Here is a 54594-nt window from a genome sequence, read left to right on the forward strand (position 1 = left end):
AGCGTCGCCATCGAGGGCGCGGGCCTCAACGCGAGCAATATCGACCAGTTCGAAATCATCACCCGCAGCGCCAAGATCAACGCCGAGATCCAGGCCCGGCACCTGGCGGTGATCGCCGGGGCCAACGACGTCGACGCCAAGACCTTGAACGCTACGGCCCGCACCGCCAACCCGGCGGATGCACCGCAACTGGCCATCGACTCATCAGCCCTGGGCGGCATGTACGCCGGGGCGATCAAGCTGGTGGGCACCGAGGCCGGAGTGGGGGTGAAGCTCGACGGCAAGCTGATCGCCAGTGGCGGTGATATCCAACTGGACGCCGACGGCCAGTTGCGCATGGCGGACGCCACTGCCGAGAAGGGCGCGGTGGCGATCAAGGCCGGCAGTCTGGAGGCCCAGGGCGCGGTCTACGCCGGCAGCGAACTCAAGGTGCAGGCCCGGGGCGACCTGAACAACCACAGCACTCTGGCGGCGGCCAACAGCATCAACCTGGGCAGCGGCGGGCAACTGAACAATCAGGGCATCATCGAAGCCGGGGTCAACCTCGACAACAGCCGCAACCCGAACGGCGATGTCACGCTGACTGCGCAGACCCTGAACAACAGCGGCAAGAGTGTGGTGGCCAGCCGTGATCTGACGGTCACGACCACCCAGACCCTGAACAACCAGGGCGGCACCCTGAGCGGGCAGCGCCAGGTCACGGTCAGTGCCGGGGCTCTGGATAATAGCCATCAGGGCAAGCTGCTGAGCGCCGAGCGCCTGCAACTCGATGCCGAGCAAGTGCGTAACGGCCAGGGCGGCCTGATCAAGAGCCAGCAGTCCCTCAATGCCACCCTCGGCCACCTGGGCAACAGCGGTGGCGAGCTGTCGAGCCAGGGCAGCAGCACCCTGGTACTGGCCGGCATGGACAACCTCACCGGCGTGGTACTGGCGCAACAGACCCTGGAGATAACCGGTACGGCAGAACTGGACAACCAGGGCGGCCTGCTCTCGGGCTGGCAGGGCCTGACCCTCAATGGCACGGGCTTGAACAACAGCAACAAAGGCACCGTTTCCAGCCTCAAAGGCGGTGTCGAGGTCACCCTCAGCGACGCCTTGAACAACAGCCAGGGCGGCGCCTTGGTCAGCCAGCAGGCCCTGGACGTCAAGGCCGCCAGCCTCGACAACAGCCTCAAGGGCATGATCTCCAGCGCGGGTGCACAGAGCCTCAAAATGAGCGACCGGCTGGACAACAGCCAGGGCGGCTCCATCGACAGCGCCGCGACCCTGACCCTGCAGGCCATGGCCCTGGGCAACCAGAGCGGCATAGTCAACGCCGCTGGCGACCTGGAGTTCATCGGCAGCGACCTGGACAACAGCCACGGCACCTTCACCGGCAAGCAGGGCGTTACCCTCGACCTGCTGGGACACTTGATCAACAACCAGGGCACCCTGTCCGCCGCTGGCCCTTTGCTGCTCAAGCGCAGCACTAAGGTTGAGAACCAGGGCGGCGAACTCTCCAGCCAGCAGTGGCTGCGGCTGTTCACCGAACACTTGGACAACCGACAGAAGGGCCGGGTCGCGGCCAATGAGTCGGTGTTGATCAACGCCAGTGGCGAAGTGCAGAACAGCGATGGCGGAGAGATCCTCAGCCGCGAAGCCGACCTGCAACTCAATGCCGAGCGTCTGGATAACGCCAGAGGCCTGCTGCAGGCCAAGACCAACCTGGGCCTCGATGTGGCGGCCGACGCCGGCAACCAAGGCGGACAAGTGATTGCCCAGCAGGGCGACCTGACGCTCAAGGCGGGCCACCTCGACAACAGGGCCGGCAAGGTGTCCGCCCTCAACGGCGGCGCCACCCTGGAAACCGCGGCCGATGGCCGCCTCGACAACCGCGACGGCGCGCTCTTCGCCCAGCAGGCTCTGCATATTAGCGCCAAGGACCTGGACAACAGCGCCGGCCAGATCAGCGCCCGGCAGATCGAGCTGGAGCTCGCTGGTGCCCTGGACAACCGCCAGGGCCTGATCGAAAGCGGCAGTACCCTGGCCACCGCTGCTGCCAGCCTGGACAACCAGCGCGGGCAACTGCGGGCCCTGGGCCTGGCCAGCAAGACCCGGTTCAGCATCGCTGGCACCTTCGACAACCGCGACGGCTCCCTGGAAACCGCCAACAACGACCTGGCCTTCGACGCCGGCGGCTTCAACAACCGCGGCGGCAGCCTGCTGCACAGCGGCAGTGGCGTGTTCGGCATCTCCATGACCAACCTCGAAGACGTCGGCGGCCGCCTGAAGACCGCCGGCCAACTGACCCTGGAAGCCGAGCGCTGGACCAACAGCAGTGCAATCCAAGCCGACCGGTTGCTGGTCAAGGTCGACCACCTGACCCAGACCGCCGACGGCCAGCTCCTGGCGGGCACCGGCCTGACCGGCAGCGGCAGCCACTGGAACAACGACGGCCTGATCGGCAGTGACGCCGCGCTCAACCTCGACCTGAACGGCAACTACAGCGGCAAGGGGCGCCTGAGCAGCATTGGTCAACTGGACCTGCATGCCGCCCAACTGGACCTGGCGGACAGCGCCAGCATCGCCGGTGGCGCCAACGGCACCCTGAAGATCGACGGTGCGCTGAACAGCGCCGGGCGTATCACCGCCAGCCAGAAGCTGCTGCTGAATGCCGCCAGCATCCACAACCTCGGTACCCTGGGCAGCGGCGAAGACCTGAGCCTCAACGCCGCCACCCTGGTCAACGACCATGGCCTGATCTCCAGCGGCGGCAATATGCAGTTGCTGACCAACAGTTTCACCAACCGCTATGCCCAGGTGTACAGCCTGGGTGCCGCGCTGATCGCCAAGGACGACCAGCAAGCCAGGGCCGACCTGCTGGACAACCGCTCCGGGGATATCGAAAGCCTGGGCAAGCTGACCATCGCCGCCAGCACCCTCAACAACGTCATGGACGTGTTGCAGTACACCGAGCACGAAAAGAGTGCCGCCAGCATCACCCGCCTGTCCTGCACCCTGATTCCCGTCGCCGGTTGCGACGACCGTGGCGGTGGCCGCATCAACGGCCTGTGGGAAGTGGCCGAGACCGACCGCCTGCGGGTGACCAACAGTAGCGCCGCCGCCAGCCTCAACAGCGGCGCCGACCTGCAGATCGACACCCAGACCCTGACCAACACCAGCAGCCTGATTACCGCGGCCGGCGACATCAACATCAAGGCCGAGACCGTCCACAACCAGGGCCTGCAACCCCAGGAAATCACCACCCTGCGGCGCTACTGGAGCTTCGTCAACGAAACCGGCACCGCCGCAGCCCTAGCCGCCGCGTTCAACGCCCGCAACAACCCGACGCCTTCGAGCAGCTTCGCCTCCGACCTCAGCGCCTTCATTGCCTGGACCGGGGTGATGCTGTCCTCCAGCAGCAAGGTGGTGGACGGCGACCAATCCTTCGCCGCCACCATCCAGGCCGGTGGCAAGGTCAACCTCAAGGCTGACCAGACCCTCGACAACAGCGTGATCCGCTCCTTTTACGAGTACGTCGGCGCCGGCAAGACCCTGACCGACACCGGCGTTGGCAACGGCTACTCGACGCCGATCCGGATCAACCCGCAACTGCCCCCGGAACTGGCCCAGCAACAGGTCAACCCCCTGGAGCTGCCGGGCTTCACCCTGCCCACCGGCGGCAACGGCCTGTTCCGCCTCAGCGGCCAGGGCAGCACCCTGGCCCAGGCCCCGACGCCTGCGCAGATCGCCGGCCTGCCGGACGCCGCGAGCCTGTCCCGGCCGCACAAGTACCTGATCGAAACCAACCCGGCGCTGACCAACCTCAAGCAGTTCATGAGCTCGGACTACCTGCTGTCCAACCTCGGATACAACCCCGATGAAAGCGCCAAGCGCCTGGGGGACGGTTTCTACGAACAGAAACTCATCCAGCAAGCCATGGTGGCCCGCACCGGCCAGCGCTTTATCGACGGCCAGGACAGCAACGAAAAGCTCTTCAAGCACCTGATGGACAACGCCATCCAGAGCAAGCAACAGCTTGACCTGTCGGTGGGCGTGACCCTGACCTCCGAGCAAGTCGCCGCCCTGACCCACGACATCGTCTGGCTGGAAAGCCATGAAGTGAACGGCGAACAGGTGTTGGTGCCAGTGCTGTACCTGGCCCAGGCCAACAACCGCCTGGCGCCCAACGGCTCCCTGATCGCGGGCAAGGACGTGAGCCTGATTGCCGGCAAGGACTTGAACAACGTCGGCACCCTGCGCGCGGCCAATGACCTGTCGGCGGTGGCGGGGGCGAACCTGGTCAATAGTGGGTTGGCGGAGGCGGGCAACCGCCAGGACCTGCTGGCGGGCGACTACCTGGTCAACCGCGCCGGCGGCATCATCGCCGGGCGCGACGTCACCCTGACCACCACCCAGGGCGACGTGATCAACGACCGCACCCTGACCACCCACCAGAGCAGCAGCGCAGCCTACGTCCGCGAGCAGCGTCGCGACTTCCTCGACAGCGCCGCCCGCATCGAAGCAGGCAACAGCCTGAGCATCGATGCCGAACGGGACTTCGACAGCAACGGCAGCGTCCTGCACAGCGGTGGCGACACCCGCATCAAGGCCGGTCGCAACGTCAGCCTCAACGCCGTCGAGCAAGTAGTCAGCAATGACCGTGGCATCGGCAACCTCGACCAGAGCAAAACCCAGCACGGCGCCATCCTGGAGAGCGGCGGCGACCTGAGCATTGAGGCCGGTGGCAACGTCACCGCCATCGCCAGCCAGATTGACGTCAAGGGCGACGTCTCGATGACGGCCAAGGACAACCTGACCCTGGCCTCGGCCGCCAATGAACAACACTGGGCCAGCAAGACCGGTACCACCAAGAGCGAAGAGGATCGCGTCCACCAACAAGCCACCACGGTGACGGCGGGCGGGGATGTGATGCTCAAGGCCGGCCAGGACATGACCCTGATTTCCAGCAAGGTCAAGGCTGGGGATGAAGCCTATCTGGTGGCTGGTGGCGAACTGAACCTGCTGGCGGAGCAGGACAGTGAGCACTCGCTGTATGACATGAAGAAGAAGGGGGGCTGGGGCAACCTCAAGACCCAGCATGACGAAGTCACCCGCACCACACATATCGGCAGCGAGATCAGCGCCGGTGGCAACCTGACCCTCAAGAGCGACGGTGACCAGAGGTATCAGGTCGCCAAGCTGGAGAGCGGCAAGGACATCACCCTGGATAGCGGCGGCGCTATAACCTTTGAAGGGGTGAAGGATCTGCACCAGGAGAGTCACGAGAAGACCAATAACAACTCCTTCTGGGTGTCCTCCAAAGGCAAGGGCAATACCGACGAAACCCTGCGCCAGACCCAGATGGTGGCGGCCGGCAATATCGTGATCAAGGCCGTTGATGGCCTGAAGATCGATGTGAGGCAGGTCAACCAGCAAACCGTCAGCCAGAGCATCGACGCGATGGTCAAGGCCGACCCGCAACTGGCCTGGCTCAAAGAGGCCGAGAAGCGTGGCGATGTTGATTGGCGGGTGGTGAAGGAGATCCACGACTCCTACAAGTACAGCAACTCCGGGCTGGGGCCGGCTTCGCAGATCATTATTGCGATTGTGATGGCGGCGGTGGTTGGGCCAATGGCAATGGGAGCTATGGGGACCGCTACCGGTGGAGCGGTTGCTGCGGGGACCATGAGTTCGGGGACTGCTGGAGTGCTGGTGTCGAGTGCGGGAGCTATCGCTACAGGCGCCGCGACTAACGCAACTGTTAGCTTTATCAACAATGGCGGAAATCTGGGGGCGGTCTTTAAGGATGTGACCTCTTCCAGCGCCATGAAAGGGTATGTGATCTCCGGTGTTACTGCGGGGCTTACATCTGGTTATTTCAATGAGTGGACAGGTACTTACACCAACCCAGTAACGAATCAGGTTATTGGGCCGAACCTCAGCACTTGGACAGGTGTTGGGCAATTTGCGGCGAGCCAAACACTGCAGAGCGGCACCTCCATGCTGTTGAGCAAAGCGTTGGGGCAGGGCGGCAGTGCAAGTGATGCTCTGAAAAGTGCCTTGTTCAATACCTTGGCTGCGGCCAGTTTCAATGCCGTGGGGGATTACACCAAAGGGGTGCTGGACGACGGTAAACTGCCCAAAATCCTAGTTCACGCCATGGTTGGTGGATTGCTGTCGCAAGCGACTGGTGGGGACTTCAAGACTGGGGCATTGGCTGCGGGCGCCAACGAAGCGTTGGTTGTCCAATTGAATGGTCTGGTAAACGGCAATAAAGACCTGCTAATCATGAGCTCACAAATTGTGGGTGTGCTAGCGGCGGCGGCTCAGAAGGATAGTGATACAGCCAAGATCGAGAAGGGGGCCTGGGTTGCGCAGAATGCTACTCAATACAACTTCGTGGAGCATCTTCCCCCGGGCCTGACTGAATATGGGCAAGCGGCGAGCACACTCGCAGAAGATATGCGGAATCGGGGGGCTACTGCTGAGCAGATAAGTGAAGCGCTCGTGGATCAGGCCCGAGGGCTTGGTTTCGATGGTGTCCAACCTGCTACTGAATTCACCAAGGCTTGGGCTATGTTTATGGCCGGTGAACTCAGTGGCATGGGGCTGGCTGCGGCGTTAGGTAAGATCCTTTCGGGAGGTGTCCGAGGGGAAGTTGCAGCGGGGCAGGCTGCAAAAGGAGCTGCTAAGGAAGCAGAGGCATTAGTCGCAGCTGAAAAGGCGGCGTTGGAGCGTATAGGGAGCAACGCGAAAGGGCCTGATCTGACGGGCAAGGCACCGAATACGGTGCTTGATTTGCAGAATGCAAAAGCAGGAGTAGATGATTGGGCTAAACTAAGTGGCCAGCTCAGAGACGCCTCGCAAGGTAAAGGTAACTTTAATATTGGTACTGGTACAAGAGAACAAGCTGATGCTTTGGGAAAAGCATGGGTAGGAGATGGGTATAAGGTTGCTAGTGATGGGAAAACCTTAGTCAGTAGTGACGGTTTAAAGCAATATAGACCACCATCTTACAAACCCAGTCAGGGGAAGGCTCAAGCTAACTTTGAGCAAAGATTTCCTGGTCAAGAATCAAAGAGGTGGCAATCAAATGGCCATCTGAATATAACGGATTAGACTATGTATGCAGAATTAAAACGGCTTCATAGCCCAGAAATTTACGATCTGGAAAATTACAAGCCGGAATCACCAACAAACTTTAGTTTTCTCCTTCAAGCGATGATTGGTCCAGTGGGGGAGGACGGGGAAGAGTCATTTGATATAGAGGTTTGTACTCCAAAGTGGATTGAAGAAAATTGCGCGCAAGATGTGGTTATTATCGGAAGTCATTATTTGATTGTTCGTGAATATAATTATAAAAAAATTAATGAATCTATAAAAACGTTTTTACTGGGCTGCGCTGGTGAAAATTGGAAAGAAGTTGCAAGGAAAGTTTCACGGCTAGGACTTTGGGAGTTTGAGGGTTACGAGCCATAGTGAACTGTAAAAAACGAATTGGGAACTGGCTCTTTTAATATCCCCAGCAGTGCTGGGGATATTATTTTCACTCCGCCGTAATCACCAACCTATTCTTACTAACCTCAATCCTGATCTTCTGATTGATCGCAAATCTCGTCTGTTGCAATCAGTGCCCACGCAAGCGAAGGTAGGGTGGCAGTTCTAGTTATATTTATCCTGAAAGTCTTGGGTGATGTGGGAAGCCGCTATTTGATCAATGATGCAGGTCTGAGTACTGTTGCCAAAGAGAGCAAGTGAGTCTTTGATCGATCAGTGTCCGATTAAAAGGTGATAGAAAATTGGTGACTTTCAAGCTGCCTTTTTGGCTTACTGGAGCACCTGCTCCTGCATCCGCCTCGTCGTCACATCCATCAAATCACACCCATCTCGCAGCAGAATGCTGCACACCAGCGATAGTTCCTGCAGCACCACTGCACCTCTGGGCGTGTCATCAGAAACCGTTAAGTTCTCCAGCAGTTGAGTCACGGCGCGAATGCGATACGCCACTGCATCGTGCAGGGCGTCAATGGCGGCTTGGGTATCGATCAGCTGGGAGGGGATGTTGCAGTCGTGGCCGGTTATAGCTTGATAACGCGTCATTTATTGAGCCTCTTTAGTTTGACTGAGGACTCTGTAAATCAGGTCGCCAACTCCGGTCGTTCTTTCAACGCCCCCTCGACTATATCCAGCGTTCCTCCCTGTCCTTTAAGCCTCATTCCTACTGGATTGTCTGCTTCTGCTGTAAGGCAATTCCTAATTTGTCGAGAGGACCTGTTCAAGCCGGTCCGCCGTGATTTTCCTGGCTTACAATGCCGCCGCTTATCGCCATGCCACAGGTGGTTTTTAGGTGGCGGTGCGTTGTTGAAAACCTTCTCAAGGAAGATCCGTCATGCGTCTGTTGTCTCTGCTCTTCACCCTCGCTTTGCTCGCCGGTTGTGCTTCCACGCCGGACTATTACATCTCGCCCAAACCGGTGCAGATTCCCGCCAACGCGACTTACTGGATCGACACCTTCAACCTGCAGTTGGTCGGCGAGAGCGAGCGTTTTCTGCCTGAGGACAAGTTGCGTCAGCAACTGGGCATGGAGTTGATCCGGCAGTTGGGCAATGCCAATCGCTACGCCGCCACCAAGGACAGTGCCGACTACCTGCTGGATGTAGATGCGGTGTACAAGCGCCGCCTCAGTGATTCCCAGGGCGGGCTGGTGTCGATGGTCGTCGATGACAATACGATCCTTGCCAGTGTCGACTTTGGCTACAAGGTGCAGGTCAAGCGCGACGGCGCCGAGGTGTTGCATTTCGCCCAGGAGCGCGATGGTTTGCAGCCTGCCGGGGCCATGGGCCAGTTGCGCAATATGAAGACCATGTTGGGGGCGATCACCAACAGCGGTAACTCGGATGTGGAGAACTTCTACATTCGTGCTCTGCCGAGGTTCATCGTTCGCGATATCACGGCCATTCCTTCTCGTTGAGTGAGTGTGTGGGGGGATTGTAGGAGCGAGCTCGCTCGCGATGAGCGTCAGGGCGTCGCGTTCTTTCAGTAGCGGCGCGTTATCGTTGGCGTTGTTCGCGAGCGAGCTCGCTCCTACAGGGGGATCAACGTGCTTTTTGGGTTATAGCTTTTTCACCGGAATGCAGATCTCACACTCCAGCTCCCCGGTCTTGACGTCGTAGAAGGCATCCGCCGGGTAGCGTTCGAAGGCCGGGCGCGGGTCGAATTGCAGGCCGCTCTTGGGCAGCCAGTCGCGGCACAGTTCGATCCAGGCGTCGGCGATAGCCGGGCCCAGGCCGCGGTAGTGGGCCACGGCGTAGAGACCACCGGGCAAGGTGGTGACGACGGCCGGGGCGCTGGCCTTGAAGTCTTCGGGCACTTCCACGCAGGCGTCGTAGCGGCATTTGTCGGCGGGGGTGAGGTCCGGGTCGTCGTGGCCGATGCCGTAGCGCACGCGGTTGAAAAGTTGATGTTCGAGCATCCATGGCGCTGCGGTTTCGCGCCAGAAAACACCAATGCCCGGGCCGTAGGCGCCGATGTAGCGCAGGTAGGCCACGCGGGTGGCGGGTAGTTGCTGCAGGGTGACCTTCATCGCGGTTTCCTTCAGGTGAATGAAGGCGTCAGGATCGTCGAAGGCGGGGATGTGGGTCTGATCAGGATTGCGCAATTCACGCAGACGGCGTTCGCGGATGTCGTCCAGGCGGCGGTGCCAGCGTTTGGGCTCGGTATCGCGCCAGGTGCTGGGGGAGACCGAGAAGTGCTGTTTGAAGGCCCGGGAAAATGCCTCGCCGGAGCCGAAGCCGACTTCCAGAGCAATTTCCAGCACTGAGGCCGAGGGGCGGCTGGCCATGAGGTAGGCGCCGCAGGCCAGGCGTCGGCGGCGCAGGTAGGCACCCAGGGGCTCGCCGACCCAGGCGCTGAACAGGCGGTGGAAGTGGTAGGGCGAGAAATGGGCGACCCGCGCCAGGTCTGCCAGCTCCAGGGGTTGGTCCAGGTGTTGGTCGATATGCTCCAGCACCCGGCTCATGCGCAGGGTGTATTCGTGGAGGCTGTGATAGGCGGCGCTCATGTCTACAGCTTAGTTGGCTGGGTGGGTCGTCACAGTCTGCCGCAGATTTGTGCCGTTTGTGAGTGCGATTCGCCGGCAAGCTGGCTCCTGCGGCAGGTTCTGCCGGCGAACAGGTTCTCAATCGTCACAACAGCAACTGCTGCTCTTGCCCTGGGGCGTTGCCTGGTAGCGATCGTGGTGCCGGACCCAGCCCATGATCTGCTCTTCGTTGCGCCCCTTGGGCGTCAGGTCGAGGAAGTTGTAGGCCCCCAGCAACAGGTCCAGCCCGCGGGCATAGGTGGAATAGGTGTGGAATATCTCACCTTGCGGGTTGCGGTAGAACACGCTGAGCCCGGGCAACTCCTGCTCATCGCCACTGGCCTGTTCGTAGTTGTAGCTGGCAGTGCCCTGGGCCAGTTGCTCGGTGCTGAGGCTGACGCCGAAGTCCTGGTTGAAGTCGTCGCCGGCGCTGGAATACCAATCGAAATGCCAACCCATGCGCTGGCGAAAGGCCTGGAACTCGGCATAAGGGGCGTGGGAGATGGCCACCAGCGCTACATCGTGGTGGGCCAGGTGCTGGTTGGCGCCATCGAAGTGGTCGGCGACGAACGAGCAGCCCTTGCAGCCTTCCTCCCAACCTTCGGCAAACATGAAGTGGTAGACCAGCAGTTGGCTGTGGTCGCCAAACAGATCGGCCAGGCCCAGCGGGCCATCGGGGCCATGAAACTGATAGGGCTTGTCGATTTTTACCCAGGGCAGCGCCCGGCGTTCGGCGCTGAGCTGGTCGCGCTGGCGGGTAAAGGCCTTTTCGTGGATCAGGTGCTGTTTGCGGGCTTGCAGCCATTGTTCCCGGGAGACCACGGGATGCTCGGTAACGGACATGACATCTCTCCTCAAGGCAGTGGGGGCGATGGGTCTTACACACGCTAGTCGTTTGGCGCTGGAGTGGATCGACAAACCGCCCAGCGGTTTTCCGATCAGGGGGCGGCGGCCTGGGGTGGATTTCCTGAACGGCTGAATGGCCTGCCGGTCACAACTTGTGAAGGCATTTCATTCGCTTGTCTGGAGGTTGAATCAGGATGACGACTTATAACTGGGATCTGATCGAACGGCTGCTGCACGAAGTGCAGAACGGCGCCGGCCACAGCTTCACTCCGCGGCCCTATGCCGAGCAGCATGCGGCGGCCAAGGCGGCGGAAGGCGAGCCCACCGGCAATCTGGATGACCTGAAAGTCACCGCCACCGAGTACGAAAAGTTACTGCTGGACCGGGGCTTTATCGAAAGCCGGCCGGAAGAGGAGGGGGGCAATGGCGAGAACTTCGTGCTCACGCCCCGTGGTTCCAGCCTCCTGTGCCTGATCGACAGCAGCATCCCGGGCAATGATCACCCGCGCCAGGTGCTGGATGAGCAGGCCGATGCGCTGGATCCGGCGACCTTCGATCAGGTGGCCTCCAAGGCCCAGATCGCCTAGGTTGCGCCTAGCCCTGGCGGGCGTTCTGCAGGCATTTGAGCTCGGCGAAGTCCTTGCGCACTCCGTCGATTTTCTTCAGCAGGCGCTGGCGCTGGGCCGGGGTGCTTTGTGCCATCAGGTCCACCAGCAGGCTGCGTGCGGCCTGTTCGGTGTGGGCGTAGGCCTGGCGATAGTCCGGCGTCCATACGCTCTCGCGGTGTACCAGCAATTGCTCGATACGTTGTGGGAAATCGCTGTTTTGCCGTTGCTCCACGGCCGCGCTGAATTGCGCCTGCCAGTGGGCTCGGTTGGCGATCCACTGCTGGTTCTGCTCGCCCAGGCTGCTGGACCATTGTTCCACCCGTTGCTGCTGGCTCGGGCTCAAGGGGCCGAGCCAGGCGTTCAGGCGCTTGCTCATGCGTTGGCTGCGCTGCTCTATCTGTTGCGCCAACGGCGGCTTGAGGTATTGCTCCTGGTGTTCCTGCAGGTCCTTGGCGAAGGCGGAATTCATCTCTTTGACTTGCTGGTCGTTCAGACCCTGGAGCAGCTCCACGGCGGACGGGGTGATCTGCTGGGCGGTTTCGGCGATGGCTTGCTTGGCTTCCCGGGTGCGCTCTTGCAAGCCCTGGTCGCTGACCTGGTTGTTCTGCACCATCAGTTGCAGGCGGTCGAGCCAGTCCAGGTAACCCGGAAGCTGGGTGGTGCAATGCCAGCTCAGGTGCTGCTGCAGGCGCTGGTTGAACCAGCTCTTCTGCTCGCTGTTCATGTCCAGGTAGTCGTTGAGGTTCCAGGGAATGATCACATCCAGGTTGCGATAGGCCAGGCCGACCCGGCTACAGGCGCCCAGCAGCAGGCTGATGATCAGGAGCGGAATGAGGAGGTGCCAGCGGCGCGCCATGTTCGAGTCCTTGCGAGTGCGGGTTGCTGTATCTGAACCCTGAAGGTGCCTCGCAGTTCAGACGTTCAGTAGAACGCCCGTTCGGCCTTGAAGGTGAGCAGGCCGTCGCATTGCGGGTTATGCCCGGAGTAGGCGCTGCAGTCGTTGCCGCTGAGGCTGGAGTCACTGTAGATCAGGTTCAGGTCGATCCCCAGCCAGGGGCGCGAGAGCTTGATCGACCAGTCATTGAAGCCGGCCACGTAGCCGCCGTCGGCGATCGAGACGCCATTGTTCAGTTGATGGGTGGTGTATTTGACGCTGACGCCAATGCCGAACGGTACGTTGCCGCCCAGGTCAGCGAACAGGGTGCTGTTGCGTTTGTCCGGGTCATTGCTGAAGGCCGCGCCGAAGCGGCTACCGAGCAGGGTCAGGCCGCCGTAGAATTCCTGGCTGTCCTGGGTCCGCAACTGCGGGTAGTTGTAGTGGATCATTCCCAGTTCGTAGCCCAGGGTCTGGTCGAAGGGCTGCTTGAAGCCCAGGTAGGAATCCACCTCCAGTTTGCTGGAGGGGCTCAGGCCCATGCTGGGGGCCCACTGGCCGGCATACCAGCCACTGTCGTGGCTCAGGTCGAGGCCGCCGTGGAACGAGCCGCTTGAGGACGGCTTGACCAGGCCCTGGGCCATGCTGCGGCTGGGGCTGGTGCCCAGCTTGAGGTCGAAATCCCCCAGCTCGCGCTGGAAGATTTGCCCATGGGCAATGGGGCAGGCCAACAGCAGGCTGCAGGCCAGCAACGAGGATTTGAGCATGCAGCACTCCCTGAACTGCGCGGAGCGACAACCTGAAAGGCGGCTGAAACGATTGATCTAGAGGGAGTAAAGGATACCGGCGAATGCCATTGGCTGAAGGCCGTTCGTCGATTTGCTGGTAGTGGGGAGGAGAGCGGGTGCCAGTCCTAGCGCTTTGAGGGCAAAGCGCTAAGGGACCAGGATAATGCGCGGGGGAGTTACTTCTTGCCCAGGCTGATCTGCTTGGACGGGCCGAAAGTCTGGCCGCTGACGCCTTTGGCGATCTGCTGGATTTCGCCGCCCGATTTCAGGAACGCTGCGATCTGTTCGTTGATCGATTCACTGGTTTCAACGGCGGGAGCTGGTTTTGCTTTGCTGTTGGAGGCTTTTACTCGCATGGCGGCCATTTAACCTTTCGGGAAAATTAATTTGGCCAGGCATCTTATCAGAAATACTTGACAATTGCTTGGTAAATATCCCCTGGAACAGAAAGGCGCTTCCTGCTGTTTTTCCTAAGTTTATTTTTCGGATATTTTTCCTAAGTCGCTGTTTTAACTACGGACCCATCGAAAAAAATGCCCTCTCGCTGTGCTCCGCAAAGGCTCTATGCACGGCTGTTTGCCTGACGAGCGGCCGGTTGAGCGCCGGGAACGCCAGAAAAATCAAGGATTTCGTGGCCGGCGATTCAGGAGCGTCAACGCAGGCCTGGAAAACAGGTAGAATGCCGCCCACGCAATGAGGGTATTGGAAATGGCTTTAGTCGGGCGCTACAACAGTTTGCAAGTGGTTAAACACACTAACTTTGGTTTGTATCTGGACGGTGGGGCAGACGGCGAAATATTGCTGCCCAATCGTTATATCCCCAAGGACATTCCCAGTGAAGATGAAGACTGGCTGAATGTTTTTGTTTACTTGGACAGTGCTGACAAGTTAATCGCAACTACCGAAAAGCCGAAAGTTCAAGTTGGTGAGTTCGCCAGTCTTAAAGTCGTAGAAGTTAACAGTATCGGGGTGTTCCTGGACTGGGGGCTGCCCAAGGATCTGCTGCTGCCGTACTCCGAGGAAAAGCGCCAGATGAACGCCGGCGAATACTGCGTGGTGCATGTCTACCTGGACAAGCACACTCGCCGTATTACCGCCACGGCCCGTCTGGACCGCTACCTGGACAAGACGCCGGCCAACTACAAGGCCGGCCAGGAAGTCGACTTGCTGGTGGCCGAGTCCACCGACATGGGCTTCAAGGCCATCATCAACAACAAGCACTGGGGCCTGATCCACAAGAACGAAGTGTTCAAGTTCCTGCGCTCGGGGATGCAAGAGAAAGGTTTCATCAAGGAAGTGCGCGCCGACGGCAAGATCAGCCTGAGTCTGCAACCTGTCGGTGAACAGGCGGCCACCAGCCTGAACTCGAAGATCCTCGCCAAGTTGCGGGAAAACGATGGCTCGCTGGCGGTCAGCGACAAGAGCGATCCGGCCTTGATCAGCAGTTTGTTCGGGGTTAGCAAGGGCAACTTCAAGAAGGCCATCGGTGCCCTCTACAAGCAGGGCCAGATTGTCATTCACGCGGATCGTATCGAGCTAAGCTGAGACTCACTTCACGCTGCGGGCGAGGCTTATGAAAACCACGCTGGTTGCCTGGCTCGCCACCTTGCTGGCGTTCCTGCTACTCGACGCGCTCTGGCTGGGGCTGATGATGGGCGAAACCTACCGGGCCCAGTTGGGGGCGCTGCTGCTGGAACAGCCACGGCTGTTGCCGGCAGCGCTGTTCTACCTCCTCTACGTTAGCGGTTGCCTGCTGTTCGCCGTGCGGCCCGCCCTGCAGCAGGGCGGCTGGCGCCGGGCTGCGTGCCTGGGGGCGCTGCTCGGGCTGGTGGCCTACGGCACTTATGACCTGAGCAACTGGGCGACCTTGCAGGGCTGGTCGGCTTCCCTGGCGCTGCTGGACATGGCCTGGGGCATGCTGGCCAGTGCCCTGGCCTGCAGTTTCGGCGTCTTCTGTGCCTGCCGCTGGGCGCCTGGCGCAAACGACGGGAACTAGGTCTGCTCCAGGGGACCCGTCAGGCGCGGCGGCAGTTCTTTATTTCGGGTAGGGGTCATGTCATTGAATCAATGTGAGGTACGGCGGTGAGCATCGAACGGCGCAACGCCGATGGGTTTGCCCTGCAGGTGATGTTGGGGCTGTGCCTGATCTGGGGCGTGCAGCAGGTGATGATCAAGTGGGCCGCGGCGGACATCGCGCCCATCATGCAGGCGGCCGCCCGTTCGGGGATCTCGGCGCTGCTGGTGGCTGTACTGATGTGCTGGAAAGGCGGCTGGTCCCAGGTTTCCAGTACCTGGCGCGGCGGCTTGCTGGCCGGCGCTCTGTTTGGCCTGGAGTTCCTGTTTATCGCCGAAGGCCTGAAGCTCACCAGTGCCGCGCACATGTCGGTGTTTCTCTACACCGCACCGATCTTCACCGCCCTTGGGGTCAATTGGCTGTTGCCCAGCGAACGCTTGCGGCCCTTGCAATGGTTGGGGATCGTCCTGGCCTTTATCGGCATCAGCATTGCCTTTGCCGGCGGGATCTCCCTGGACAACCTGGACCGGCGCATGCTCCTGGGCGACGTTCTGGGATTGCTGGCGGGGCTGGCCTGGGGCGCGACCACAGTGGTGGTACGGGCTTCGCGGCTGTCCGAGGCGCCGGCGACCCTGACCCTGTTCTATCAGTTGATCGTCGGTTTCGTCGGCCTGTTGCTGATCGCCGTGCTCAGCGGCCAGGTGACCCAGGTCAGCCTGACTCCGGTAGCGGTGGCCAGCGTGTTGTTCCAGGGGCTGGTGGTATCGTTCTTCAGCTACCTGACCTGGTTCTGGCTGCTGCGGCGTTATCTGGCGGCGAACCTGGCAGTGTTTTCCTTCATGACCCCGATGTTCGGCGTGACCTTCGGCGTGCTGTTACTGGACGAGCCCTTGAGCCTCAACTTCGTGCTGGGGGCAATGCTGGTGCTGCTGGGTATTACCTTCGTCAGCGCCGAACAGTGGCTGCGGCGGCGGATCCAGCGCTTGTTGTAGCCCGCGCTTCACGAGACGACCGCACAGCGCTGTGCCCTTGGTCGCAGTTGCCAGAGCAGGCTGGCGCCGATCAGCAAGCCGCAGCCCGCCACCACCAGCGCCAGTTGCAGGTCGCCGCTGAAGTGGCTGCTCAGGGCGGCCAGCAACGGGCCGCTCGACTGGCCCACGGCAAAGCAGGCAGTGAGCAGGCCGGCGTTGCGCTGGGCCGACTGCGGTGCCAGTTCCCGGGAGCGCTGCATCACCAACTGCATGCAGGCCAGGAACGGCGTGCCGCACAGCAACACGCCCAATACCAGCCCCAGGCCACTGCCCAGCAGGCAGGCAAAGACCCCGGCGGCCTGCAGCCACAAGGTCGCCATCAGCCATTGCCGGGTGCTGTGCGGGGTGTGCCGACGCAGGCTGGCCAGGGCCACGCCTACGGCCGCGACCAGGCCGAAACCGGGCCAGAACAGGTCGGCCTGCCACTGGCCCTGGAAGCGCGCATTGGCCATCTGCGAAAGGAAGGTCGCGGGGATGATGTAGCCCACGCCATACAGGGCGTAGACCAGCCCCAGGCGCGCCACGCTGTGCTCAGTGGCGCAGGCGCTCTGCGTTTCGCCACTGGGGCGCGCCGAGGCCGGGGGCAGGATCGGCAGGATCACCAGCAGCATCAACAAGGCGACCGCGGCATACAGCAGCCACAGGTTGGCCGAGCTTTGCCCCAGAAGATTGGAGCCCAGGGCCAGTAGCCCGGTGAGCATGATGCCCAGCCCCGGGCCGGCGAACACCAGGGCCCCGAGGCGTGGCCGGCCCGCCGCCTGGGCCAGGGGTTGGCTCAGGGCCGTGATCATCACCAGCACCCAGGCGCTGGCCACCCCGGTGCCGAAGCGCAGCAGCAGGTGCGGCCAGAAGCCCTGGGCCCAGAACGAGGCCAGGGTCAGCAGCACGCACAGCCACAAGCCGCCCAGCAGGCGCAGGCGCACCTGGGCCGGACGCCTGGCGAACATGGCGTCCAGGGCTCCGAGGAAATAGCCCAGGTAATTGGCGGCGGCAATCAGCCCGGCGGCGGTCAGGTCGACCTGGCCTTCGCTGATCAGGTGCGGCAGTTGCGGGGTCAGGGCGAAGCGGCCAATGCCCATGGCCATCATCAGGGCAATGAAGCTGGCGAGCAGGCGGAGCAGGGGAGACATGGTCGGCTTTCCATCGATGGGGACAATGACCGTCAGGCTAGGGCTGATTGACTTTCTTTAAAAATGAATAATATTGAGTAACTTGTTCAGTTTTGGAGAAGGTCATGGAGTTCAGCCAATTGCGCATCTTCCAGGCCGTGGCCGAGGAAGGCTCCATCACTCGCGCCGCCGAGCGCCTGCACCGAGTGCCGTCGAACCTCTCGACCCGGCTCAAGCAACTGGAGGAGCAACTGGGGGTCGAACTGTTCCTGCGCGAGCGTCAGCGCCTGCAGTTGTCGCCGGCGGGCAAGGTGCTGCTGGATTACGCCGCGCGCCTGTTCGCCTTGCACGACGAGGCCCATGCCGCGGTGCAGGGCGGTCAGCCGGCCGGGGAGTTTGTCCTGGGCACCATGTACAGCACCGCGGCGATTCACTTGCCTGCGTTGCTGGCGCGTTATCACCGGGCTTATCCGGCGGTGAACCTGCAGGTGCAGTCCGGGCCCAGCGGCGAGTTGCTCGAAGGCTTGCTCACCGGGCGCCTGGATGCAGCCCTGGTGGACGGGCCGCTGGAGCTGGCAGGCCTGGATGGCGTGCCCCTGTGCGACGAGACCCTGGTACTGATCAGCGAAGCCGACCATCCGCCGGTGCGTACGGCCCGGGACGTGGAGGGCCGTGCGGTGTTCACCTTTCGCCAGGGCTGCTCCTATCGCATGCGTCTGGAATCCTGGTTTGCCCACTACCACGCCGCGATGGGGCGGGCCATGGAGATCGAGTCCTATCAGGGCATGCTGGCCTGTGTGATCGCCGGTTCCGGGGTGGCGCTGATGGCTCAGTCGATGCTCGACAGCCTGCCGGGGCGCGAAAGCGTGGCGGTGCATGCCTTGGCCGAGCCTTTTGCCCGTGCCACTACCTGGCTGATGTGGCGCAAGGGCATGGTCGGGGCCAATCTCAATGCCTGGATCGAGCTGCAACAGGGCGCTGGCGTGCAGCTTGCGCAGCAGGCGCGGGCCCATGCTTGAGCACCCGATGGCCATTGGCTTTAATCCAGTAACAGTTCATTGCCATTGCGCAGCAGCGCGCTGGAAAAGATAGGGCTATTATCTGCTTGAGGCGGCGCAGTATCGCCGCTCGGCACGACCCTGAGGGGGCACTATGAAAGACAAACTGCAAAGCTGGCTGCACGACCTTGGCGTCGCACTGGGCCTGATCGAGCCACCGCTGCAACCGGTGCCGATTCCTACCGACGAAGAGCTGCGGCGCCGTCAACAACGTCGTCGCTGAAGCAGAGGCGAGAGCGGAGTGCAGGCTCCGGCTCTCGCGGATGTCTTCTAGCCGGCAGTCGCTGGGCCACAGGCCTGGGGCAATCGGGTCAATCCTGGTTTTGCCGGGCCTTTTCCAATAACCATTGCACCAGGTCATCCACCCTTTCCAGTTGCCCGAGCGCTCGCTGCTCTTCACGGGGCAAGACACCCAGGTCGAACCTGTCCTCCAGGCGCCACAGCAGCGCCTCGATATCATCCCTGTCCAGCCCCAGTTCAGAGAGACCGCTCTGGTCATCGAAATCCACAGGCTCATCCAGCCAGTGGCGAATGAGCAGGTGCACTGCCGCGCGCGCTTGGGCCCGATTCATCTGCGTTGCTCCCGATACGACAGCAGGTCAGGCGGGACGGGCAGCGTCGGCGCGGGTCTTTTCCAGGATGAACAGGCTCAGCTCGCTGATGCTGCTGATTCGATACAGGTCGCGGTCGGGATCCAGGCGAATGTTGAACTCTCGCTCCAGGCTGTGCAGCAGGGCCTTGAGGTCCAGGGAGTAGGTGTCGTGTTCGCGGGCCTGGCAGGGCGGGATTGGCCACTTCTGGGCCATTTGTGCATCGATGGCATGACGGATGCTTTGCTGGATGGAGAAACGGTCCATAAACACCTCGGGGCAGGGAGAGGCTCTTATTGTTTTATGACCCCATCCAAGGGTGAAGCGATAGCGTGCACTGAGGCGGCCAGCGATCCTTGTACTGTTTTCCTGCGGGAACAGTCGTCGCTGGATCTGAGTACAGCACAGGTTTTTTTCCGGCGGGGTAACCATTCGTCCATTCATGGTCCTGACGAAAATGGCTGCGGGCTTTGCCCGTCGGTGCCGTGAGGCTTTTGCCAGGCGAAAAAAAACGGGTGCGGCCACCGACGCCGCACCCGTCGAAGAAAAGCTTCAGACCTCCGGCTTCACGTCAGATTGCGTTGGCCAGGGGCGCAGGGCGCCGGGAGGCCAGGCTCACCACCACGAAACTCACCAGGCCCACGGCCAGGCTGTAGTAGATCGGTGTGTTGGCATCCAGGCCGTCCTTGAACATGAAGGCCAGAGCCGTGACGAAGCCCAGGCCCATGCTGGCGATAGCGCCGGCAGTGGTGGCGCGTTTCCAGAAAATGGCGCCGATCAGCGGGATCAGCATGCCGCCCACCAACAGGTTGTAGGCCAGGGTCAGGGCGCTGATCACGTCGTTGACCACCAGGGCAATGCCCAGCACCACGATGCCGGTGAGGAAGGTGAACAGGCGGTTGATCCCCAGGCTCGATTGCTTGCCGCCGCGCAGCCTTGGCAGCAGGTCTTCGGTCAGGGTGGTGGAGGCGGCCAGCAGGCCGGCGCTGGCAGTGGACATCATGGCGGCCAGCGCCGCAGCGATCACCAGGCCACGGATGCCGTCCGGCAGCGAGGCTTTGACGATGGCGGCAAAGGCGTTGTTGACGTTGTCCAGGTCCGGCAGCAGAACATGGGCGGCCATGCCGATCAGGGCGCAGGCCAGGCCGTAGAGGATGCAGTAGAAGCCCGCCAGGGTGCCGGCGTATTGCGCGACTTTCTCGGTCTTGGCGGTGAACACCCGTTGCCAGATGTCCTGGCCGATCAGGATGCCGAAGAAGTAGATCATGAAGTAGGTGATGATGGTGTCCCAGCCGATGGCGGCGAAGCTGAAACTGGACGCTGGCAGCTTGGCCACCAACTCATCCCAGCCGCCTACGCGGTACAGGCAGATCGGCAACAGGATGAACATCAGGCCCACGGTCTTGATCACGAACTGGACGATGTCGGTCAGGGTCAGCGACCACATGCCGCCGATCGCCGAGTACACCACCACCACGCCGCCTCCCAGCAAAACCGAAACCCAGAACGGCAGGCCGAACAGCACTTGCAGAACGGTGCCGATGGCGAGGATCGAAGTCACCCCGATCATCAGCGCGTAGGCCAGCATGATCACTGCGCTGGCCTGGCGGGCCATGGGGTTGTAGCGCTTCTCCAGCACCTGGGTGACGGTGAAGATGCGCAGCTTGAGCAGCGGCTTGGCCAGCAGCAGGTTCAGGGCAATGATCCCCGCCCCCAGGGCGGCGCACAGCCAGAAACCGGAAATGCCGTGGACATAGCCCAGGCGCACGGTGCCGACGGTGGAGGCACCGCCCAGGACCGTGGCGGCCATGGTGCCCATGTACAGGGTCGGGCCCAGGTTGCGGCCGGCCACCAGGTAGTCCTCGTGGGTCTTGGCCTTGCGCATGCCGTAGTAGCCGAGTACGAGCATGCCGGCGGCATAGATGAGTACGACAAATAGATCTAAAGCCATGGTGGCGTGTCTCCGATTATCTTTTTTATGTGAAACAAACGGTTCATGCAGGTGCTGGCTGCTCAGCGAAGGCGGGGTCAAGTCTTGTGCAAGACCCAGGGGCTCTATCGCGAGGCCGGCCGCTCCAGGAGGTTATCCGGGCAGTAGCGCGCGACTTGCCAGCAGCCCGCTGGTACAGCGGCTGGCCATGCTGGAGTGCGCAGTTTCGAGAGTGGCGATGGCGGTGCTGGCCAGGCCGGGGGGCAGGCGAAACAGGTCGCAAGGCCTGGTGTCGCGCTGGTGCTCGAGGATCTGTCCGATCCTGTTGGTTGCGATGTTGCTAGGGTTTTTTTCTTTGTTGTTATTCATGATCTGCTCCGATCACATTGGCTAAGGGGGTGGCAGCCCTTCCGGCACAGCGGACAAATGGTTGTGACAGGCCAGCCAGAGGCCTTGTTGTTTTGTGCGAGACCCAATGGTTTCGCGTTCCTGGCTGAAGTCTTGCTCCCCTTGCATGCGCAGCTTCGTGGCTACGTCATGAGTCAATCCGGCGCCGTCTCCTTGTGGGCGGACGACGGCGTTGTCCGGGATGCGTCACCGCACCTCGGAACCATCCTTGGCCCCTTATCGGCCCGGCTAATGCCTGGCAGGCATTGCGCAACAGCAGTCGAGGACGGGGTAAAGATGAAGCGGGTAGTACCGCTTTGCGCCGCAAACGGTCTGGCGGCGCGCAGCATGTGCTGAGTCTCAGCGATGGGCGACGCCAGGCAGCACGCAGAGCATTTCGTACAGCAGGTTGGCGCCCAGCAGCGAGGTATTGCCGGTGGTGTCATAAGGCGGCGAAACCTCCACCAGGTCGCAGCCCACCAGGTCCAGGCCCTGGCAGCCACGGACAATCTCGATGGCCTGGATGGTGGTCAGGCCACCGATTTCCGGGGTGCCGGTGCCTGGGGCCCAGGCCGGGTCGATGCCGTCGATGTCGAAGCTCAGGTACACCGGGCCGTTGCCGACTTTCTCGCGGACTTCGGCCATCAAGGGCTCCAGGGATTTGTGCCAGCATTCTTCGGCCTGGACCACGCGAAAGCCCTGCTTGCGGCTCCAGTTGAAGTCTTCGGCGGTGTAGCCCTGGGCGCGCAGGCCGATCTGCACCACGCGGTCGCAGTCCAGCAGGCCTTCTTCCACGGCGCGGCGGAAGGTGGTGCCGTGGGCGATCTTCTCACCGAACATGTGGTCGTTGACATCGGCGTGGGCATCGATGTGCACCAGCCCGACCTTGCCGTGTTTCTTGTGGATGGCCCGCAGGATCGGCAGGGTGATGGTGTGGTCGCCGCCCAGGGTCAGGGGAATCACGTTGTGTTCGAGGATGCCGTCATAGGCTTCTTCGATGATGCGCACCGCGTCCAGCAGGTTGAAGGTGTTGATCGCTACGTCGCCGATGTCGGCCACCGACAGCGAGTCGAACGGGGCAGCACCGGTGGCCATGTTGTAAGGGCGGATCATGACTGATTCGGCACGGATTTCCCGCGGGCCGAAACGGGTGCCGGCACGCAGCGAGGTGCCGATGTCCAGGGGCACGCCGACGAACGCAGCGTCCAGGCCGGCAGCGGATTGCAGATGGGGAAGACGCATCATGGTGGCGATGCCGCCGAAGCGCGGCATTTCGTTGCCGCCCAGTGGTTGGTGGAGAATCTTGTCCACGGGATAGGCCTCATCGTTGTTTTATATTTATGGGGTCGACGGCGCAGCGAATCCTGCCCGAGCAACCGAGTGGGGCCGATTCTGCGAAATGTAGTGCGGGGAAAGAATCGCTACGAACAAATACTTAGTTCAGATTTTTCTAAACTAATGGCCGATGGCGCGCTAGACTCCCGCGCTGCTCCCCAGGCCCTTGGTGGCGAGGGAGCTTGCTCCCGTCCGGTGGTGCAGCCACCGTTATCCGGGTTGCAGGGTTGGATTGAAAGCGGGCATGGAGGCCATCGGGGTTGCTTTGCCACTCGGCGAGAACCCGCCCCTCGCCGCAGGGACGTTGTCGTTTTGCCTGTTATCGGAGCCTGTCATGGCCAACGCTTTACCTGATCTGAAACTATTGCGCATCTTCGTCAGCGTGGTGCGGCATCAGGGGTTCGCCAACGCCCAGCATGAACTCAATCTTTCCACCTCGGCCATCAGCACCTACATGAGCCAGCTGGAGGCGTCCCTGGGCCTGGTGCTCTGCCACCGTGGCCGGGGCGGTTTCAGCCTGACCAGCAAGGGCGAGCTGTTCCACCAGGAAACCCTGCGCCTGCTGGGCGAGCTGGAAGGTTTCGAACAGTACGCCGCAGCCCTCAAGGGCGAGCTTCGCGGGACCCTGAACCTGGGGGTGATCGACTCCACGGTGAGCGATAAGGCCCTGCCGTTCGCCGAGGCCATCGGCGCCTACAGCCAGGAGCATCCGGCGGTGCACCTGCACCTGTCGGTGATGAGCCCCCACGAGTTGCAGCTGGGGGTGCAGGACAATCGCCTGGACCTGGCCATCGGTGCCTTTTCCACGCGCATGAGCGGCCTGGTGTACATGCCGCTGTACCGCGAGCAGCATTGGCTGTATTGCAGCAACCGCCACCCGCTGTACAGCGAGCGGCGCATTCCCGAGCAGGTGATCACCCAGCAACGCATGGTCGGCCGCGGCTACTGGAGCCAGGCCGAACTGGCCCGGCACGGCTTCAAGCACAGTGCGGCGACGGTGGAGAGCATGGAGGCGCAGTTGATCCTGGTGCTGTCCGGCGCCTACATCGGCTACCTGCCGGAACATTACGCCCAGGCCTGGGCGGACAAGGGCGACTTGCGGGTGCTGCTGCCGGCAACCTTTGGCTACCAGGCGCCGTTCTCCATGATCATGCGTCGCGGACGCGGTCGAGAGCCGCTGATCCAGACCTTTCGCGACCTGCTCAAGGCGCAGCTCAACCAGTCATAAGGAGGTCCCATGTCTCGAGCACGCTGCGAGCGTTGCCTGCGCCCTGCGGGCCATTGTCTGTGCCCGCTGATTCCCCAGCTACCCAGCCGCACCCGAGTGCTGTTGTTGCAGCATCCCAGTGAGGTCAATCATGCCTTGAACACCGCACGTCTGGCGGCGCTGGGGCTGAACAACGCCGAACTGGTGGTGGGGGAGGTGTTCGAGGAGCTGCCGGCGTTGCTCGACCAGCCCGGATATCGAGCATGCCTGCTGTTCCCGGCGGATGATGCCCGGCCATTGCAGGCCTATGCCGAGACGGATGTACCGCTGCTGCTGGTGGTGCCCGACGGCACCTGGCGCAAGGCGCGCAAGTTGCTGCACCTCAATCCGTTGCTGGCGGCGCTGCCAAGGGTGACCCTGGCGACTGGGGTGGAGTCTCGCTATCGCCTGCGCAAGGCCCCGGGGCCGGGAGCCTTGTCCACTGTGGAAGCGATCGTTCAGGCATTGCAGGTACTTGAAGCTCCTGCTTCGTTCGAGCCGCTGTTGCGGCCTTTCGAGGCCCTGATCGAAGGGCAGATTGCCGCGATGGGCGAAGACACCTACCAGCGCAACCACGCCAAATCCTGACCGCTCCCGAATCTGGAGCCGCTGCCGCAGGCGGCGATGGCGCGCGGTGGCCCCGCCCTTGCCGGCCACCCCACAAACCTTCAGGAGCGCCGCAGGGTCTTCTGCCGCAGGATATAGAGACTCACCAGTACTGCGCTGGTCAGCATGAAGCCCCGGGCCCAGGGCGATGGCACCAGGTAGCAGGAGAAGCCGATGCTCAACCACATCAGGCCGATGGCGTAGACCTTGCCCTTGAGCGGAATGCCGTTGCCGTCGAGATAGTCGCGGATCCACGGACCCAGGCGCGGGTGTTGCACCAGCCATTGGTAGAAGCGTGGCGAGCTACGGGCAAAGCAGGCGGCTGCCAGCAGCAGGAAAGGCGTGGTAGGCAATACAGGAAGGAAGATACCCACTACCCCCAGCGCTACGCTCGACCAGCCGATGGCCAGCAGAACGTAACGCCATAGCAGGGGGCGTTGGCCTATGGGCTTGGCCATAGGCAACGACTCAGTGGTGGCGCGGCTTGAGCAGCGCAGGTTTTTCGTCGGGGGCGTTGCACAGCAGGTACAGCGCGGTCAGCGCTTCCGGGATCTGCACGATCATGTCGTCCATCAGGTTGGCATCGCTGGCGATGTCGGAGAACTCCGGCTGTTCATCGAACAGGCCGGAACCCACCATGATCGGCAGCAGCATCTCGCTGACTTCTTCCTCGGCGGTTTCGAACCAGGCCGCTTCACGCAGGAACACGCCTTCCATGAAGCCGATGCACCAGCCGCGCAGGTCGGAGTCGTCCGGGTCCTCGCCCAGGTCGAGTTCGCAGGGCAGCTCGAATTCTTCGTCGGAAGCCAGTTGGCGGGCGATGTGCGCCTTGAGGGCCAGCAGGGTCGACTCGATGGCTTCGCGTTCGGCGTCGTCACGGTAGTGCGGCTCTTCGGCGAACAGGGCGTCGATCCATTCACGGTCCGGAACGCTTTCCGAGCAGATGGACAGCGCGGTCAGGTAGCCGTGAGCGGCCACGTAGTCCAGCGCCTCGTCGTGCAGATCATCTGCATCGAGGAAGACTTGCAGGCGGGTTAGTTGCTCAGCGAAGGACATTGACGGCTACCTTGGGGAATAAACGATGCTGAATTCTAGGCTTTCTTGCGCGCTCAAGCCAGCCGCGGTGCCGATTTGAGCGGTTCTAAAGGTTACCAGCGGTCCATTGTCGGTGCCCTCTGCCGGGAAGGGGTCGGGTATACTCGCGCGTTTTGTGATGCCCTGCAGGCTGGCCGTCTGTTCCGGACAAGTCCGCTAACGCAAATGTCGGTGAAGCGTGCCGGCTTTTCGTCCAGTCTGCCCCCAGGGATTTCAGCGATTTTTGGAGTTTTTCATGCTCGAACAGGCTCAACGCGTCCTCAAGGACATCTTCGGCTACGACAGTTTCCGTGGTCGCCAAGGTGCGATCATTGAGCGCGTGGCCAGCGGCGGCGATGCCTTGGTACTGATGCCCACCGGCGGCGGCAAGTCGCTGTGTTTCCAGGTCCCGGCGCTACTTCGCGAAGGGCTGGCGGTAGTGGTTTCGCCGCTGATCGCGCTGATGGACGACCAGGTTGCGACCCTGGAGGAACTCGGTGTCGCGGCGGCAGCCTTGAACTCCACCCTCAGCGCCGAGCAGCAGCGTGACCTGGCCGCGCGTATCCGGCGCGGCGAAGTGAAGATGCTCTACCTGGCCCCCGAGCGCCTGGTCCAGCCGCGCATGCTGGCGTTTCTGCAGAGCTTGGAAATCGCCTTGTTCGCGATTGATGAAGCCCACTGTGTGTCCCAGTGGGGCCACGACTTCCGCCCCGAATACCTGCAATTGGGGCAGCTGGCGGAAATGTTCCCCCAGGTGCCGCGCATTGCCCTGACCGCCACGGCTGACAAGCGCACCCGGGAAGAGATCGTCAATCGCCTGCACCTGCAGGACGCCGAGCGTTTTCTCTCCAGCTTCGACCGGCCGAACATCTTCTATCGCATCGTGCCCAAGGAGCAGCCACGCAAGCAGTTGCAGGCCTTCCTCAACGAGCGGCGCAGCGATGCCGGGATCGTCTATTGCCTGTCGCGCAAAAAGGTCGACGAAGTGGCTGCATTTCTCTGCGAGCAGGGCTTCACCGCGCTGCCCTACCATGCCGGGTTGCCCAATGAGCTGCGGGCCTATCACCAGAAGCGCTTCCTCAATGAAGAGGGCCTGATCATGGTGGCCACCATTGCCTTCGGCATGGGCATCGACAAGCCCAACGTGCGCTTCGTGGCCCACATGGACTTGCCCAAGTCGCTGGAAGCCTACTACCAGGAGACCGGTCGCGCCGGTCGTGACGGCCTGCCGGCAGACGCCTGGATGGCTTACGGGCTGCAGGACGTGCTGATGCTCAAGCAGATGCTGCAGAACTCCGAGGGCGACGAGCGCCACAAGCGTCTTGAGCAGCACAAGCTCGATGCGATGCTGGCCCTGTGCGAGGAAACTCGTTGCCGGCGCCAGACCCTGCTGGCCTATTTCGATGAAGACATGCCGCAACCCTGCGGTCACTGCGACAACTGCGTCGATGGGGTACAGACCTGGGACGCCACCGAGCCGGCACGCCAGGCACTGTCGGCGATCTATCGCACTGGCCAGCGCTACGGCGTCGGTCACCTGGTGGATGTGCTGCTGGGCAAGGACACGGAAAAGGTCCGCAGTTTCGGCCATCAGCACCTGTCGGTATTTGGTGTCGGCAAGGCCCGCAGCGAAGGCGAATGGCGCTCGCTGTTCCGCCAGCTGGTGGCCCGCGGCCTGGCCGACATCGATCTGGAAGGTTATGGCGGCCTGCGCCTGAGCGACAGCTGCCGCCCGCTGCTCAAGGGCGAAGTGACCCTGGAGTTGCGTCGTGATCTCAAGCCGCAAACCACCCCCAAGAGCAGCACCAGCCAGGCCAGCCAGCTGGTACGGGGCGAGGAGCGCGAGCAGTGGGAAGCGCTGCGGGCCCTGCGACGCAAGCTGGCGGAAGAACATGGGGTGCCGCCTTATGTCATTTTCCCCGATTCCACCTTGCTCGAAATGCTCCGCAGCCAGCCCGGCTCCATGGCCGAAATGGCCGAGGTCAGCGGCGTGGGTGCGCGCAAGCTGGAGCGTTATGGCGCAGCCTTCCTCGAAGTCCTCGGCGGCGGTGTCGAGGCGCCGAAAGTGGTTGCCGACCTGCGCCATGAACTGATCACCCTGGCTCGTGCGGGGATGACCCCGGTGCAGATCGCCGGCCAGTTGCAGTGCACGGAAAAGAACGTCTACACCCTGCTCGCCGAAGCCATCGGCAAGCAGCAGCTGTCGCTGGAGCAGGCCCTGGACTTGCCGGAAGACCTGCTGGGAGAGATCCAGGATGCGTTCCTCGACGGCGAGGGCGAGTTGCCGCCCGTGGCCGAGGTTATCCCGGTGTTTGCCGGAAGGGTGCCGGAAGGGGTTCTGTATTGCGTACGTGCGGCCTTGGAGTCGGAGTTTGAAATGTGAAGGGGTGCGTCAATGTTGTAACGATTCAGTCCCTTACAGGCCTTGCCTCCGGGCAAGGGGCATGCTTAGCTGACTAATAATTAGTTTTTCTTTATTTTCAGTCTGATCATGAGTGTTTTATGCCGTTAACCGATGAACACCGTTTTGGTATGCAGCTGGCGCATATGTCTCGCGGCTGGCGTGCCGAACTGGACCGCCGCCTGGCGGGGCTCGGCCTGTCTCAGGCCCGCTGGCTGGTGCTGTTGCATTTGGCCCGCTTCGAAGAGGCGCCCACTCAGCGCGAGCTGGCGCAAAGCGTCGGCGTAGAAGGGCCGACCCTGGCCCGGCTGCTGGACAGCCTGGAAACCCAGGGCCTGGTTCAGCGCCAGTCGGTGGTGGAAGATCGCCGGGCGAAGAAAATCGTTCTCTGTCCGTCCGCCCGGCCCTTGATCGAACAGATCGAAACCATTGCCACCGCCCTGCGTCATGAGCTGTTCGTTGGCGTTGACGAAGAAGACCTGCGGGTCTGCATTCGCGTTCATGAGCGCATCCTGGCCAATCTGGAAAAATCCTGACGCCTTCAACCGGGGTTGCCTGACCCCGGTTTGTCTTGCTCCTCTGCCATTCTGAATTCAAGCCTGCTGCGCCCAGGGGCGTTTTTTGCGTGCCTGTCAAAAGGTCTGGCCCAGATTCAGTGACAGGGCTTTCTGGTTGTCGTCGTTGAAGCCGTAGCTGAAGTTCAGCGGCCCCAGCGGCGTGTCGAAGCCCAGAAAGATGCTCGCCGCGTTGATGTAGCCGCTGTCGAAGGCATTGTCGTTGTTCCACACCCGGCCCCGCTCCAGCGAGCCTCCCAGGTACAGTGGAAAGTCCAGGGGCAGGTAGGAGCGTGGTGTCAGGCGACGGAAGTACACGGCGCGAGCCAGGCTGATGTTCTGCCCGGAGAGGGCGTCCTGACGGAAACCGGACAGTTGTCGAGCTCCACCGAGCAGGAAGCTGGACGTCACCACGTCGGCGTTGTCCAGGGTCCGGCCATAGCGACCGCCCAGGACAAAGGTATTGGGGCCGCTGCTCAGCGCCTTGTCCAGCTTGAACTCCCACTGCCGGTAGCGATTGTCCGAACCCAGGCTCGGTTCGAACTGGCGCAGGCTCAGCTTGATGTCTTCGCCGGAGTGAGGAAAGTAGACGTTGTCCAGCGAGTCGAAGGAGTACTGCAACTGGTAGTAGCCTTCGTTGAAGTTTTCGCTGGGCAGGTTATGGTCGCCGATGCGCACATCGGCCTTGCCCCAGGCCTCGCCGACGCCGAAACGCACTTCGCCGCTGTTGCCGATCTGGCGCCCTAGGTTGAGCCCGAAACCGTAGCGTTCCACGCGATATTCGGCGATCGGGTCGTTGTCCAGCACCGCCTCGACGTTCTGCGCTTCGGCGGCGATGAAGGGCGCAATGAAGTAGCGTGAACCGGCATCCAGTGGCTGGTAGAACTCGCTGTAGAGTTCCTGCTGATCACCGATCTGCACCCGGGTCAGCCATTCTGCACCCAGGCTGTTGATGCCGTTCATGCGGTAGCTGGCGCCGATATTGAACGCGCTGTCGCCACGCATGTCATCGGACAGGTTCAGCCCCAGGCGCAGGTAGTCGGTACCACTGCGCTTGCCCCGGGCGCTGATCACCAGGGTGTTGTCCTGCCCCTTGTGGGCTACGCGATACTGCACCTGTTCGAAGAAATCCAGGCCGTACAGGGTGCCCATGTCGGTTTCCAGGCGGCCCAGGTCCAGCGGCTCGCCGATGCGCTGGCGGATGTAGTAGCGGATCACTTCGTCGCTGACCTTGGAGTCGTTTTCCACCTTGATCGCGCTGATGATCGGCGTGCGCTGGCTGGGCTGGCGCGCAGCGGTCAGTTCGGCATCCAGCGCATGGGCCGGACGCAGACGGGCCAGGCGCGCGTCGAGGATGCGGGTGGCGCGGTAGCCGGCGTCGATCATTTCCTGGGCCCGGCCAAAGTCGGTAACGCCAAAGCTCGACAGCGCTGGCTGGATCAGCACGTCGTCCTGGTGCAGTGCCGCCAGTTGCACCTCCGAGTTGCGCCGGGTCATCAGGGTGATGGACTGGTTGAGCACGTCGACCACGGTATTGAGTTGCTTGCGCGAACGCAGCGGTGTGCCGATGTCCACCACGATGGCGATGTCGACTCCCATGTCCCGCGCCACGTCCAGGGGAATGTTATCGGTCATGCCGCCGTCCACCAGCAGACGGCCATCCAGTTCCACCGGTGCGAAGACCGCCGGGATCGACATGCTGGCGCGGATCACCTGGGGCAGGTGGCCCTTGCGAAACACCACTTTCTCGCCGCTGGCGATATCGGTGGCCACGGCCCGGAAGGGGATCGGCAGCTTGTCGAAGTCACGGGTATCGCTGGCGTGGGCCAGCTTGCTTTCCAGCAGCAGTGCCAGGTTCTGTCCCTGAATCACCCCCAGCGGCAGGCCCAGGCTGCCATCGTCGCGGAAGCTGAGCTTCTGCTTGACCAGAAAATCCCGGTCGTCCTGCTTGCGCCGGAACGGCACGTCTTCCCGGGGCGGGGCATCGGACAAGGCCTGTCGCCAGTCGATGTTCAGCGCAAGCTTTTCCAGCTCGTCGATCTTGTAGCCCGAGGCATACAGCCCGCCGATCACCGCGCCCATGCTGGTGCCGGCGATGGCGTCGATGCGGATGCCCTGTTCCTCCAGGGCCTTGAGCACCCCGATGTGGGCCAGGCCGCGGGCGGCGCCCCCAGACAGCACCAGGCCGATTTTCGGTCGTGGCGCTTCGGCAGATTGAGCGAGCAAGGGCAGCAGGCAGAGGAACAGGCAGGACAGCAGGCGGCGCATTACGGTTCTCGGGGCGGGCGATAAAGCCGGCTATTATAACGACGCCCTTGAATCCAGGAGTCGGCCGTACCATGACTGAACGTAAACCCGAAGTGATCATCACCTATTGCACCCAATGCCAGTGGCTACTGCGGGCGGCGTGGCTGGCCCAGGAGCTGTTGAGCACCTTCAGCGACGACCTGGGCAAGGTGTCCCTGGAGCCGGCAACCGGCGGGGCTTTTCGCATCACCTGCGATGGCGTGCAGATCTGGGAGCGCAAGGCCGATGGTGGCTTTCCCGAGGCCAAGGTGCTGAAGCAGCGGGTTCGCGACCAGATCGACCCCGAGCGCGACCTGGGCCACAACGACCGTACTCAGTGAGAGCCGGCTTCAGCCGTGGCTGCCTTGCTGCCCGAACCCGCCGAAAGGCGGCTTGAAACCACGATGGCAACGATGATCAAGGCCCCACCGAACAACATGCGCAGGGTCGGGTTTTCGCCGAACAGCAACCAGGCCACGGTAATTCCGTAGACCGGTTCCAGGGCAAACACCACCGCTGCGGTGCGCGCCTTGATCACTGCCAGGCTGGCGACAAACAGGCTGTGGGCCAGACCGGTGCAGAAAATTCCCAGCAGGCTGATCCACAGCCAGTCCATGGCCCGCACCTGGCTAAGCTCGGGAGCCGCCACCGGCAGCAGGCACAGAGCGACCACCACGTTTTGACAGAGCGCCGCCTGCACCGCGGGGATCCGCCCGGAGCTGGCACGGTTGTTCAGTGACAGCAGCGCAAACAGCAGGCCCGAGCCCACGGCCCAGAGCAGGCCGGTGGTGGCCTGGCTGGCCAGGTCGAAGTCCGGGGTCACCAGCACCAGGCCGATGCTGACCAGCAGCACCAACAGCATTTCGTTGAAGCGGATCCGCTCGCGGAAGATCAGGCCTTCGAGAATCACGGTGAACGCCGGGAAACTGGCAAAGCCCAGGGTCGCGATAGCCACCCCCGCGACCTTCACCGCCACGAAGAAACTCACCCAGTGCCCGGCCAGCAGCAGGCCGCTGAGCAGCAGGCGCCGCCAATCGGTGGCGGCCAGTTTCTGCCAGGGGGTGTTGCTCGCCAGGCGGGCGAAGACACCCAGGGCGAGCACGGCAAAGGCTGCACGGCCGAAGACGATGACCGCGGGCGAAGCGGCGGCGAGCTTACCGAATACACCGGTCAGGCCGAACATCAGGGCACCGATATGCAAGGCGCCAAGGGCGGTACGCGGAGTCATTTTTATCCTTAACCACAAGACGGGCAGTAATGGCCTTAGGCGGCAATGGGCTCAGTCTACGGGCGGGGCGGACTGTTGGTCTGTCGCGATCCTGGCGTTTTTTGTCGAGGGACTAGCGTCTGCCCCTTGGCGCAGTTGGCGCGGCGAATGGCCGTACTGCCGCAGTATCGCCGCGGCAAAGGCACTCTGGGAGCTGTAACCCACGCGGCTGGCGATTTCGCCCATGGGCAAGGTCGATCCGCGCAACAGTTCCAGGGCCATGTGCAAGCGCCGGCGTCGCACGTATTCCATGGGGCTGGCCCCGCACTCGGCGATGAACCGTGCATGCAGGCGGGCAGCGGACAGCCCGGCGATACGGGCCAGGTCGGCCACCTGCAAGGGGTGGGCGGCGTGATGATCGATATGGGCATTCAGGGCGGCATAGGGCAGGCGGCGCTCGCGGGGCTGGCTGTCGGCGCGATGATTTAGGCTGGCCAGCAGCAAGACCGCGCCTTGCTGGGCAATCAAGGGGTCGTCCACCGGGCTGTCCGCCAGCCAGTTGACCAGGCGGCTCTGGCTCGGCCCCAGGACCTGGTGTCGGGGCGCATCGAGCAAACGCCGACTGGCCTCGGCATGTTCCCCCAACGATTGCTGCACCCAGTGTTCGCCGGGTATATCCAGCACCAGGCAATGGCTGCCGCTGGGGCTGCCGCAGACATGCCGGGCGCCGGCCGGCACCACCACGAAGCTCTGCTGCTGCACCTGGCTGCCCTGGCCTTCGACTTCGAAATCGAGCTGGCCACGCAGGCCGAACACCAGTTGCGCATGTTCGTGGCTGTGGGCGATCAGGTCATGAGTGTAGTGGCGCAGAGTGAGGATAGATCCCATCACGGTCTCCTTGGCAGGCGGCCAGTCTACACCGGCGGTCGGGCGTTTCGCGCTGTCATCGCACTGCCGCATTTGTGTCATGGGCTATTAATCGCTGGGGCGCAAGCTCGCAAAAAATCCAGGAGAGCGTCCATGACCCATGCCGAACTCGCCAAGCCCAGCCGCAAGCAACGGGTGCGGACCCTGTGGATTTCAGATGTGCACCTGGGCACCCGGGATTGCCAGGCCGAACACCTGGCACGCTTTCTCAAGGCCTATCACGCCGATCGCATCTATCTGGTGGGCGACATCATCGATGGTTGGAAGCTGCGCGGCGGCATGTACTGGCCCCAGGCCCATACCAACGTGATCCGGCGCCTGCTGACCATGAGCAAGCGTGGTACCGAGGTGATCTACGTCACCGGCAACCACGACGAATTCCTGCGGCGCTACTCCAGGCTGATTCTCGGCAATATCCAACTGGTGGACGAGGCGGTACATGTCACTGCGGACGGGCGTCATCTGCTGGTGATCCACGGCGATCAGTTCGATGTGATTACCCGCTATCACCGCTGGCTGGCCTTTCTCGGCGACTCGGCCTACGAATTCACTCTGACCCTCAACCGCTGGCTCAACCACTGGCGGGCGCGTTATGGCTATGGGTACTGGTCGCTGTCGGCCTACCTCAAGCACAAGGTCAAGACGGCGGTGAGCTTCATCAGCGATTTCGAGGAAGCCATTGCCCACGAATGCGTCAAGCGCGAGTTGCACGGGGTGGTCTGTGGCCATATTCACCATGCCGAGATCCGCAAGGTGGGCGAGGTGGATTACCTCAATTGCGGTGACTGGGTGGAGTCCTGCACGGCCCTGATCGAGCACTGGGACGGCAGCATCGAACTCTATCGCCTGGCCGAGGCCCAGGCCCGTGAGGCCCTGCTCAAGGCTGAGCGGATGAAAGTCGCGGAGCCGGCCTGAGCCCTGGGCCGAACACGGTTTTTCAGGCCGGGCTGGCCTGCTCCATGGCCGCCTTGTACAGCGACTGCCGGGGCTGGGCGAACAGCCGTTGCAGCATGGGCTCGAAGAAGCTCAGGGGCAGGCTCTCGTAGGCCGGATCGAAGGCGGCGGCGTCGTACTTGGCGCAGAACTCGGCGGTGTACTGGTACAGCGGGTGGTCACTGAACTGCTCGCGCAGGTGGCGATCCATGCCCAGGTGATGGAAGAAGTAGTAACCCTGGAAGATCCCGTGCTTCTCCACCATCCACAGGTTTTCCGGGCTGACAAAGGGCTTGAGAATGGCGGCGGCGATATCCGGATGGTTATAGGAACCCAGGGTATCGCCAATGTCGTGGAGCAGGGCGCAGACCACGTATTCCTCGTCGCGCCCGTCATGCCAGGCGCGGCTGGCGGTCTGCAGCGAATGGGTCAGGCGGTCCACCGGGAAGCCGCCGAAGTCGCCTTCCAGCAATTGCAGGTGGGCCAGGATGCGTGTCGGCAACTGCTTGGCGTAGGCACTGAAATCCGCGGCGATGATCGCCCAGTCCTCCTGGGTGCCGTCCTGCATATGGGTAAAGCGCGCATGGGTGTTCATCGGCCATCCTCTTGTTGTCATGGGGCGGGTCTGCAAGGCCTGGCCCTGTGGGGAGCCGCTGGCGGCCCTGGGGTCTAGAAGGGCACCTTGCCGAGGATCATGTCGCGGTACATGACGAAGTCCCCCAGCAGGCTGTACAGCGGATGCTGGAAGGTGGCCGGGCGGTTTTTCTCGAAGAAGAAATGCCCGACCCAGGCGAAGCCATAGCCGGCTATCGGCAACACCAGCAGCAGCCACCAGGCGCCTTTGCCGATGGCCAGGGCGAGGATGAAGATCACCAGGCTGGTGCCGATGAAGTGCAGGCGTCGGCAGGTGCTGTCGCTGTGCTCGCTCAGGTAGTAGGGGTAGAACTCGGCGAAGCTGTTGAACTGTCGGATGTTTTCCATGGCCGCGATCTCTGTGTCTGTTGTTCTGTCGGCGGATGTTCGGCGGGGAGCTTATTTGAGTCTAGAGTCCTTGGCGGCGCAGGCCAGTGACAATAGGCGCCACTTTAGTATCCTTGGGAAATTGGCCGTAGCATGCGGCTCATCATGTAAGAACCCCTCATGAGCGAACGAACGACTTCTGCAAGCTGGACCCTGGGAATCGTCAAGGCCCTGGAGATGGACGGCCTGGATTGCCGGGCCCTGTTCAAGCAGCTGGGGCTCGACTACGGTGCCCTGGAAGATCCCGACGCGCGCTTCACACAGGACTCCATGACCCGGCTCTGGCAGCGCGCCGTCGAGCTTTCCGGCAACCCGGCGATCGGCCTGAACATGGGCAAGGTGGTGCGTCCTGCGTCTTTTCACGTGGCCGGGTATGCATTGATGTCGAGTCGTACCCTGGCGGAGGGGTTTCAGCGGCTGGTGCGTTATCAGCGGATCATTGCCGAAAGCGCTGACTTGAGTTTCCGCCTTCTTCCCGAGGGCTATGCACTGATCCTGACGGTGCATGGCGACCATCTACCGCCCACCCGGCAAAGTGCCGAGGCTTCGCTGGCCTGCGCCCTGGCCTTGTGCGGCTGGCTGACGGGGCGCGCGTTGCAGCCGCGCAAGGTGTTGCTGCAGGGCGAGCAGCCCGGTGACCTGCAACCCTACAAGGACATGTTCCACGCGCCCCTGGTGTTTGCCGCGCCCTTTGATGCGCTGATCTTCGAGCGTGCCGACATGGAGGCCACGCTGCCCACCGCCAACGAGGCCATGGCCCTGCTGCACGATCGTTTCGCCGGCGAATACCTGGCGCGCTTCTCCGAAAGCCGGGTGACCCACAAGGCGCGGCAGGTCTTGTGTCGCCTGCTGCCCCAGGGGGAGCCCAAGCGCGAAATGGTGGCGCAGACGCTGCACCTGTCCCAGCGCACCTTGCAGCGGCGCCTGCAGGAAGAGGGCACCAGCTTCCAGGCGCTGCTGGATGACACCCGCCGGGAACTGGCAGAGCAGTACCTGGCGCAGCCGCGCATGACCTTGCTGGAAATTGCCTACTTGCTGGGGTTTGCCGACCCGAGCAACTTCTTCCGTGCATTCCGCCGCTGGTTCGATGCCACGCCCGGTGAGTACCGGGCGCGGTTACAGGCCGCGCCGGCCCCGGTCAATGACGCCAGAATGCCGGAATACACAACACGAACACCGTGATGATTTCCAGCCGGCCCAGGAGCATGCCCAGGGACAGGATCCACTTGGCGGCGTCCGGCAGGGTCGAGAAGTTGCCGGCCGGGCCGATGGTTTCGCCCAGGCCCGGGCCCACGCCCGACACGGTGCTGGCGGCACCGGTGAGGGCGGTCATCCAGTCCAGGCCCAGCAGCGACAGGGCCAGGGCGATCATGCAGATGGTGATGGCGAAGAAGAACGAGAAGGTCAGGATCGAGCGGACGATTTCTTCGTCCAGGCGATGGCCGTTGTACTTCTGCTTGATCACCGCCCTCGGGTGAATCAGTTGATTGAGGTTGGCCTTGAGCAGGATGTAGGCGACCTGGAAGCGGAAGATCTTGATCCCGCCGGCAGTGGAGCCGGAACAGCCGCCGACAAACCCCAGGTAAAAGAACAGCATCAGTGAGAAATTGCCCCACAGGCTGTAGTCGCCCAGGGCGAAGCCGGTGGTGGTGACCACCGACGTCACGTTCAGCGCCACGTGGCGCAGGGCCTCGAGCCAGTGCAGGTTGGTGGTCCACCAGTACCAGGTGCCGAGTACCAGCCAGGTCACCAGCAGCAGCCCGAGCAGGCCCTGGACCTGCTGATCCTTGATCAGCGCCCGGCGGTTGCCACGCAAAGTGGCCACATAGAGGGTGAAGGGCAGGCTGCCGAGGATCATCACCACCACCGCCACCCAGTGCACCGCCGGTTGTTTCCAGTGGGCCAGGGAATCGTCCGAGGTGGAGAAACCGCCGGTGGAGATCGCCGACATGGCGTGGTTGATGGCATCGAACACGTTCATCCCGGCCCACCAGAACGCCAGGCTGCCGAAGATGGTAATGCCCACGTAGGTGGCGACGATCAGCCGGGCGACCATGTGCGAGCGCGGCATGACCTTTTCCGAGCGGTCCGAGGATTCGGTCTGGAACAGGCGCATACCACCGATACGCAGCAACGGCAGGATCGCCACCGCCATGCCGATGAAGCCGATGCCCCCCAGCCAGTGCAGCATCGAACGCCAGATCAGGATCCCAGGCGACATGCTGTCCAGGCCGCTGAGCACGGTGGCGCCGGTGGCGGTGATGCCGGACATGCTTTCAAAGAACGAGTCGGTGTAGCTGATGTGCTGGGTTAGCAGGAATGGCAGGGCGGCAAAGATGCACACCACCAGCCAACTGGAGACGGTCAGCAGGTACATGTCGCGGGGGCGCAGATGAACGTGCTCGGGGCGCCCGGGGATCACCAGGGCCAGGCCGGCGATAAAGGTGATCATGCTGGCCCAGAGGAAGGACGGCAGGTCGCCGGTACGTTCGAAGACCACCAGGGTCGCCATCGGCACCACCATGGCGATCGCCAGGGTGATGAGGAAGATGCCGATGATGAAACCAATGATCCTTAAGGTCGGCAACGCCATGTGTTCCGCTCGGGCTGGTAGATGAAGGGCGCCCATTCTACCTGCGGGGCAGGGCATGTAAACCGGCACCCGGCCGGCAGATCCCGCTAGAATGGCCGGACATTTTTTTCAGGAGGTGGCCGATGGAGGCTCTCGACGCTTTGCTCAACCGTGTTTCCGTGCCGCGCCTGGTGGAGCCCGCGCCTAGCGCCGCGCAGCGCGAAGCCTTGTTCGCCGCCGCCCTGCGCGCGCCGGATCATGGCCAGTTGCGCCCCTGGCGGTTCCTTACCGTCGAAGGTGCGGCACGCGAGCAGTTGGGCGAGTTGCTGGTGGAGGCGGTACAGCTGCAGGGCGGCGAAGTGACCCAGGCGGCCCTGGACAAGGCCCGGGCCATGCCCCTGCGCGCACCACTGGTGGTTGTGGTGGTCGCCCGTTTGCAGGAGCACTTCAAGGTGCCCAGGAGCGAGCAGTTGCTGGCAGCGGGCTGCGCGGCCCACGGTATCCTGCTGGCGGCCTACGCCCAGGGGATCGGCGCGGTGTGGCGTACTGGCGAGTTGTCCTACTCGCCCCATGTAGCCAAGGGCCTGGGCCTGGAGGACGGCGAAGAGATCATTGCCTTCCTTTATCTTGGCACGCCGCTGAATGAGCCGCGGATCGCCCCCAAGGTCGATACCGCCGAGTTCGTCAGCGCCTGGACTGCCAAGGCCTGATTTTCCTCTTCTAACGCTGTGTACCTCGCGGGCAAACCCGCTGTTGCCGGACCCGGCGGCAGCGGCTTGCCCGCGTTGCGTTCAGGCCTGCACCACGGCGCCGGGGACCAGGGGCAGTTCCAGGGTGGCGATGAATCCGCCCTGAGGATGGTTGGCCAGCAGCAGGCTGCCACCGTGACGCTCTGCGGCGCGGCGGGCGATGGCCAGCCCCAGGCCATGGCCCGGAGCGCTTTGCCCCGGGGCGCGGAAGAAGGGCTCTCCCAGCTGGCTCAAGTGCTCGGCTTCTACGCCGGGTCCATGATCGCGCACGCTGATCTGGATCTTCTCGCCCTGGCGTTGGGCCGTGACTTCGATCGCTTGCCCGGCGGGGTTGAAGCGCTGAGCGTTGCGCAGCAGGTTGTCCACTGCCCGCTCCAGCATGGTCGGCCAACCGCGCAGGTGCAGCTGTGGCGGGGCGGTTATCAGCACCGGCTGTTCCGGGCAGGCCAGTTGCGCGTCTTTCTGCACGGCGACCAGCAAGGCGTTAAGGTCCACTTCTTCGGCGCTGGCGTTGTCCGCATCGACCCGGGCCAACACCAGAATCTCGCTGATCAGCGCTTCCAGGCGGTCACATTCGCGGGTCAGCCGCGGCCAGAGCTTTTCCCGTTCTTCGGGGGCGGCCCGTTCCGCCAATGCCAGGGCGATGCGCAGGCGGGCCAGGGGCGAGCGCAGTTCGTGGGACACGTCCCGCAGCAGTTGGCGCTGGCTGCCGATCAGGCTCTGCAGGCGCGAGCCCATGCGGTTGAAGTCCCGGGCCAGTACACCGAATTCGTCGCGGCGGTTGGACAGGCGCGCCAGGCTGTTCTGCTGGTAGGTGGCCTGGCCCAGGTCGTGTACCGCGCCGCGCAGGCGGCTCAGGGGACGAGTGATGGACAGGGTGACCAGGAGGCTGAACAGGGTCAGCACCACCAGGGCGATGGCCAGGGCGCTGAGGGGCCAGGTCAGGCTGTCGCGGTGCCAGGCGTCCAGTTCCGGATGGGGGATGCGATAGATGAACAGGTAGGTGTCGCCGGTTTTCGGGCTGGTGTACTCCGCTGTCAGGCGGCGCCAGGGCAGGTGCCGGTCGTCATTGTTCTGCCGGGCTTCGAAGGCCGCGGCGCGGCGCGGGAAGGTGCCGCGAACCACCGGGTCGCCGCTCTCGTTGAGCACCTGGACATCGATGTGGTACTGGCGCTTGCGCTGCTGGAGGATGTCCTGGGCAGCGTCCTCGCCCTGGTTCTCGTAGGTCTGTGTCCATTCCTCGGTCAGGCTGTTGAGGCCGGGGTGACGGCTGAGGATCCAGGCATCCTGGTTGAGCATGTGCCCGAGCAGGATCGACAGCCCTGCAACCAGGGTGATGGCCAGCCAGAAGCTGGCCAGGATGCGCCAGAACAATGAACGCACAGGAACTCCTCGAACGCGAAAGCCCAGTGGGGGGAGGCCACTGGGCTGGGGGTGGACGCTAACGCATTATTGCGCTTTTTGCGGTTGCTGCGCTTTCCAGGCCTTGAACTCGGCCCATTCGGCGCGACGCTCCTCTTGTTTCTTGACGATGGCGTCAAACTCTTTCTGCTGCTCTGGCTTGAGTAGGGCGCGGATATCGGCCTGGGTCTTCTGGTGCTTGGCGGTCAGCTCATCCTTCATGGCTTTCTGGTCGGCCGGCGAGAGTTTCTCCAGGTACTTTTCCACCACGGCCTTGCGGTCGTGCATTTGCTCGCCCATCAGCTTGCCGATCTGCTGGCGCTGTTCGCGGCTCAGGTCCAGTTGGCTGAAAGGGCCTTTGCCGCGCATGTGCTCGCTGTGCCGAGGGCCGTCCATGGGGCCCATCGGGCCGTGACCTTCCGGCATGGCCATGGCCACGGTTGGCAGGGCGGCGGCGAACATCAGAGCGATCAGGGTCTTGCGCATGGTGTATCTCCTTGTCTCATTCCCGGTAAGTTCCGGATGAGTTCAGGTTACCCAGATCAAGGTCAGCGGCAGTCAGCGGAGGGTAAAGCTTGGGTAAAGAAGGTATTTCACGGCCCTGACAAATCTGCCAGGGCACATCGGGATCAGAGGCTGTAGTAGTAGCCGCGGCTGCGCAGGGCGACGATCCGTGGACGGCCGTCGGGGTGCGGGCCGATCTTCTTGCGCAGGTTGCTGACATGCATGTCCAGGCTGCGGTCATACAGGGTCAGCTTGCGGCCCAGGGCGATCTGCGCCAGTTCCTGCTTGTCCAGGGGCTCGCCCGGTTGCTTGAGCAGGGCTTCGAGCAGGCGGCTTTCGGAAACGGTCAGGGTAATGTCCTGCTCGTCGATGTTGACCACACCGCGCAGCGGGCTGAAGCACAGGTCGCCCAGTTCCATCTGGCTGGAGGCCGCCACCGGATGGCTGCGGCGCAGTACGGCACGCAGGCGGGCGGTGAGTTCACGGGGGTCGCAGGGCTTGGCCAGGTAATCGTCGGCACCCAGTTCCAGGCCGAGGATGCGGTCCAGGGGTTCGCCACGGGCCGAGAGCATCAGCACCGGCAGGTCGGGGTGCTCATTGCGCAGTTGCTTGAGCAGCTCCAGGCCGCTGCCGTCGGGCAGCATCACATCCAGTACCACCGCTGACGGCGCCGTTTCGGCCAGGGCGCGACGGGCGCTCAGGCCATCGTGGCAGGCCCGCACCAGAAAACCTTCCTGGCTCAGCCAACTGCTCAGGAGCTCGCACAGCTCCTGGTCATCATCAATCAGTAACAGGTCGCTCATGAATCTCTCAATTTAGCCATTGTCGACGCTTGCGATGCCCGCCACTGGCGAAGATCCCGCAGAGCAGGGCCAGCAGGGCCACGCCGCCGCCGGTGACGAACCACTGCTGTTGATCGGTCAACAGGCGGGGTGCCGGGTTGGCCTGGGCCTCTTTGAGTTGCAGCTTGAGGCGCTGGTTCTCCTGGCGCAAGCGAGTCAGTTGGGGGCTTTCCCGTTCGGCATCGGTATTTTGCAATTGTTTGCTCAGTTCATCGCGCAGGCGCTCGCTTTCTTTCAAGCGTTGCTGCAACTCGGTGATCTGACTGCCGGCGCTCAGGGACAGCGGCGTGGAATGGCCGGTGTCCTGGGTTTCCTCGGCAAGGGCTGGAGCCCCGATCGACAACATGACCAACAGCAGGCACAGCGGACCTTGGCGCATCGAAACTCCTGATTCCAATCGAGTGTTGGGCAGGTTGTCGGCAGTCAAACGAGAATAATGAGCGATTGAGAGCGCGATGAACCGCGAAGGTTCATCGCACCCGGGAGGATTTACGGCATCGATTGCTTGAACGGCTTGACCAGTACATGGGCGTAGACGCCGCAGGTCACGAACGGGTCGGCGTCGGCCCAGGCCTGGGCGGCGCTCAGGGAGTCGAACTCGGCGACGATCAGGCTGCCGCTGAAACCGGCCGCGCCCGGGTCATTGCTGTCGATCGCCGGGTGCGGGCCGGCGAGTACCACGCGCCCCTGATCCTTGAGCACTTGCAGCCGCTCCAGGTGCGCCGGCCGGTTGGCCAGGCGTTTTTCCAGGGAGTTGGCGACGTCTGTGGCAATGATTGCGTAAAGCATGTCAGTCCTCGGTTTTCGGGGTGGTGGGATCGGCGTCATGCAGGTGGCGCGAGAGGTAGATACCCTGGCCCACCAGGAACAATACGGTCATGCCCAGGCTGCCGAAGACCTTGAAGTCGACCCAGATGCTCTGGAAGGTGAAGGCGACAAACAGGTTGGCGGCGCCGCAGAACAGGAAGAAGGCGATCCAGGCGATGTTCAAGCGGGTCCATACCGGGTCTGGCAACGTCAGGGCGTGGCCCATGATGCGCTTGATCAGCAGGCGGTCGCCGACGAAGTGGCTGCCGATGAAGGCCAGGGCGAACAGCCAGTTGACCACCGGAGCTTTCCATTTAAGGAAGGTTTCGCTGTGGAAGGCCAGGGTCAGGCTGCCGAAGACCAGGCAGGCGATCAGGGTCAGCCACTGGCTTTTTTCCAGCTTGCGCTGGGAGATGAACAGGGCGCCATACACCACCAGGGAACTGATGATCAGCACCGCTGTGGCGCTGTAGATGCCGCCCAGGGTGACTTCGTGACCGGCAAGGTCGACGACGCGGGGATCAATTTTATAGACGATGAAAAACAGGAACAGCGGGATGAAGTCGATGAATTGTTTCACAGTGGCAGCCAGAAGCAGGATGTCCCGGCATAATAACAAACATCCTTGGTAGCGAAAGCGCCAGCTGACTTGAGGTTTTATCGTCCTGTGAATGTTGATTTGCACTGCCATAGCACGGCCTCCGACGGCGCCCTGGCGCCCGCGGTTCTGGTTGCGCGTGCGTACGAGAGAGGCGTGCGAATCTTGTCCCTGACCGACCACGACACCCTCGAGGGGCTGGACGAAGCGCGCCAGGCGGCGCAGCAACTGGGCATGCAGCTGGTCAATGGCGTTGAGCTTTCCTGCACCTGGGGCGGCGCCACTATCCATGTGCTGGGCTACGGCTTCGATACCCAGGCCCCGGCTTTGGTGCAAGCCATCGAAAAACTCCACGAAGGCCGCTGGCTGCGTTCGGAGGAGATCAGCCGCAAGCTGGCCCTCAAGGGCATGCCGGGAGCGCTGGAAGGCGCCCGGGCGATCCAGCAGGAACTGGGGGACAGTGGCAATGCACCGGCGCGGCCGCACTTTGCCGACTACCTGGTGCGTGCTGGTTTCGTGAAGGATCGCGCCGAGGCGTTTCGCAAATGGCTGGGGGCCGGCAAGCTGGGGGACGTCAAGCAGCACTGGCCGACCCTGGAAGAAACCGTCGGCACACTGCGGGCCGCGGGGGCCTGGGTCAGCCTGGCCCATCCCTGGCATTACGATTTCACCCGCAGCAAGCGTCGCCGCTTGATTGCCGACTATATTCAAGCCGGTGGTCATGCTATCGAAGTGGTCAATGGCCACCAACCTGCAGAGCAAGTGGGCAGTTTGGCTATCCTTGCTCGTGAATTCGGACTGCTGGTCAGCGCTGGCAGTGACTTTCATGGCCCTGGAGGCTGGTCCGAGATTGGTGAGTATCGCCCGGTCCCGGAAGACCTGCCGCCCCTTTGGTGTCGGTTCAAACATGAGCCAATTATTGCCGCCTGAACAGGTAGAGACAGTGAGTCAATTTTTCCAGATCCACCCGGAAAACCCCCAGCCACGCCTGATCAAACAGGCCGTCGAGATCATTCGCGGCGGCGGTGTGGTGATCTATCCCACGGATTCGTCCTACGCCGTCGCCTGCCAGATGGGCGACAAGGGCGCAATCGAACGGGTTCGACGCCTGCGCCAGCTGGACGACAAGCACAACTTCGCGCTGATCTGCAGCGACCTCTCGCAGTTGGGCCTGTTCGCCAAGATCGACACGGGCACCTTCCGTCTGCTCAAGGCCCATGTGCCGGGGCCCTACACCTTCATTCTCAACGCCACCCGGGAAGTGCCGCGCCTGCTGCTGCACCCCAAGCGCCGGACCATCGGCCTGCGGGTGCCGAGCAACCCGATCGCCCTGGCGCTGCTGGCCGAGCTGGGCGAGCCGCTGATGAGCGTCAGCCTGATCATGCCCGGTGATACCGAGGCCCTGAGCGATCCCTACGAGATGCGCCAGTTGCTGGAGCACCAGGTGGACCTGATCATCGATGGCGGTTTCGGCAGCACCGAGTCGTCCACGGTGATCAACCTCGCCGACGGCGAGCCGGAAGTGATCCGCGTCGGTTGCGGCGACCCCGCGCCGTTCATGGCCGAGGCCTAGATGTCCGCAGTGGAAACCGTCGACGACCAGGCCGGCGCCCAGCAGGAGCTGCCCTTCGCCATGGTCTACGGCCAGGCGGTCATGGAAATGCCCCTGGACCTGTACATCCCCCCGGATGCCCTGGAAGTCTTTCTCGAAGCCTTCGAAGGCCCGCTGGACCTGCTGCTGTACCTGATCCGCAAGCAGAACATCAACATTCTCGACATCCCGGTGGCGGAAATCACCCGCCAGTACATGGGCTATGTCGAGCTGATGCAGTCGGTGCGCCTGGAACTGGCCGCCGAGTACCTGGTGATGGCGGCAATGCTTGCCGAGATCAAGTCGCGCATGCTCCTGCCGCGCTCAGCCGAAGTCGAGGAAGAAGAGGACGATCCGCGGGCCGAACTGATCCGCCGCCTGCAGGAATACGAGCGCTTCAAGGCGGCCGCCGAGGGCATCGACGGCCTGAGCCGGGTCGGTCGCGATGTGCTGGTGCCCAAACTCGACGCCCCGGAGGCCCGGGCGCGCAAGCTGCTGCCGGATGTGGCCCTGGAAGAGTTGCTGATGTCCATGGCCGAGGTGCTGCGCCGTGGCGACATGTTCGAAAGCCATCAGGTGAGCCGCGAGGCGCTGTCCACCCGCGAGCGCATGAGCGATGTGCTGGAGCGGCTCAAGGGCGGCGGTTTCGTGCCCTTTGTCGAGCTGTTCACCGCCGAGGAAGGGCGCCTGGGGGTGGTGGTGACCTTCATGGCGATCCTCGAACTGGTCAAGGAATCCCTGGTCGAGCTGGTGCAGAATGAGCCCTTTGCGGCCATCCACGTACGGGCGCGAGCCGAATAACGAGCTTAAATCATGAATTTGAATGAACCCCGTGAGCTGGCGCCCCTGCTCGAAGCCTTTCTGTTGGCCTCGGGAAAACCCCAGTCCCTGGAACGCCTGTTCGAGCTCTTCGAAGAAGCCGAGCGGCCGGACCCGGCGGTCTTCAAGAAAGCCCTGGCCCTGCTCGGCAAGTCCTGCGAAGGGCGGGCCTTCGAGCTCAAGGAAGTGGCCTCCGGCTATCGCCTGCAGATCCGCGAGAAGTTCGCGCCCTGGGTCGGCCGCCTGTGGGAAGAGCGCCCACAGCGTTACTCGCGCGCCATGCTGGAAACCATGGCCCTGATCGCCTATCGCCAACCCATCACCCGGGGCGAGATCGAGGACGTGCGTGGCGTGGCGGTCAACAGCCATATCGTCAAGACCTTGCTGGAACGTGAGTGGATCCGCGTGGTGGGGTATCGCGACGTACCGGGCAAGCCGGCGATGTTCGCCACCACCAAGGCGTTTCTCGATCACTTCAACCTGAAGAACCTCGACGACCTGCCGCCTTTGGCGGAACTGCGGGAGATCGAGGCCGAGCCGGTATTGGAATTCGACGACGCGCCGGTGCCCGAGCACCTGCAACAACTGGCCGATGCCAGCGCCGAGCCGGAGGAACCCAAGGAAGAAACCAGCTTCCATACCCTGCTGCTGGAGCTGGATTTCATGGAGGAGGGGATCAAGACCGACTTCGAAGACTTGCACCGTGATGGTGTGGTGGAACCGGAGCAGGGAGGAGTGCAAGAGCCGGTGCCGGATCTCCCGCAGGAGGAGGCCCGGACCGAATCTGAGTTCCTCGCCGATGAGCCCGATGAATTCCCGGTCGAACCCGAGGACCGGCCGCCGGTCGAAGCAGAGGATGATGTGCTGGGCGTGGCCGAGGCCCGGGCCAAGTTGCTCGCCGCAGTAGCCGCTCTGGAGCCTGCTACGCCGCAGTTGAGCGAGGAAGAGGCCGAAGCCCAGGCCCTGGCCGAAGCCATCGAAAACGAACGCCGCCTGCTGGACGATTGACCTTGTAGTCGCTGGCCGGCTCGGCGCATGGCTGGCGGTTTTTTTCGCCGGCAAGCCGGCTCCTACAGAGGTGATGGATGAGTTCTGCCAAGGATCCCTGCATCAGCGTGTGCAAGTTCAGCGATGACATCTGCATCGGCTGCGGGCGCAGCAAGCGTGAGATCAAGGCCTGGAAGAAGCTCGACAAGGCCGAGCGCCGTCAAGTGCTGGCTGAAGCCGCCATGCGCCTGCTGCAATTGCGCGCCACCGGCCGGCGGAAAAAGTCCTGAGGGGCGACTTATCAACTAGTCTGTGATGCGCAACCGCCGCCATGAGCGTATGATTCGCGACCCTTTGGCGATCCCTTCGCCACAGACCCTGTTTTCCACCCTTCAGGCCGCTCAAGCCTGAAGCGACACACCGGGAGGTGCCCAGATGAGCGATACCGATCAGAACGACCAGGAAATCCGTCCAGCCGGCGAAAAACTGCAGAAAGTCCTCGCCCGCATCGGCGTCGGCTCGCGCCGCGATGTCGAGTCCTGGATCAGCCAGGGCCGGATCAAGGTCAACGGCAAAGAGGCCACCCTGGGCCTGCGCGTCGACCTGCATGACGCCATTTCCATCGATGGCAAGGTGATCAAGCGCGAAGAGGCCGCCGAATCGGTGCGCCGCGTGATCATGTACAACAAGCCCGACGGCGAGATCTGCACCCGCGACGACCCGGAAGGCCGCCCGACCGTGTTCGACAAGCTGCCGCGTCCGCGCGAAGGCCGCTGGATCAACATTGGCCGCCTGGACATCAACACCACCGGTCTTTTGATGTTCACCACCGACGGTGAGCTGGCCAACCGGCTGATGCACCCTTCCTACGAGATGGACCGTGAGTACGCGGTGCGTGTGCGTGGCGAGGTCGACGACGAGATGATCGAGCGCCTCAAGGCCGGCGTCATGCTCGAAGACGGCCCGGCCAAGTTCACTGACATTCAGCAGGCGCCCGGTGGCGAAGGTTTCAACCACTGGTACCACTGCGTGGTGATGGAAGGTCGCAACCGTGAAGTGCGCCGCTTGTGGGAATCCCAGGGCCTGGTGGTCAGCCGCCTGAAGCGCGTGCGCTTCGGTCCGGTGTTCCTCAACTCCGACCTGCCCATGGGCCGCTGGCGCGAAATGAGCCAGTACGAAGTCGATGTGCTCAGCGCCGAAGTCGGCCTGACGCCGGTGGCCATGCCGCAGCTCAATGCCAAGTCCAAGGACAAGCTGGAGCGCATGCAGCGCAAATCCTCGCGTCCGGTGGGCAAGAGCGAGCGCGTGCGCACCCTGCGTCCGGCCAATGGCAGCGCGGCCACCCCGCGTGTTTCCCGCGAGCCGCAGATCGAAGGCGAGCGTCCTGGCCGCAAGCCGGCTGCCCGTCCGGATGGCGAGCGTGGCTCCCGTGCTCCGCGTCCGGCTACTGGCCGCGGCACTCCGGTGGCCGACCGCCCGGCGGACACCAAGCGTCCGGCCAAGCCGGCGCCCAAGTCCAAGCGCCCAAGCCTGGTGCTGGACAAGGACGCACCTTCCGGCAAGCGCCGTGGCGCCCCGGCCGGTTCCGGCCAGCGTCCCGGTTTTGGTCGCCGCAAGCCGGAGTGATTCCCGGCCTGCCGACAAAAACGCCAACCTCCGGGTTGGCGTTTTTTTTGCCTTCAACTGCGCAGGAGCCGGCTTGCCGGCGAACCGGGCCACCCGGCTTGCGCAGGCTGAAAGCGGCTTTCGCTTGCCAGCTCCTACGCTAGAAGGCGAACTGGCCGTCGAACACAGGCTTGTTATCCACCGCCAGCACTCCGGAGCTGAAGATCAGGTCCAGGTGATGGCTGCCTTTGGCGCCGCCCCCCAGGCCCAGGTGCAGGCCGCAATGGCGCTCTTCGAAGCCGGAGTTGCGCCCGTAGAGGGACCTGATGCCCTCGTTGGTGCCGATTCCCAGTTCCTCTATGCGCCGGTTGGACGGGTTGGCATCCAGGTACTTGTTGAAGTCATTGGCCAGCCCCGGCACCTCGGTGGCCACCCGGCTGATGCTGGAGTTCTCGATCCACAGTTCCAGCGGTGCTTTCAGCACCCCGTACTTGCGGGCGAAAGGGATGGTGCTGAGGAAGGTGCCGAGAAACTTCACATGGCCGTTGATGGCATCGCTGTGGGTGGCGATTTCCCCCGGTGCTAGGTCGTAGTTGCCGACGCCGTTGATGTCGGTCCATTTCTTCACGCTGTTCAAGGGCGCTTCGAAATATGAGCCCTGAAGGTCGCTGAAGCTCAGGGTGGTGGCCTGGGACAGGCGGCGGATCAGAGTGGCGTTGAGGTCGGCAATGCGTTGCGGCTCGACGCTGAAGGTGTCGTAGAAGTACTCGCCGTAATCCTTGAACAGCAGGGACTTCTTCCAGTGCTCGGCCATCAGCCCATGCAGCGGCCGCAGGAACTCCGGGCCGTCGGGGCGTGGCTGGGGCAGGGTCGAGGAGTCGTAGAAGAAGATGTACAGGTCACAGTCGATGATGGCCTGGGCAAGGGTCGCCGCCGGCTCCTGGTCCAGGCGCAGGGCGCTGACCGTCAGTGGGGTGGCCTGGCGCGACTGTTCGAGGATGGCGCTGACCATGGCCTGGTACTCGGCGGTGTGGCCGATCACCACCCTGGAGGGCTGGGGGCCGCTCAAGGCCGGATGCCGCTCGAGGTAGTACAGGAAATGGCGGATGGCGCGGGTCTGGTCCATAAAACCTCCCTGGAGGACAAAGGTGACCGGCGCAGGCACCAGGCCTGCACCGGTCCGGGCGCCTTACATCGGCCACATGGCAGTGCCGAATGGCACCACCGCGTCGGCCTGCATCATTTCCACTGCTGCTTCATGGGTGGCGGCTTCGAACCAGTCGTCCAGTTGCAGTTCGGTTTCCAGGTCTTGTTCCAGTGCTTGCATGGTGTCTCTCCTAGATACAGTGCGTGTAAGCAGTCCATTGGCGGAGCAGTTGAACAGCGGAGAACGGGAAGGTTGCTGGGCCGCTCATCCACTCCCGGAACTTGTCGGCTGGCTGAGCCGGCAAGTGGCTGGAAACCTAGTCCAGGGCATTTTGAAGTGCAAAAAAATAATTAGATTATTTTCTGCTGAACTTTATTTTCTATTTTTAGGTGAAATATTTATTCCCAGAAAACAAAAAGCTAAGGCTTTTCCGCTTGTCGGGCGGCGTGGGTGTCAATTTGCAGTCGGTTCGCCAGTTGATCTGGTTTGGCAATTTATCGTTACGCCTCGTAAAGAAAAAATTACGAAATGCGCCGTGATCCGCCTGTAATTCGCGGCGATGGATGTGCTGTAAGGAAAAGCTGCCGGCAGTTGTTCGGGAAAGCCACCGCCGAGGCTCTAGCCCGCTTGTTCCGGGGCGCCAAGGCAGGTGAGATGCACATCTGCCTGCGTACAGGTGCATAACAAGAAGGAGGCGCAATGAACGCCGTAACCGACTTTCACCCACACCCTTCGATGGGCGATGGCCTTCGCTCATTTATCGACGACCCCACTCGGTCCGTCCACTTTCGCGCCGCCGATGCCGAGCATCGGGCTGGCCCCGCAGGATTCCGGTTACCGGCACGCTGATAAAGCGGTGTCTGGCGGCAGGGAGTCAGGGGTGTACAATGCGCGGCGTTTTAACTGTGACCCAACTGCGTACCCGCGCATTTTGCGCCTGAAACGTGCTTTCCAGACCGCTTGCGAGGCGCTGAAGAGCTCGCTGCAAGGCCAATAAACTCAAGGTTATCCACCTTGTTCACTCCGCCGCGTCACGAGCGTGGTGGGTTCGATTTCGTCACAGATAAAAACAAACAGGTGACGCATGACCGTTAAAAGAACGCTGAACTTCTGGTGCCTGCGCTGGGGTTTGATCCGCGCCGCTTAAGCCTTTACCGGGCGGCAACGTCTGACACACATTACCTTGCGTGAGAGCCTTTTCATGAGTGGACAAAACTCGCATTCGGGCGAGCTGAAACGCGGCCTGAAGAATCGCCATATTCAACTGATCGCCCTGGGCGGCGCGATTGGTACCGGTTTGTTCCTGGGGTCGGCCGGGGTGCTCAAGTCCGCCGGCCCGTCGATGATCCTCGGTTATGCCATCTGCGGTTTCATCGCTTTCATGATCATGCGCCAGCTCGGCGAGATGATCGTCGAGGAGCCGGTGGCCGGCTCCTTCAGCCACTTTGCCCATAAATACTGGGGCGGCTTTGCCGGTTTCCTCTCGGGCTGGAACTGCTGGATCCTCTATATCCTGGTGGGCATGTCGGAGCTGACAGCGGTCGGCAAGTATGTGCACTACTGGTGGCCGGACGTCCCGACCTGGGCCTCGGCAGCCGTGTTCTTCGTCATGATCAACGCCATCAACCTGGCCAACGTCAAGGTCTTCGGCGAGGCCGAGTTCTGGTTCGCCATCATCAAGGTGGTCGCCATCGTCGGCATGATCGCCCTGGGCAGCTACCTGCTGGTCAGCGGCCACGGCGGCCCGCAGGCCTCGGTGAGCAACCTGTGGTCCCACGGCGGCTTCTTCCCCAATGGGGTCAGCGGCCTGGTGATGGCCATGGCAATCATCATGTTCTCCTTCGGCGGCCTGGAAATGCTCGGTTTCACTGCAGCGGAAGCCGACAAGCCGAAGACCGTGATCCCCAAGGCGATCAATCAGGTGATCTATCGCATCCTGATTTTCTACATCGGCGCCCTGGTGGTGCTGCTGTCGCTGACGCCGTGGGACACCCTGCTGGTGACCCTGAACGCTTCCGGCGATGCCTACAGCGGCAGCCCGTTCGTCCAGGTGTTCTCGATGCTGGGCAGCAACACCGCGGCGCACATCCTCAACTTCGTGGTCCTGACCGCGGCGCTGTCGGTGTACAACAGCGGCACCTATTGCAACAGCCGCATGCTCCTGGGCATGGCCGAGCAGGGCGATGCGCCCAAGGCCCTGGCCAAGATCGACAAGCGCGGCGTGCCGGTGATGTCGATCCTCGCTTCGGCGCTGGTGACCTTCGTCGCCGTGGTGCTCAACTACCTGATTCCGCAGCACGCCCTGGAGCTGCTGATGTCCCTGGTGGTGGCGACCCTGGTGATCAACTGGGCGATGATCAGCTACTCGCACTTCAAGTTCCGCCAGCACATGGAGCGTACCGGCCAGACCTCGCTGTTCAAGGCGCTGTGGTACCCCTACGGCAACTACGTCTGCCTGGCGTTCGTGGTGTTCATCCTGGGCATCATGCTGATGATTCCGGGCATCCAGATCTCGGTGTACGCGATCCCGGTGTGGGTGGTGTTCATGTGGGTCTGCTACTGCATCAAGAACAAGCGCAGTGCCCAGCACGCGCTGCAGGCAGCCAGTGCTTCGCTGAAGTAAGCGCGGCCCTGGCAACGACTAACCCGGCTCCGGCCGGGTTTTTCATGGCCGTGATTTTTGTCGGGGGCTGAGATCGCTTTCGCCGGCAAGCCGGCTCCTACGGTGTGCCTGCCCGCTGTAGGGGGCTGGCTTGCCAGCGAAGAGACCCGCAAGAGCGTGGGGAATGGGGGTATCCTATGCGCCCTGAAGACGGATCCCTGTTCCATGCTGGTGATTTCCAACAACGTGCATCTGCCGGATGCCGAGATCGAGCTGACCGCCATCCGTGCCCAGGGCGCCGGTGGGCAGAACGTCAACAAGGTGTCCAGCGCGGTGCACCTGCGCTTCGACATTCCGGCTTCGTCCCTGCCTCCGTTCTACAAGGAGCGCCTGCTGGCGCTGCGCGACAGCCGCATCACCAGTGACGGCGTGATCATCCTCAAGGCCCAGCAGTACCGCACCCAGGAGCAGAACCGCGCCGATGCCCTGGAGCGCCTCACCGAGCTGATTCTCAGCGCCATCAAGGTGGAGAAGAAGCGCCGCCCGACCAAGCCGACCCTGGGTTCGAAGAAGCGCCGCCTGGAGACCAAGGCCAAGCGCGGCAGCATCAAGGCCGGGCGCGGCAAAGTGGACTTCTAGCGCGCCTCGCGTTCTTGGCGCAGCTTGGGCGCCTGGTGGTACAGGTACAGGCTCAGCACCAGGCCGGTGCAGGCAGCGATGGCGGCGAACAGGAAGATCGAGGCAAAGCCGAAACCAGCAGCAATCGCCCCCGCCAGCGGGCCGGTGATGCCCAGCGACAGGTCGATGAACAGCGAGTAGGCCCCCACTGCCGCGCCGCGGCTGGAGGCTGGCACCAGGTTCACCGCTTCCACCCCCAGGGCCGGGAATACCAGGGAGAAGCCGAAGCCGCTCAGGGCTGCGCCGGCCAGGGCCCAATTGGCATCCGGTGCCAGCCACAGCAGCAACAGGCCGAGGGTTTCCACCGACAGGCAGGCAATCGCCACGCGAAAGCCGCCGAGGCGGTTGATCAGGTTGCCGAACAGCAGGCGCGCGCCGATGAAGCTGGCACCGAACAGGCTCAGGCACAGTACGGCGTTGTCCCAGTGCCGGGTGGCGTAGTACAGGGTGATGAAGGTGGCGATGGTGCCAAAGCCGATGGAGCCCAGGGCCAGGCCGCAGCCGTGGGGAAACACCTTGCCCAGCACGTGGATGAACGGCAAGCGCTCGCCGGCAACGATCGGCGCGGCGAGTTTCGGCCAGGCCAGCAGCAGGCCGAGCAGCGCCAGCAGGATGATGCTCGCTCCCATGCTCCACAGCCCCAGCCGGCTTACCAGCCACACCCCCAGCGGCGCGCCGATGGCCAGGGCGCCGTAGCTGGCGATGCCGTTCCAGGAAATCACCTTGGCGGTATTCTGCGCCCCGACCCGGCCGATGCCCCAGCCGATGGAGCCCGAGCCCACCAGGCTTTCCGCGCTGCCCAGGACCAGGCGGCCGATCAGCAGGCTGATCAGGCTCAGGGTCGGCAGGTTGTGCAGCCAGGCCGAAAGCAGCATGAACACCCCGCTCAAGCCGCAGCCGGCCAGGCCGTACATCACCGCGCGCTTGCTGCCCAGATTGTCGATGATGCGCCCGGCATAGGGCCGGCTGAGCAGGGTGGCCAGGTATTGCACGCTGATCACCAGGCCGGCGATCACCGCGCCAAAGCCCAGCTCGCTGTGCACGTAGCCCGGCAATACTGCCAGCGGAATGCCGATATTCAGGTAGCCGATAAAGGTGAACAGGACGATGGAGACGACGTGCAGCGTGACCGTCAAGGGGCGCTGGGTATCTGGCATGGGAAGGGGACCACTGCGACAGCTCAATAGATAGGCTGCTTATGATACCGATGTGCAGGGAGGGGTTGTGGGGGAAATCGATGGGTTGTTCAGGTTTTTACCTGGCCGGAGTCGGTTCAGGCGTCATTGTTGCCCAGCAACCGGGTGGTGACCAAGGCGGCCAGGGCATTTTCCTGGGTGCCGAAGCGGGCCAGCAGAGCGGCCTGTTTTTCATCGCTGAGGCGATTCCACACGTCGATCATCTGTTCGGCAGTGCCGATCAGCACGCTGGCTTGGGTTTCGCTGAAGGATTCGGTCATGGTGCGGCGGGGCTCGGGAGGAGGGTTTCAGGCGGTGTGGAAAGCGCTTGAGTAGCGCTTTCCACACGGTCTGGTTACAGCTTTCAGTCTTCGCTGTCGGCCTTGCGGCTGTCGGCGGCTTCTTGCACTACAGGCTTGTCGGCACTGGCTTGTGGCGGAGTTGTCTGCTCAGTTTCGTGCAGGCTTGGGAAGGGGAGATTCGGGATCTCATGCATGTCGTTGCTCCTCGCAAAGTCTGTTTTTTAAATCGCTGGGTAGATCCGCGCTTTTAAAAAGCTTGGGCAGGATACAGCACTGGAAATGACAAAAAGATTTTTATCGCGCTTTTTGGGATGAAAGGGATTTCATCGAGTGGTGCGGCTTGCCGTCACAGGCAGCCAGAGGGCTGCCTGTGACGGTGCGCAAGTTGCTATACGACCCGGGCGATGGCTTCAGCCAGCAAGTCCAGGCGGCTGGCGTCGATCCCGGCCACGTTGGCGCGGCCGGAGCTGACCATGTACACGCTGTGGTGGTCACGCAGCTCCTGGACCTGGGCAGGGCTCAGGCCGGTGTAGGAGAACATTCCCCGTTGCACGCCGATATGCGCGAAACGTTCGGCCAGGCCGTAAGGCTGCAAGGCCTCCAGCAGGCCGGCGCGCAGTTGCGCGATCCGCAGGCGCATGGTTTCCACTTCGTCGGCCCAGAGGCTTTTCAGCTCCGGGTCGCCGAGGATGGTGGCGACCACCGCCGCGCCGTGATCCGGTGGCGTGGACCACAGGTTACGGGCGATATGGGCCAGTTGGCTGCGCACATCGAGCAGTTTCTCGGCGTCCTGGGTGCAGACGATCAAAGCGCCGGTCCGGTCGCGGTACAGGCCGAAGTTCTTCGAGCAGGAGCTGGTGATCAGCACTTCCGGCAGTTCGGCGGCGAACAGCCGCACGGCCCAGGCATCCTGCTCCAGGCCGTCGCCGAAGCCCTGGTAGGCGAAGTCGATCAGCGGCAGCAGCTTGCGGCTGCGTACCACGTCCAGCACGCGTTGCCAGTCGGCGTGTCCGAGGTCGAAGCCGGTGGGGTTGTGGCAGCAGGCGTGCAGCAGCACCACGTCGCCCTCGGGCACCTGGCTCAGGGTCGCCAGCATGGCCTCGACGTCCAGGCGGTTGTCGCTGCCCACATAGGGGTAGTGACTGACCTTGACCCCGGCCGCGGCAAAGATGGTCTCGTGGATCGGCCAGGTCGGGTTGCTCAGCCACACGCCACGGCCCGGCAGGCAGTGGGCGATGAAGTCGGCACTCAGGCGCAGGGCGCCAGTGCCGCCCGGGGTCTGCGTGGCGCCGGCACGCTGGGTGGCGATCAGTTTCGAATCGCTGCCCAGT

The 54594-nt window shown here is 62.7% G+C and carries 58 protein-coding genes and 1 pseudogene (1 of these 59 only partly in view); 26 read left to right on the forward strand and 33 right to left on the reverse strand.

What is annotated here, in order from left to right:
* On the forward strand, positions 1-7101 hold a 7101-nt coding region (locus BM382_RS23075; RefSeq protein WP_239692967.1), incomplete at its 5' end, for a DUF637 domain-containing protein.
* Between the two features lie 3 nt (positions 7102-7104).
* Complete coding sequence (locus BM382_RS23080; RefSeq protein WP_072444258.1) at positions 7105-7461, forward strand: immunity 8 family protein; 357 nt, start codon at positions 7105-7107, stop codon at positions 7459-7461.
* A 348-nt stretch (positions 7462-7809) separates the two neighbouring features.
* Here the strand turns inward: BM382_RS23080 and BM382_RS23085 are convergent, their stop codons facing one another.
* A complete protein-coding gene (locus BM382_RS23085; protein WP_072444256.1) occupies positions 7810-8082 on the reverse strand; it encodes a hypothetical protein in 273 nt (90 codons plus the stop codon).
* 289 nt (positions 8083-8371) lie between these two features.
* On the opposite strand from BM382_RS23085, the gene BM382_RS23090 reads away from it, so the two are divergent.
* Positions 8372-8953 carry a hypothetical protein gene (locus BM382_RS23090; protein ID WP_053156871.1) on the forward strand — a complete coding sequence of 194 codons (582 nt, stop codon included), beginning with the start codon at positions 8372-8374 and terminating at the stop codon, positions 8951-8953.
* 141 nt (positions 8954-9094) lie between these two features.
* Here the strand turns inward: BM382_RS23090 and BM382_RS23095 are convergent, their stop codons facing one another.
* Complete coding sequence (locus BM382_RS23095; RefSeq protein WP_011059897.1) at positions 9095-10042, reverse strand: AraC family transcriptional regulator; 948 nt, start codon at positions 10040-10042, stop codon at positions 9095-9097.
* Between the two features lie 117 nt (positions 10043-10159).
* Entirely contained in the window at positions 10160-10903 is a 744-nt protein-coding gene (locus BM382_RS23100; protein WP_019095061.1) for a DUF899 domain-containing protein, read from the reverse strand.
* Positions 10904-11100: 197 nt separating this feature from the next.
* Here BM382_RS23100 and BM382_RS23105 point away from each other — a divergent pair, with 197 nt between their 5' ends.
* The gene (locus tag BM382_RS23105; RefSeq protein WP_011059899.1) at positions 11101-11493 is read left to right on the forward strand and encodes a hypothetical protein; all 393 of its coding nucleotides are present in this window, start codon (positions 11101-11103) and stop codon (positions 11491-11493) included.
* A gap of 7 nt (positions 11494-11500) precedes the next feature.
* Here the strand turns inward: BM382_RS23105 and BM382_RS23110 are convergent, their stop codons facing one another.
* From BM382_RS23110 to BM382_RS23120, 3 genes are all read right to left on the reverse strand, one after another.
* Entirely contained in the window at positions 11501-12370 is an 870-nt protein-coding gene (locus BM382_RS23110; RefSeq protein ID WP_072444254.1) for a DUF6279 family lipoprotein, read from the reverse strand.
* A 65-nt stretch (positions 12371-12435) separates the two neighbouring features.
* On the reverse strand, positions 12436-13155 hold the full coding sequence (locus BM382_RS23115) for a TorF family putative porin (RefSeq protein ID WP_011059901.1): 720 nt from the start codon (positions 13153-13155) through the stop codon (positions 12436-12438).
* Positions 13156-13352: 197 nt separating this feature from the next.
* On the reverse strand, positions 13353-13541 hold the full coding sequence (locus BM382_RS23120) for a hypothetical protein (protein ID WP_016962619.1): 189 nt from the start codon (positions 13539-13541) through the stop codon (positions 13353-13355).
* 343 nt (positions 13542-13884) lie between these two features.
* Between BM382_RS23120 and BM382_RS23125 the strand changes: the two genes are divergently transcribed.
* The 3 genes from BM382_RS23125 (at position 13885) to BM382_RS23135 (ending at position 16182) form a co-directional block, all read left to right on the forward strand.
* The gene (locus BM382_RS23125) at positions 13885-14721 is read left to right on the forward strand and encodes a CvfB family protein (protein WP_026020046.1); all 837 of its coding nucleotides are present in this window, start codon (positions 13885-13887) and stop codon (positions 14719-14721) included.
* Between the two features lie 28 nt (positions 14722-14749).
* On the forward strand, positions 14750-15172 hold the full coding sequence (locus tag BM382_RS23130) for a DUF2177 family protein (protein WP_072444252.1): 423 nt from the start codon (positions 14750-14752) through the stop codon (positions 15170-15172).
* A gap of 86 nt (positions 15173-15258) precedes the next feature.
* Positions 15259-16182 carry a DMT family transporter gene (locus BM382_RS23135; RefSeq protein WP_019093735.1) on the forward strand — a complete coding sequence of 308 codons (924 nt, stop codon included), beginning with the start codon at positions 15259-15261 and terminating at the stop codon, positions 16180-16182.
* An 8-nt stretch (positions 16183-16190) separates the two neighbouring features.
* On the opposite strand, the gene BM382_RS23140 is transcribed toward BM382_RS23135, so the two are convergent.
* Positions 16191-17351, reverse strand: a complete 1161-nt coding sequence (locus tag BM382_RS23140; RefSeq protein WP_072444250.1) for a YbfB/YjiJ family MFS transporter — start codon at positions 17349-17351, stop codon at positions 16191-16193.
* A 104-nt stretch (positions 17352-17455) separates the two neighbouring features.
* On the opposite strand from BM382_RS23140, the gene BM382_RS23145 reads away from it, so the two are divergent.
* A complete protein-coding gene (locus BM382_RS23145) occupies positions 17456-18349 on the forward strand; it encodes a putrescine utilization regulator PtrR (RefSeq protein WP_011059907.1) in 894 nt (297 codons plus the stop codon).
* Positions 18350-18482: 133 nt separating this feature from the next.
* Positions 18483-18611 (forward strand): PA1414 family protein, encoded by a 129-nt coding sequence (locus BM382_RS32195; RefSeq protein ID WP_011059908.1) that lies wholly within the window; start codon positions 18483-18485, stop codon positions 18609-18611.
* A gap of 88 nt (positions 18612-18699) precedes the next feature.
* On the opposite strand, the gene BM382_RS23150 is transcribed toward BM382_RS32195, so the two are convergent.
* The 6 genes and pseudogenes from BM382_RS23150 to speB all read right to left on the reverse strand — a co-directional run bounded on the left by BM382_RS23150 (position 18700) and on the right by speB (position 22606).
* Positions 18700-18960 (reverse strand): hypothetical protein, encoded by a 261-nt coding sequence (locus BM382_RS23150; protein WP_011059909.1) that lies wholly within the window; start codon positions 18958-18960, stop codon positions 18700-18702.
* Positions 18961-18987: 27 nt separating this feature from the next.
* The gene (locus BM382_RS23155) at positions 18988-19245 is read right to left on the reverse strand and encodes an acyl carrier protein (protein WP_072444248.1); all 258 of its coding nucleotides are present in this window, start codon (positions 19243-19245) and stop codon (positions 18988-18990) included.
* A gap of 304 nt (positions 19246-19549) precedes the next feature.
* A complete protein-coding gene (locus BM382_RS23160; protein ID WP_072444246.1) occupies positions 19550-20929 on the reverse strand; it encodes a sodium:solute symporter family protein in 1380 nt (459 codons plus the stop codon).
* Positions 20930-21061: 132 nt separating this feature from the next.
* The gene (locus BM382_RS23165) at positions 21062-21277 is read right to left on the reverse strand and encodes a hypothetical protein (protein WP_019093738.1); all 216 of its coding nucleotides are present in this window, start codon (positions 21275-21277) and stop codon (positions 21062-21064) included.
* Positions 21278-21298: 21 nt separating this feature from the next.
* Positions 21299-21593 (reverse strand): annotated as a pseudogene (locus tag BM382_RS32110) (DUF4440 domain-containing protein); the annotation flags it as partial.
* A 62-nt stretch (positions 21594-21655) separates the two neighbouring features.
* Positions 21656-22606, reverse strand: a complete 951-nt coding sequence (gene speB / locus BM382_RS23175; RefSeq protein ID WP_011059912.1) for an agmatinase — start codon at positions 22604-22606, stop codon at positions 21656-21658.
* Between the two features lie 358 nt (positions 22607-22964).
* Between speB and BM382_RS23180 the strand changes: the two genes are divergently transcribed.
* Positions 22965-23858, forward strand: a complete 894-nt coding sequence (locus tag BM382_RS23180; RefSeq protein WP_011059913.1) for a LysR family transcriptional regulator — start codon at positions 22965-22967, stop codon at positions 23856-23858.
* A gap of 9 nt (positions 23859-23867) precedes the next feature.
* Positions 23868-24464 carry a tRNA-uridine aminocarboxypropyltransferase gene (locus tag BM382_RS23185; RefSeq protein WP_011059914.1) on the forward strand — a complete coding sequence of 199 codons (597 nt, stop codon included), beginning with the start codon at positions 23868-23870 and terminating at the stop codon, positions 24462-24464.
* Positions 24465-24544: 80 nt separating this feature from the next.
* On the opposite strand, the gene BM382_RS23190 is transcribed toward BM382_RS23185, so the two are convergent.
* Positions 24545-24940 (reverse strand): YbaN family protein, encoded by a 396-nt coding sequence (locus BM382_RS23190; protein WP_011059915.1) that lies wholly within the window; start codon positions 24938-24940, stop codon positions 24545-24547.
* Between the two features lie 10 nt (positions 24941-24950).
* Positions 24951-25538, reverse strand: coding sequence for a UPF0149 family protein (locus BM382_RS23195; protein ID WP_011059916.1), 588 nt, complete (start codon positions 25536-25538; stop codon positions 24951-24953).
* Positions 25539-25812: 274 nt separating this feature from the next.
* On the opposite strand from BM382_RS23195, the gene recQ reads away from it, so the two are divergent.
* Positions 25813-27939: a DNA helicase RecQ gene (gene recQ / locus BM382_RS23200; protein WP_011059917.1), complete on the forward strand. Its 2127-nt coding sequence runs from the start codon at positions 25813-25815 to the stop codon at positions 27937-27939.
* Between the two features lie 119 nt (positions 27940-28058).
* Positions 28059-28493, forward strand: a complete 435-nt coding sequence (locus BM382_RS23205; protein WP_011059918.1) for a MarR family transcriptional regulator — start codon at positions 28059-28061, stop codon at positions 28491-28493.
* A gap of 96 nt (positions 28494-28589) precedes the next feature.
* On the opposite strand, the gene BM382_RS23210 is transcribed toward BM382_RS23205, so the two are convergent.
* Positions 28590-30779, reverse strand: coding sequence for a patatin-like phospholipase family protein (locus tag BM382_RS23210; RefSeq protein WP_072444242.1), 2190 nt, complete (start codon positions 30777-30779; stop codon positions 28590-28592).
* A 71-nt stretch (positions 30780-30850) separates the two neighbouring features.
* Between BM382_RS23210 and BM382_RS23215 the strand changes: the two genes are divergently transcribed.
* Positions 30851-31138 (forward strand): Rdx family protein, encoded by a 288-nt coding sequence (locus BM382_RS23215; protein WP_011059920.1) that lies wholly within the window; start codon positions 30851-30853, stop codon positions 31136-31138.
* Here BM382_RS23215 and BM382_RS23220 read toward each other — a convergent pair.
* Complete coding sequence (locus tag BM382_RS23220) at positions 31132-32025, reverse strand: DMT family transporter (RefSeq protein WP_072444240.1); 894 nt, start codon at positions 32023-32025, stop codon at positions 31132-31134. The two genes, BM382_RS23215 and BM382_RS23220, sit on opposite strands and share 7 nt — an antisense overlap.
* A gap of 51 nt (positions 32026-32076) precedes the next feature.
* Entirely contained in the window at positions 32077-32892 is an 816-nt protein-coding gene (locus BM382_RS23225; protein ID WP_072444238.1) for a helix-turn-helix transcriptional regulator, read from the reverse strand.
* Between the two features lie 132 nt (positions 32893-33024).
* On the opposite strand from BM382_RS23225, the gene BM382_RS23230 reads away from it, so the two are divergent.
* Positions 33025-33846 carry a UDP-2,3-diacylglucosamine diphosphatase gene (locus tag BM382_RS23230; RefSeq protein WP_015634599.1) on the forward strand — a complete coding sequence of 274 codons (822 nt, stop codon included), beginning with the start codon at positions 33025-33027 and terminating at the stop codon, positions 33844-33846.
* Between the two features lie 22 nt (positions 33847-33868).
* Here BM382_RS23230 and BM382_RS23235 read toward each other — a convergent pair whose 3' ends face one another.
* Together BM382_RS23235 and BM382_RS23240 are read right to left on the reverse strand one after the other, a co-directional pair.
* Positions 33869-34459: an HD domain-containing protein gene (locus tag BM382_RS23235; RefSeq protein ID WP_015634600.1), complete on the reverse strand. Its 591-nt coding sequence runs from the start codon at positions 34457-34459 to the stop codon at positions 33869-33871.
* A gap of 74 nt (positions 34460-34533) precedes the next feature.
* Positions 34534-34845: an Mpo1-like protein gene (locus tag BM382_RS23240; RefSeq protein ID WP_011059925.1), complete on the reverse strand. Its 312-nt coding sequence runs from the start codon at positions 34843-34845 to the stop codon at positions 34534-34536.
* A 159-nt stretch (positions 34846-35004) separates the two neighbouring features.
* Here BM382_RS23240 and BM382_RS23245 point away from each other — a divergent pair, with 159 nt between their 5' ends.
* A complete protein-coding gene (locus BM382_RS23245; RefSeq protein WP_011059926.1) occupies positions 35005-36066 on the forward strand; it encodes an AraC family transcriptional regulator in 1062 nt (353 codons plus the stop codon).
* On the opposite strand, the gene BM382_RS23250 is transcribed toward BM382_RS23245, so the two are convergent.
* Positions 36023-37477 carry a TrkH family potassium uptake protein gene (locus BM382_RS23250; protein ID WP_011059927.1) on the reverse strand — a complete coding sequence of 485 codons (1455 nt, stop codon included), beginning with the start codon at positions 37475-37477 and terminating at the stop codon, positions 36023-36025. The genes BM382_RS23245 and BM382_RS23250 overlap by 44 nt on opposite strands.
* A gap of 122 nt (positions 37478-37599) precedes the next feature.
* Here BM382_RS23250 and BM382_RS23255 point away from each other — a divergent pair, with 122 nt between their 5' ends.
* Positions 37600-38166, forward strand: a complete 567-nt coding sequence (locus tag BM382_RS23255; protein WP_011059928.1) for a nitroreductase family protein — start codon at positions 37600-37602, stop codon at positions 38164-38166.
* Between the two features lie 81 nt (positions 38167-38247).
* On the opposite strand, the gene BM382_RS23260 is transcribed toward BM382_RS23255, so the two are convergent.
* The 6 genes from BM382_RS23260 to BM382_RS23285 form a co-directional block, all read right to left on the reverse strand.
* Positions 38248-39588: a sensor histidine kinase gene (locus BM382_RS23260; RefSeq protein WP_011059929.1), complete on the reverse strand. Its 1341-nt coding sequence runs from the start codon at positions 39586-39588 to the stop codon at positions 38248-38250.
* A 66-nt stretch (positions 39589-39654) separates the two neighbouring features.
* Entirely contained in the window at positions 39655-40092 is a 438-nt protein-coding gene (locus BM382_RS23265; RefSeq protein WP_015634603.1) for a Spy/CpxP family protein refolding chaperone, read from the reverse strand.
* A gap of 143 nt (positions 40093-40235) precedes the next feature.
* Positions 40236-40913, reverse strand: a complete 678-nt coding sequence (locus BM382_RS23270) for a response regulator transcription factor (protein WP_011059931.1) — start codon at positions 40911-40913, stop codon at positions 40236-40238.
* Positions 40914-40920: 7 nt separating this feature from the next.
* Positions 40921-41331: an SH3 domain-containing protein gene (locus BM382_RS23275; protein ID WP_019093743.1), complete on the reverse strand. Its 411-nt coding sequence runs from the start codon at positions 41329-41331 to the stop codon at positions 40921-40923.
* Between the two features lie 110 nt (positions 41332-41441).
* Complete coding sequence (locus tag BM382_RS23280) at positions 41442-41741, reverse strand: YciI family protein (RefSeq protein ID WP_011059932.1); 300 nt, start codon at positions 41739-41741, stop codon at positions 41442-41444.
* A 1-nt stretch (position 41742) separates the two neighbouring features.
* Complete coding sequence (locus BM382_RS23285; protein WP_011059933.1) at positions 41743-42339, reverse strand: septation protein A; 597 nt, start codon at positions 42337-42339, stop codon at positions 41743-41745.
* Positions 42340-42426: 87 nt separating this feature from the next.
* On the opposite strand from BM382_RS23285, the gene BM382_RS23290 reads away from it, so the two are divergent.
* From BM382_RS23290 to rluB, 6 genes are all read left to right on the forward strand, one after another.
* A complete protein-coding gene (locus tag BM382_RS23290) occupies positions 42427-43287 on the forward strand; it encodes a PHP domain-containing protein (protein WP_011059934.1) in 861 nt (286 codons plus the stop codon).
* 13 nt (positions 43288-43300) lie between these two features.
* Positions 43301-43930 carry an L-threonylcarbamoyladenylate synthase gene (locus tag BM382_RS23295; protein WP_011059935.1) on the forward strand — a complete coding sequence of 210 codons (630 nt, stop codon included), beginning with the start codon at positions 43301-43303 and terminating at the stop codon, positions 43928-43930.
* Between the two features lie 120 nt (positions 43931-44050).
* The gene (locus BM382_RS23300; RefSeq protein ID WP_169893818.1) at positions 44051-44749 is read left to right on the forward strand and encodes a segregation and condensation protein A; all 699 of its coding nucleotides are present in this window, start codon (positions 44051-44053) and stop codon (positions 44747-44749) included.
* Positions 44750-44761: 12 nt separating this feature from the next.
* Positions 44762-45775, forward strand: a complete 1014-nt coding sequence (scpB, locus tag BM382_RS23305; protein WP_072444235.1) for an SMC-Scp complex subunit ScpB — start codon at positions 44762-44764, stop codon at positions 45773-45775.
* A 77-nt stretch (positions 45776-45852) separates the two neighbouring features.
* Complete coding sequence (locus BM382_RS23310; RefSeq protein ID WP_011059938.1) at positions 45853-46044, forward strand: DUF1289 domain-containing protein; 192 nt, start codon at positions 45853-45855, stop codon at positions 46042-46044.
* Between the two features lie 145 nt (positions 46045-46189).
* Complete coding sequence (gene rluB, locus BM382_RS23315; protein ID WP_015634611.1) at positions 46190-47380, forward strand: 23S rRNA pseudouridine(2605) synthase RluB; 1191 nt, start codon at positions 46190-46192, stop codon at positions 47378-47380.
* A gap of 139 nt (positions 47381-47519) precedes the next feature.
* Here the strand turns inward: rluB and BM382_RS23320 are convergent, their stop codons facing one another.
* Both BM382_RS23320 and BM382_RS31925 read right to left on the reverse strand, forming a co-directional pair.
* Positions 47520-48485 carry a CgnE/CgnB domain-containing protein gene (locus BM382_RS23320; RefSeq protein WP_011059940.1) on the reverse strand — a complete coding sequence of 322 codons (966 nt, stop codon included), beginning with the start codon at positions 48483-48485 and terminating at the stop codon, positions 47520-47522.
* Positions 48486-48548: 63 nt separating this feature from the next.
* Positions 48549-48686 (reverse strand): hypothetical protein, encoded by a 138-nt coding sequence (locus BM382_RS31925; protein ID WP_011059941.1) that lies wholly within the window; start codon positions 48684-48686, stop codon positions 48549-48551.
* Positions 48687-48735: 49 nt separating this feature from the next.
* Here BM382_RS31925 and BM382_RS31710 point away from each other — a divergent pair, with 49 nt between their 5' ends.
* From BM382_RS31710 to arfB, 3 genes are all read left to right on the forward strand, one after another.
* Positions 48736-49056 carry a hypothetical protein gene (locus BM382_RS31710; RefSeq protein ID WP_134532568.1) on the forward strand — a complete coding sequence of 107 codons (321 nt, stop codon included), beginning with the start codon at positions 48736-48738 and terminating at the stop codon, positions 49054-49056.
* A gap of 651 nt (positions 49057-49707) precedes the next feature.
* Positions 49708-51129 (forward strand): amino acid permease, encoded by a 1422-nt coding sequence (locus BM382_RS23325; RefSeq protein ID WP_011059942.1) that lies wholly within the window; start codon positions 49708-49710, stop codon positions 51127-51129.
* 204 nt (positions 51130-51333) lie between these two features.
* Positions 51334-51747: an alternative ribosome rescue aminoacyl-tRNA hydrolase ArfB gene (gene arfB, locus BM382_RS23330; protein WP_011059943.1), complete on the forward strand. Its 414-nt coding sequence runs from the start codon at positions 51334-51336 to the stop codon at positions 51745-51747.
* On the opposite strand, the gene BM382_RS23335 is transcribed toward arfB, so the two are convergent.
* From BM382_RS23335 to BM382_RS23345, 4 genes are all read right to left on the reverse strand, one after another.
* Entirely contained in the window at positions 51744-52943 is a 1200-nt protein-coding gene (locus BM382_RS23335; protein ID WP_011059944.1) for an MFS transporter, read from the reverse strand. The two genes, arfB and BM382_RS23335, sit on opposite strands and share 4 nt — an antisense overlap.
* A 116-nt stretch (positions 52944-53059) precedes the next feature.
* Positions 53060-53242 (reverse strand): hypothetical protein, encoded by a 183-nt coding sequence (locus BM382_RS23340; RefSeq protein ID WP_072444233.1) that lies wholly within the window; start codon positions 53240-53242, stop codon positions 53060-53062.
* Positions 53243-53325: 83 nt separating this feature from the next.
* Entirely contained in the window at positions 53326-53457 is a 132-nt protein-coding gene (locus tag BM382_RS32200; RefSeq protein ID WP_015634613.1) for a hypothetical protein, read from the reverse strand.
* A gap of 194 nt (positions 53458-53651) precedes the next feature.
* Positions 53652-54594, reverse strand: the 3' portion of a protein-coding gene (locus BM382_RS23345; protein WP_072444231.1) for an amino acid aminotransferase. 248 nt of this gene lie beyond the right edge of the window; only the last 943 of its 1191 coding nucleotides appear in the window; its start codon lies beyond the right edge, outside the window; the stop codon is at positions 53652-53654.

It is taken from the genome of Pseudomonas sp. NFPP25 (assembly GCF_900116505.1).
Lineage (GTDB): Bacteria > Pseudomonadota > Gammaproteobacteria > Pseudomonadales > Pseudomonadaceae > Aquipseudomonas > Aquipseudomonas protegens.

Bases quoted from the DNA above. Each gene is read 5' to 3' on its own strand.
- BM382_RS23080 (WP_072444258.1), top strand. From the start codon at position 7,105: ATGTATGCAGAATTAAAACGGCTTCATAGCCCAGAAATTTACGATCTG.
- BM382_RS23085 (WP_072444256.1), bottom strand. From the start codon at position 8,082: ATGACGCGTTATCAAGCTATAACCGGCCACGACTGCAACATCCCCTCC.
- BM382_RS23090 (WP_053156871.1), top strand. From the start codon at position 8,372: ATGCGTCTGTTGTCTCTGCTCTTCACCCTCGCTTTGCTCGCCGGTTGT.
- BM382_RS23095 (WP_011059897.1), bottom strand. From the start codon at position 10,042: ATGAGCGCCGCCTATCACAGCCTCCACGAATACACCCTGCGCATGAGC.
- BM382_RS23100 (WP_019095061.1), bottom strand. From the start codon at position 10,903: ATGTCCGTTACCGAGCATCCCGTGGTCTCCCGGGAACAATGGCTGCAA.
- BM382_RS23105 (WP_011059899.1), top strand. From the start codon at position 11,101: ATGACGACTTATAACTGGGATCTGATCGAACGGCTGCTGCACGAAGTG.
- BM382_RS23110 (WP_072444254.1), bottom strand. From the start codon at position 12,370: ATGGCGCGCCGCTGGCACCTCCTCATTCCGCTCCTGATCATCAGCCTG.
- BM382_RS23115 (WP_011059901.1), bottom strand. From the start codon at position 13,155: ATGCTCAAATCCTCGTTGCTGGCCTGCAGCCTGCTGTTGGCCTGCCCC.
- BM382_RS23120 (WP_016962619.1), bottom strand. From the start codon at position 13,541: ATGGCCGCCATGCGAGTAAAAGCCTCCAACAGCAAAGCAAAACCAGCT.
- BM382_RS23125 (WP_026020046.1), top strand. From the start codon at position 13,885: ATGGCTTTAGTCGGGCGCTACAACAGTTTGCAAGTGGTTAAACACACT.
- BM382_RS23130 (WP_072444252.1), top strand. From the start codon at position 14,750: ATGAAAACCACGCTGGTTGCCTGGCTCGCCACCTTGCTGGCGTTCCTG.
- BM382_RS23140 (WP_072444250.1), bottom strand. From the start codon at position 17,351: ATGTCTCCCCTGCTCCGCCTGCTCGCCAGCTTCATTGCCCTGATGATG.
- BM382_RS23145 (WP_011059907.1), top strand. From the start codon at position 17,456: ATGGAGTTCAGCCAATTGCGCATCTTCCAGGCCGTGGCCGAGGAAGGC.
- BM382_RS32195 (WP_011059908.1), top strand. From the start codon at position 18,483: ATGAAAGACAAACTGCAAAGCTGGCTGCACGACCTTGGCGTCGCACTG.
- BM382_RS23150 (WP_011059909.1), bottom strand. From the start codon at position 18,960: ATGAATCGGGCCCAAGCGCGCGCGGCAGTGCACCTGCTCATTCGCCAC.
- BM382_RS23155 (WP_072444248.1), bottom strand. From the start codon at position 19,245: ATGGACCGTTTCTCCATCCAGCAAAGCATCCGTCATGCCATCGATGCA.
- BM382_RS23160 (WP_072444246.1), bottom strand. From the start codon at position 20,929: ATGGCTTTAGATCTATTTGTCGTACTCATCTATGCCGCCGGCATGCTC.
- BM382_RS23165 (WP_019093738.1), bottom strand. From the start codon at position 21,277: ATGAATAACAACAAAGAAAAAAACCCTAGCAACATCGCAACCAACAGG.
- BM382_RS23180 (WP_011059913.1), top strand. From the start codon at position 22,965: ATGGCCAACGCTTTACCTGATCTGAAACTATTGCGCATCTTCGTCAGC.
- BM382_RS23185 (WP_011059914.1), top strand. From the start codon at position 23,868: ATGTCTCGAGCACGCTGCGAGCGTTGCCTGCGCCCTGCGGGCCATTGT.
- BM382_RS23190 (WP_011059915.1), bottom strand. From the start codon at position 24,940: ATGGCCAAGCCCATAGGCCAACGCCCCCTGCTATGGCGTTACGTTCTG.
- BM382_RS23195 (WP_011059916.1), bottom strand. From the start codon at position 25,538: ATGTCCTTCGCTGAGCAACTAACCCGCCTGCAAGTCTTCCTCGATGCA.
- recQ (WP_011059917.1), top strand. From the start codon at position 25,813: ATGCTCGAACAGGCTCAACGCGTCCTCAAGGACATCTTCGGCTACGAC.
- BM382_RS23205 (WP_011059918.1), top strand. From the start codon at position 28,059: ATGCCGTTAACCGATGAACACCGTTTTGGTATGCAGCTGGCGCATATG.
- BM382_RS23210 (WP_072444242.1), bottom strand. From the start codon at position 30,779: ATGCGCCGCCTGCTGTCCTGCCTGTTCCTCTGCCTGCTGCCCTTGCTC.
- BM382_RS23215 (WP_011059920.1), top strand. From the start codon at position 30,851: ATGACTGAACGTAAACCCGAAGTGATCATCACCTATTGCACCCAATGC.
- BM382_RS23220 (WP_072444240.1), bottom strand. From the start codon at position 32,025: ATGACTCCGCGTACCGCCCTTGGCGCCTTGCATATCGGTGCCCTGATG.
- BM382_RS23225 (WP_072444238.1), bottom strand. From the start codon at position 32,892: ATGGGATCTATCCTCACTCTGCGCCACTACACTCATGACCTGATCGCC.
- BM382_RS23230 (WP_015634599.1), top strand. From the start codon at position 33,025: ATGACCCATGCCGAACTCGCCAAGCCCAGCCGCAAGCAACGGGTGCGG.
- BM382_RS23235 (WP_015634600.1), bottom strand. From the start codon at position 34,459: ATGAACACCCATGCGCGCTTTACCCATATGCAGGACGGCACCCAGGAG.
- BM382_RS23240 (WP_011059925.1), bottom strand. From the start codon at position 34,845: ATGGAAAACATCCGACAGTTCAACAGCTTCGCCGAGTTCTACCCCTAC.
- BM382_RS23245 (WP_011059926.1), top strand. From the start codon at position 35,005: ATGAGCGAACGAACGACTTCTGCAAGCTGGACCCTGGGAATCGTCAAG.
- BM382_RS23250 (WP_011059927.1), bottom strand. From the start codon at position 37,477: ATGGCGTTGCCGACCTTAAGGATCATTGGTTTCATCATCGGCATCTTC.
- BM382_RS23255 (WP_011059928.1), top strand. From the start codon at position 37,600: ATGGAGGCTCTCGACGCTTTGCTCAACCGTGTTTCCGTGCCGCGCCTG.
- BM382_RS23265 (WP_015634603.1), bottom strand. From the start codon at position 40,092: ATGCGCAAGACCCTGATCGCTCTGATGTTCGCCGCCGCCCTGCCAACC.
- BM382_RS23270 (WP_011059931.1), bottom strand. From the start codon at position 40,913: ATGAGCGACCTGTTACTGATTGATGATGACCAGGAGCTGTGCGAGCTC.
- BM382_RS23275 (WP_019093743.1), bottom strand. From the start codon at position 41,331: ATGCGCCAAGGTCCGCTGTGCCTGCTGTTGGTCATGTTGTCGATCGGG.
- BM382_RS23280 (WP_011059932.1), bottom strand. From the start codon at position 41,741: ATGCTTTACGCAATCATTGCCACAGACGTCGCCAACTCCCTGGAAAAA.
- scpB (WP_072444235.1), top strand. From the start codon at position 44,762: ATGAATTTGAATGAACCCCGTGAGCTGGCGCCCCTGCTCGAAGCCTTT.
- BM382_RS23310 (WP_011059938.1), top strand. From the start codon at position 45,853: ATGAGTTCTGCCAAGGATCCCTGCATCAGCGTGTGCAAGTTCAGCGAT.
- rluB (WP_015634611.1), top strand. From the start codon at position 46,190: ATGAGCGATACCGATCAGAACGACCAGGAAATCCGTCCAGCCGGCGAA.
- BM382_RS23320 (WP_011059940.1), bottom strand. From the start codon at position 48,485: ATGGACCAGACCCGCGCCATCCGCCATTTCCTGTACTACCTCGAGCGG.
- BM382_RS31925 (WP_011059941.1), bottom strand. From the start codon at position 48,686: ATGCAAGCACTGGAACAAGACCTGGAAACCGAACTGCAACTGGACGAC.
- BM382_RS23325 (WP_011059942.1), top strand. From the start codon at position 49,708: ATGAGTGGACAAAACTCGCATTCGGGCGAGCTGAAACGCGGCCTGAAG.
- arfB (WP_011059943.1), top strand. From the start codon at position 51,334: ATGCTGGTGATTTCCAACAACGTGCATCTGCCGGATGCCGAGATCGAG.
- BM382_RS23335 (WP_011059944.1), bottom strand. From the start codon at position 52,943: ATGCCAGATACCCAGCGCCCCTTGACGGTCACGCTGCACGTCGTCTCC.
- BM382_RS23340 (WP_072444233.1), bottom strand. From the start codon at position 53,242: ATGACCGAATCCTTCAGCGAAACCCAAGCCAGCGTGCTGATCGGCACT.
- BM382_RS32200 (WP_015634613.1), bottom strand. From the start codon at position 53,457: ATGCATGAGATCCCGAATCTCCCCTTCCCAAGCCTGCACGAAACTGAG.